Consider the following 57,671-nt stretch of genomic DNA (forward strand, 5'->3'; position numbering starts at 1 on the left):
AAGCGTAGGTCCCCGCCCGCTCTTTTTTTTATCGTTCGATCCGCCCTGCACGCCCCGCGTGTAGGGCTTTTTTTGTTCTTGAAACTTAGGATTAAATTTTGGTAGCTAAGACCTCAGCCTTTTCTTTGTACCAATTATGGAAGGTGTCATTACTAATTCGCTCTTTTACTTCATCCATCAGCCACAAGTAGAATGTGAGATTATGGAGGGAGGCCAATTCCAATCCAAGCAATTCATTGTTGCGAAATAAGTGATGGATATAAGACATTTTATATTTCTGGCAGAGATCAGTGGGAAAGTCTGGATCTAACGGTTTTTGATGGTTTTTCCACTTGGCATTACGAATATTAATGTATCCGTTTTTAGTAAAGATTTGTCCGTTTCGAGCATTTCGCGTCGGAAGCACACAATCAAACATGTCAACACCCCGGGCAATTGCGTGCAGGAGATTTTCCGGTTTACCTACCCCCATTAAATATCGAGGTTTCTCTTCAGGCAGATAGTCAGTATTCAAATCGGTCAACTCATACATCAGCTCTGTAGGCTCTCCCACGCTAAGCCCACCTATAGCAATACCTTCAAAATCAAGGTCAGTAACAAATTTTGAGGATTCTATTCGAAGATCTTCGTAGGTGCCCCCTTGAACAATACCAAACTGAGCCTGTTTATGCCCATAATTTGGTTCTGTCTCTAAAAAAGCCTCACGGCCACGTTTTTCCCAACGATGCGTAAGTTCCATTGATTCTTTGGCGTATTCGTAGCTACTGGGATAAGGCGGACACTCATCCAAAACCATCATAATATCGGAACCTAACGTGCGCTGAATATCTACGATGTTTTCAGGTGTAAACATGTGTTTGGAGCCATCAATATGACTCTTGAATTTTGCGCCTTCTTCAGTAAGCTCCCGGTTATCAGATAGGGAAAAGATTTGATATCCCCCTGAATCTGTTAAAATCGGACGATCCCAATTAATAAAGGAATGAAGTCCGCCGGCTCCTTCAATAATATCACAACCGGGGCGCAGATAAAGATGATACGTATTCCCAAGTATTATCTGGGCTTTTACTTTGTCAATGAGTTCATCTTGCTTTACCGCTTTTACGGTTCCCAGCGTTCCCACCGGCATAAATATGGGGGTTTCTATTTTTCCGTGATCCGTATTGAGCGTTCCCAACCGGGCTTTGGTTGACGAGGCAGTCTTTTCTAATTTAAACAATGGCTAATAAATATTAATAAGTTTGTAATTATTTTATATTCTTAGTCGCTGAAGATAGGAAAATTATTTATGCAACATTAATAAGCTATTTTGTATTCTTAATACATTTAAAGAGAAAAAGCGTATATAGAATAGCAGAAATAATTATCTTTATAAGATTTATGTCTAAAGAGACATTAGTAATTATTCCCACGTATAACGAAGCGAATAATATTTCGGAGATTGTCGGGCAGGTATTAAATCAAGATGAAAATATTGATTTACTTATTGTTGATGATGGTTCACCTGATGGAACCGCTGATTTGGTCAAAAAAGCACAAGATAAATTTGGAGATCGATTGCATCTTATTGAGCGTTCGGGAAAATTGGGATTGGGAACAGCTTATGTGGAAGGATTTAAATATAGTCTCGAGCGAGAGTATTCGTATATCTGTGAAATGGATGCTGATTTCTCGCACAATCCAGAAGATGTTCCCAGGCTCATTGCCGAAGTCAAATCGGGCCGGGCTGATGTGGCCGTTGGATCTCGCTACGCCAACGGCATAAGTATCATTAACTGGCCGTTGAGTCGTTTGATTTTATCATATAGTGCCAATCTTTATGCCCGATTTGTTACCGGCTTACCCATTTTTGATACTACAGCCGGATTTAAATGTATTCATAGAAAAGTGCTTGAAAGCATTTCGGTAGACAAGATTCGATCGAACGGTTATGCCTTTCAAATTGAATTGCATTTTAGAGCATGGCAAGCCGGATTTACCTTGAAAGAGGTGGCTATTATTTTTCGAGAACGAGAAGAAGGCGTATCAAAAATGTCAAAATCAATTGTTTGGGAAGCTATTTGGCGGGTTTGGACGCTAAAAATCCAAAGTATATTTGGGACCCTTTAGGTTGTACGATATCTTCTTAATATCTTTGGAGTAGTTTTTATATTTGAAGTCATTTTTAAGTGATAAAAATCGTATATGCAGTATTTAGATTTTGAACAACCGATTGCCGATCTGGAAAATAAGATCAAAGAGTTGAGTGGATTATCTGTTGCGGATGATGAGGTGCTTTCCCCAGAGATAAAACGACTCGAAAAGCGTGTTAATGAACTTAGAGAATCAATATTCACAAACTTAACACGTTGGCAGCGGGTACAATTAGCCCGCCATCCTGAACGCCCCTATACGCTGGATTATATCTATAAAGTCACTGAAAATTTTGTTGAAATTCACGGTGATCGTTATCACAGTGATGACAAGGCCATTGTAGGTGGTTTTGCAACTATTGATGGACAGTCTGTGGTTATTATGGGGCATCAAAAAGGCCGTGATACTAAAAGCAGAAAGTATCGTAATTTTGGAATGGCAAATCCCGAAGGATATCGCAAAGCTCATCGTTTGATGAAGCTGGGCGAAAAATTTGATATCCCGGTGATTACCTTACTTGATACTCCCGGTGCCTATCCTGGATTGGAGGCCGAAGAACGCGGCCAGGCCGAAGCTATTGCAAAGAATCTTAAGATGATGGCTACGCTGAAAGTGCCCATCATTACGGTTGTAATTGGAGAGGGTGCCAGTGGCGGAGCTATTGGTATTGGAATGGGGAATGAGGTATATATGATGGAGAATACTTGGTATTCAGTAATTTCTCCAGAATCTTGTTCATCTATTCTTTGGAAAACATGGGATTACAAAGAACAAGCGGCAGCTGTATTAAAACTGACGGCCAAAGATTTGGAGGGTATGAATGTTATTGATGGTATCATCAAGGAACCGCTTGGCGGAGCCCACCGGAATTATGATGAAGCTGCTAAGGCAGTTAAAGAGCAACTGCTGAAATCACTAAAACGACTTAAGAAGAAGTCACCCGAAAAGCTTGTTGAATCACGAATTGATAAATATGCCAATATGGGTGAATTCAAAAGAGTATCTAACAAAAAGTAGAGATTTCGTTGTTTCCGGATAAAGATCCTATTTACCGTTATACCCATCAGCTCCGCAGCCGATATGGCGAAACGGATCAGATGGGATATGTCTATTACGGGCGATACCTCGAATATTTTGAGGAAGCGCGTACCGAAATGATACGATCGCTTGGATTGCCTTATGCTAAATTGGAGCAAAATGGTGTAATGCTTCCGGTAATACACACCCAAGTGGATTATAAATCACCGGTTTTTTATGATGAACTGATGGATGTTGAGGTATTGTTGTTTGATATCCCCACCGTTCGGCTCGAAACGTTTTATTACGTAACAACTGAACGCCGAGAAGCCCCCCATATTCAAGGGAAAGTTGAGCTTTGTTTTATGAAAGAGGATACCCGCAAACCGTGTAGGGCTCCATCAGATTTTATTGAGGGACTAAAGAAAGCAGTCAACGAGTAAAACTATTATGCAAATACGTCAGCCAATATTATATGTGGCGATATTAGTATTGGTTATTGTTGTTGTACTTGTTGCTATTGGTGGGGGATTATTTAGTCAATCTTCTCCATGGCCGATGCAATGGCAGCATAGGACCTTCTATGGTTTATGTCATCAAATTGCGGATCGCTCGTTTTGGATTAATGGACAACCTATGGCTGTTTGCAGCAGGTGCATTGGAATTTATTCAGGTTTTGCAATGGGATGGGTGCTATTGCCAGTTATCTCACTAACTGGCATAAAAAGGATGGCATCTATTAAGAAAATTGTAGTAGTTGTGCTATTATTTAATATTATTGACGCTGCCGGAAACTTCTTTGGCCTTTGGCAGAATACGTTGGTATCTCGAACGGTGTTAGGGGGTCTGCTGGGAAGTTCAGCAGCACTAATTTTTGTCGGAGATTTTTTTCATCATAACTAAAACAAAAAGGGATCATCATGGATGAAGTAGCAGAACAACAAGCAGAGCAGCAAAATCAACCGCCATATTGGACATCAGTAGGAATTGCAGGATTGATATTTGGGATTATTGTTTTTGCACTGTCATTAGTAACAAGTTATTCAGTAATTAATTCGGAGCCTACAGGCTCACTACTTTCACCGGTGCAGCTGTTGGGAGTACTCGTTTGTTTAGTTGGTGCCTTTGGGGGTATGCTGGCTATTTGGCACTATGCGAATGAATATGATGTCAGCATAAAACTTGGACGGGGAGCACTTATCGGTTTATTTACAGGTATTGCTATTGCTGTAGTCACGGTTATACTAAATCAGATTTGGCAGTTTATTGATCCTGATATGACACAAAAACTGATCGATAGTACAATTGCTAATTTTGAGGCGTCAGATTTGCCTGATGCTCAAAAGCAACAGATGATTGATGCTACAGTCCAAAACATGCGCAGCCAAAATAGTATAGGCACTCAGCTTTTATATAACCTACCCATGTATGGTATTTTAAATGTTTTGACAGGGATGATAGGAGCCAAGATTTTCGGAAATAAAGAAGGATAATTTAGGTATAAGATAAGTTGCAAAATCACAAAACATCTGAGTCTGTTACTACTGATACAAGTTACAAATCATGGGCTGAGCGCAACGGTTTTTCTGACTGGGCGTTGGCTCTTCTCTGGATTATAGCGGCCTTTATACTATTTCAGGTGACGGCTTCTGTGGTGGCTATTGCCCTTATGTTGATGAAAGGTGGTATAAGTGCCAATGCTAACGAGATGATGACGCAACTTACTGAAAATCTGGATCTGCTTTTCATTGGTAATTCGGCGGGACAGATTTTATTTCTGGGATTAGCAACATGGTTTTTTACACGACTGCACAGTTCTAAAGAGGGACGAAATTCGTTTCTTCGATTTAAAATCCCTCCCAATACTCTTCGAAAGTCAGCCATAACAATTGTATTAATTATTGCGATACAGCCGACTATTTGGTTTCTATCATGGATCAATGCTCTTTTGCCGGTTCCCGAAATGTTTAGCAATATGCAAAATACGCAGATGCAGATGATTGAAAACTATCTGCGGGGCGATCACATGTTGGTCCTTACCTTATTTCATGTAGCACTGGTCCCTGCAATTTGTGAAGAAACCCTTTATCGTGGATACGTGATGAGTGCTTTTCAAAAAAGTTGGGGTATCTGGCCGGCCATTATTATTTCAGGATTGCTTTTTGGATTATATCATGTGCAGTTAAGTAATTTAATTCCTCTTGCTACCCTGGGAATGCTTTTTGCGTATTTGACTTGGATTACCGAAAGTATTCTGCCGGCGATAGTTGCGCACTTGGTTAATAACGGTGGTAGTGTGTTGGTTGGTACTTATTATCCAGAATCAGCTTTTGCTGAAATTACGCCCGAAACAATGCCACCTCTGTGGGCCGTAATAATCAGTCTGTTAATTTCTGCTTATATTGTATATTGGTTATATGATCAAAATAAGAAATCAATAGCCTAAGGAGGTTAATTATGTTTAAAGGTTCTGAACCAAATGATATTGAAAATTGGGCTTGTGTTATGGAGGGCGGTACGGAATACGAAGTGGAAAGTGCTAAAAATTACCTTGCCAGCCTCGATATTCCCTCTAACATCTTGTCCAAACGAGATTCTTCATTTAGTGTAAATTATGGCGAAATGGGAATGGTATATTTATATGTTCCCAATGAGTACGAAAAGGAAGCCCGAGAAGCATTGGCCGAGTTTGAATTGCCGGAAGAAGGAACCAACGAAGAAGAATAATTGATCTGTGACTGAGCTTACAAAACGTATTCTATTTGCTGTCCCTGCTGCGGCTTTCTTTATATTTATTACTTGGCTCGGTAATTTTTACTTTGTTGGATTAATTATTTTGGTTGCCCTTTTTATTCAGCGAGAGCTGTCCATGCTGGCTGCTGGGGTGGGTTTCGAGCCGGATAATCTCTTCCCATATACCATAGGCTTATGGATATTATTGAGTCCCTACTTGCCGCATGTCGTTCCCATTGGAATGGCGATCTTCCTGCTATTTATAGCTATACAAATTTTTAAATCCGGTGACCAAGCATTAAAACAAGTGATAGGCACTTTCTTTTGCGGTATTTATGCGCCGCTGGGATTGTTGGCAATTATTTTGATCAGAAATACAGGCTCCTCAAGTATTGGCTTTGCCTTAACCATTGGTTTACTACTTATGGTTTGGGGGAATGATGTTTTTGCCTATTTCGGGGGCAAATATCTCGGAAAAAATAAATTAGCCCCTGCCATAAGTCCTAACAAAACGTGGGAAGGTTTTTTCTTTGGAATTCTTGGAGCATTGGTAGGATTAACAATTGCTTATTATGCTGTGCCGATAGATCTTTCAGTCTCATTGCTCATTTTGGCTCCAGTAGCGTTGCTGATAAGCGTATTTGGCCCCATTGGTGACCTTATGGCCAGTAGAATAAAACGCGCCGCTAATGCTAAAGATGCCTCTGATATTTTACCCGGGCATGGTGGTTTTTTTGATCGTTTTGATGCCCTCATCTTAGCAGGTCCCGTATTTTATCTTTATTTATATGTACTCAAAATTTTAGGATATGTCTCGTTTTAAGCTCGAATTTGAAAAGCTCGAACTTGTTCCTTCCCACCCCTTTACTATTGCACGCGGGACAAAAGAGACGGTGCCCAATGTGTTGGTTTCTTTAACCGCTGACGGTGTCACCGGTTTGGGCGAAGCTGGTCCCAACAGTCGGTATAATGAAGATGCTGATACCGTTGTCTTATTTTTAAAAAAGCTTCCCGAATCATTTTTTGATGATATCGAATCTGCTGATGCCTTATGGAAAAAATTGAAGCAAATAGATAATCCGGTACAATCGGCCAAGACTGCAGTAGAAATGGCATGGCTGGATTGGTGGGGTAAAAGTCAGAATCAACCGCTTTGGAAATTGTGGAATGCTCCTTCTCAAACAACCCCGCCTACTTCATTTACGATTGGTCTGGATGAAATTGATATCATACAGCAAAAAGTGAAAGGAGCAGAAGATTATCCCATATTGAAAGTAAAGCTGGGAACGGACAGGGATAAAGAAATTATTGAAGGTATTCGTGAAATATCAGATCAAACAATTCGGGTAGATGCGAATGAAGGCTGGACGGATTTAGAAACGGCGAAAGAGCAGATCCGTTTTCTGGCAGATAAAAATGTAGAATTTATTGAACAGCCCATGCCTGCTTCGTGCAACCAGAAGTTGGTTCAGTTAAAAGAATGGTCGCCACTACCTATTATTGCCGATGAAAGTTTTGTGGGCAGTGAGTATCTGGATGAAATAGCGGATCAGTTTGATGGGATCAATATTAAGCTCCAGAAAGTAGGAAGTATGGTTGAAGCCTTAAAGCTGATTGAGAAAGCGCGTGAGCGTGATCTTAAGGTGATGATTGGATGCATGATTGAAAGTTCTCTGGGGATATCCGCAGGGGCGTTATTGGGAGCATGGGCTGATTACGTAGATCTTGACGGCCATTTGCTGATTAACAACGATCCCTTTTCGGGCTTGACGCTTACCGGTGATAAGGAAATTGCTCTTTCAGATGCTCCGGGGTTAGGAGTATCTCGAAATTAGGACTTCTCGAGATCAGTTTGTGCAGACGGTATTTTTAAGGCCAGTATAAAAGCAATGATGGTAAGCAGGATAAGTACCGCATTCCGGATGAGTGTGAATTCCAGTCCGGATGCAAACCCAAAGGCACCAAAGCATCCGCAATTTTCTACTGACATTCCCTGTAAGTAAAAATATGAAAGCACAGAAGAGAAACCGATGAGCATCGCCATTGTGCCTGCCAGAGCCCATTTTAACAATTTATTCCAGATAAGAAATACTGCAAGAACCAGTTCGATAATTGATGTCGCAATTACAATAAAATTAGCATATTCAATAAGCCAGTAAAATTCAGTAGCTAACAACTCAACGAGGTAACGTGCTTCTGAACCACTGATGAGTTTTCCGATTCCCGATAGCAAAAACAGAATGCCCAGGAGTAAGCGAATGCCAATTAATGTTTTGCTGAGATAAGAATGATTCATAGTAAAACTGATTCGCAATGGAATGCTATTGAGATTCTAAATGTAGTAGCTTCAAATAAATAAAAAAGAAAAATATTTATGAAGATCTTAATTACAGGAGGCACCGGTTTTATAGGGTCCTATTTACGAACCTTACTATTACAAGAAGGACATTTTTTAACTATTGTGAGCAGGTCTCCAAGAGAATATGAGAATGAAACGGCCAAAAATCAGCAATTTGTTTCTTGGGATGATAACCTGGTGCCGGAAATGGAGGAGGCTGATGCGGTGATAAATTTAGCCGGTTCCTCTATTTTTGGAACTCGGTGGACCGAGGAAGTAAAAAAGAAAATCTATTCCAGCCGTATAAAGAGTACGGAACAACTCGTTGAAGCTATTAAGGTTGCGGACAATCCACCGAAGGTCATGATTTCTGCTTCGGGAGCTGATTATTACAAGCCGGCGGGCGATACCGTGTTAGATGAGTCGGCACCTGCCGGGGACAGTTTCTTGTCCGAAGTGTGTGTGGATTGGGAGAAGGCCGCTCAGCCAGTTACTGAATTTGGTGTTCGGTTAGCGAGTCCGCGGATTGGGGTAGTGCTTGAAAAAGACGGTGGGGCCTTACAACAGATGTTGCTTCCGTTCAAACTTTTTGTAGGCGGGGCCATTGGCAGTGGTGAGCAATATTTCCCCTGGATCCATATGCTTGATTTATGCCGTGGATTACTGTTTCCTTTACAAAATGTAGAACTGGAGGGCCCATATAATTTAAATGCCCCTAATCCGGTGACGATGAACGAATTTGCAAATGAACTGGCATCCCAGTTACATCGCCCGTCGCTGTTTCGAGTACCAGAATTTGTATTGGATATTGCCTTGGGGGAAGCTGCTAATCCCGTAATTACAAGCAAGCGTTTGCAACCAAAAAAGCTACAGCAACTTGGATTTGAGTTCAATTTTGCTCACCTGAGACAGGCTTTAGGGGATATCCTGTAACATAAACTATTATTTTTTAACGGTCTCGTTATCATTACTGCTATCATCGGTATCTGTACCAAAGATCGTCCACGTGCGTAATCCCTCACGTGTCTGTGCAATAAGTTCATTATAGCCATCACCATCGATATCGGTCACAATAGGATATCGCATGCCGCTGGTAGGCACTGAATAAATACGTTCCCCGTTGAGGATCTCCCAAGCGTAGAGGCGTCCGAAGTTAGCTAATGCTATGATATCATCTTGGCCATTTTTATCAATATCTGAGATAAAAGGTGAAAATTTGGGAGCAGCCGGCTGGCCCATACTTTGTGTAAATCGTAGTTGACCCTTCTGATTAATTAAAAACACGGAACCATTTGAACTCATTGTTAATATCATCGGTTCGCGATATGTACGGTCTCCATCCTGTACGGTTAACTCGCTGATGGAAGGCGTTCCTACTAATGCACTGTTTGAGGCATAAACAGCTTCGATATCAGAAGATTCGGTACTTGTTTCAAAGACGTTGAGAGAATCTGCGAATAACTTGTTTGGGCCCATGGAGTATAAATAACCGTCTGCGGCGTTTCCTAAAATATTACCTTCATAAAGTACCGGAGATCCGTTTAATGAGGCATTGATGAATTTAGGAAATCCATTTAACTCCTTACCATTTGCTCGCCATCCATGGAGGGCATTTTCTGCGAATGCTAAGATTGTTGCTGCACCTTGATAGTTGGTAACTGTTGGAGGCGTTTTTATTTCTGCATTCGTAATAATAGGCCAACCGTCTATATTGTCACCACGGCCATCCAAAAGGTGTAGCTTTCTATCAGCGGTGGCAATCATTGCGTTTGGTAATCCGTTTCGGTCGATATCTTCTACTACTAATGGAGATGTTATTTCTTCATTGAGTGCGAAAGGAAACTTGGGAAGAAGCTGTCCATTATCATTCCATCCATATACTTTGTTACCTGCAGCAAGCAGAATTACATTTTGATTCGTCCCATACCAGTCATAAACAACAGGAGATCCGATGGGGGTATCAGATTCGGTGTTAGCTTGTAATACAACCGTTCCGTCAGCTGCAAGAGCGTAAAGATTGCCGGATTCCGTAGCAAAAATAACCTCATCTCTGTCACTGCCACCAATATCAGCTAAAATTGGTTTGCCAGATAAGTCAGAGCCTGTAGGGAACAACCATTTTTCTTGATATGGTGCCGTACGATCTTGCGTTTGATATGCTTTTAAACTGAAGGAAAAGTCGCTACCGCTGTTTGCTGTGGTCGATGCGGTTATAAGATCAAATTTAGAAGTAAGTGCATTAAGATAATTATTCGGAGATAGAAAAGGTTCTACAAACGAATAAAAGTCATTATTAGCAACAAAGAATCCACTTATTTCTTCAGGCAGTTCCTTTTTTATATCCCGAAAGGCTTGTTCGTAGTACATAGTGCGACGCCGACTGCGGTCAGAAGAAACAGCTTCAACAAGTCCTTTACGTTTTGAGATCGCAACGACATCCCCGATTATATTCAGATAAAAATTCTGAAAGGTACAAAAAGAGCTTCCGATGAGTTGGGCAATAGCGTTACTCTGAATGATATACGTTCCATCTCTGCGTTGGATATGATTATCACGAGTAAGTGAATTAAGAGCCCGACGAAGAGCAGGGACATCCGACACTTTTCGCAGAAAGAGATGTTCGCCGGTAGAAAGAAATCCGGACTGAGCATACATTACCAGCGAAAATTCTGGGTCAAGTGTTTTGGCAATATCAGAAAATGCAATTTGGTCGTTTATAAGAACTGAATCTAAGCGTGTAGTATCGGGCAGGGTGGTCGGGGGCACTTTTCTGGGTGCAAGGCGAAACAGTCCTGCTGCCGCTGCATTAGAAGAAATGTATTGATCCAAAACAATAGGGGCATTAGTGGATGATACGGCCGCGACCAGGTCAGACGGGATTTTTTTGTTGAGTGGGATGGAGCCGGCAAGTTCAATCATGCTACCTTGCTCTTCGCCTTCTTGTTTAACGGATAATAATGTTGGTTCAGTACCCTCAAGGGCATTCATAATCATTGGACGATAGGTGACCATGGATAGTTGCTGTGCCCATTTGTCAAGAGAGGGAGTATTCATAATGATATTCCCGGGTTGGGGGGTAATATCCGAAAGGTTTGCCCGAGGTTGTGTACCTATATACGCTCGGATGGACTCTTCAAGTGCAAGGCTGGATTCGGACATGAATAGATCATCATGAAGTTGTGCTGCAAAAAGTCTCCGGTCACCAAGATGTAATATATGTATCTTGACGTTGTTAAAGCTGTACTGGTTTTGTGAAAAATCCAGGTAAAAGTTGGATTGCATCCGTTCGATAAAACCGCTGGATGCTTGAGCCATCCATACAATAGCAAGCTTATTATCGGTGTCTGGATAGAGTGTGACAGCATTTAATGAAACTGGGGATTGAGCCGTAGAGTCTATCCTTGATAAAAGTTGAACGGCTGAAGATGTGATGTCATCTAATAAAGGAGTGTGAGATGCATTAAGAACTGAATTGAGCGTAGCTGCTTTATCGGGAATGATAACAAAAGGTGCTTTTTGGGGCACCGCATCTGACCAGTTTTGGTCGGAAATATTTGAACATGACGCTAATAGTAAAATGGTAAGTAAATAAAGTACTGCAGCTTTCAACGTATTCATGAATGGGGTAAATTTTCTACGTAATATTATTAAAATATCGCTGTTAATTTAATAGCTTATGCCAAGGCATGTTTTTTGAGCCTTTAAAAGTAACAATTTTGATTTAAATGAACTTTCTTAATCCGCTATTTTTATTGGGGCTTTTGGCCGTCGCAATACCTGTTATCATTCATTTGATAAATCTGCGTCGGCCACAAAAGGTTGCTTTTTCAACCCTTTCTTTTTTTAACGAGCTTCGTAAAATTACAATTCGTCGTATACGAATCAAACAATATTTGCTGCTTGCGCTTCGAACGCTTGCCGTGTTATTTTTAGCTCTTGCCTTGGCTCGTCCTTTTTTGCCTCCAACTATAACAGGGTCAGCAAGTTCCGGGCAATCTCGATCAGTAGCTATCTTAATTGATAATAGTATTAGCATGAGTCGGGTTGGGACTAATGGGCCCCTGATTGAGCAAGCGAAAACTATTGGCAACCGAATCGTTAGAAACGGTAATTCTGATGATAAATTTCTTATAAAAACGACAAATATCCTTGATGCAACAAATGCTGGTTTTGTCAGCGCCAACCGTGCGATTGCTGAGATTGATGATATAACGGCTGTTAATCGTGGTCATTATACCACAGATCAGTTTAAGGAAGTATATCGGCAGTTGAAAGAGGCACCGGAATCCCAATTGGTGTTATATGTCATTTCTGATGGACAGGCCAGCCAATTATCAGATTTGGAAGGGATCGATATCGATAATGGGTCAGAAACTCAATCGGTGTCAGTTCAGCTTATAAGGCTGGAGGAAGCTAAGCAACAAAATGTGGCTGTTAAGTCAGTTATACTCCAGAATCAGCTCTTAAGTCCCGGATCGCCGATAACGTTATCGGTAGAAGTGGAAAATACCGGTGACGCAGCTGTCGCTAATCAGTTCGTCTCGTTGCAGGTTGAAGGAGAGATGACTGGCCAGTATGAGACTTCCTTGGAGGCGGGCGAAACAAAAGATTTTTTATTTGAGATTATTCCGGATGAAATTGGATATCTGTCCGGGCAAATTCTATTGGAGGGTGACCAAGTAGATTATGATAATACAAGACACTTTGTAGTACGTATTCCGCAGCAGCGATCAATTTTGTTAGTAAATAACAGCCAGGAGTCTTCATCTTTCAGATCATATATAGCTCCGGCTTTAAAGGCGGCACGGGAAACTAATGCCCGAATATTATTCGAGGAAAAACAGGTAGACGAAATTGAACAGGGAGAATGGACCAACTATGATGGGGTAATACTTAATGGGTTGATCAATATCCCTGCATATTGGCATCAGGGGCTACGCCAATATGTACAAGACGGTGGAGGTATCCTGTTTTTTCCATCGGAACAGGGAGAAATAAAAAGCTATAATAAATTCTTTTCTCTTTTTAATGCCGGTCGTTTTGATAATGTGATAGGAGAGTACGGTTCTTTTGAAACCATTTCGAAAATGGCGGCACTTGAAGAAGGCCATCCTATATTAGATGATATTTTCAATAAGAAACAAGACGAGGAGATTCGTGTTGACTTACCTTCGCTGTTCTACTACTACCACTACGAGCCTGCTTCGCAAGCTAATAGCCTGACTCTTTTAGAAGCTGAAAATAATGATATTTTGCTTGCTGAACACAAGTTTGGTGAAGGCAAGCTGCTTACCTCGGCATTGGGCCCTGATCCGGGATGGTCGAACTTTCCGGTGAATCCGCTTTTTGCTCCGTTATATTACCGGGCTATATTATATGCCTCTTCCCCTGAACGAGGGGGGCTGCAGCAGCATCAGCTTGGCAATACTTTTGAGTGGGTAGAGGATGTCTCAGAAACGGATATCATCCTTTCGCTCAACGGAACGGATTACAAACCAGATGTTCTGCGACAAGCCAATGGCCTGAAAATAAGTTATGAGGGAAGGGAATGGGAACCCGGAATCTTAGAAATTTCTGCCGGAGACCAAGAAATACAGGTAGCGATAAATCAAAATATAATGGAATCGTATTTTGATACGTTAGATGATAAGCAATGGCAAAATATACTGTCTGACAAGATATATACACCCGATATTATTGCGGGAAATGATCTCTCGACTGATAAACTCGATGAGCAGCTGCGATCTTCTGTTTTCGGAAAAGAGATTTGGAATTGGTTTATTTGGATAGCATTGCTTTTTTTAGTTATAGAAACATTAATTACCCGGCTATACAAGGCCGAGTCAACGTAAGATAACATGGTAAATAGTGAGATAGATATTATCCTTTGGTTGGTATTGGGTCTATTTACGCTGGGTGCAGCCTTGTTGGCTACTTTCTCTTTAATTAATGTTGTCCGGTTACGAAATGTGCGGTTGAGCTGGAAAACCGGAAAACTGGGAGGATATCCGCTGTTTTCGACCTTATTTATGGTCACGGTTTTTGTAGCGGCCGGCGCTGCAATATACCGCGGAGCAACAAGCGAAATAGTACTTGCCGGCATATATGGCTGGCTCGGATTTTGCTGGTTTACATCCAGTTTTTTGGCAACCAAACGATATATTACCGATCATGGCATTGTGAAAAACGTAAATGAACCATCACAAACCGTAGCCTGGCACCAGATCCGTGATTTTGTAGAAACTGAACAAGAAACTTATACGCATTATATTTTTATCTATAACATTGATAAAAGTGATAATAACGATCAATTTATTCGTTTGGAGCTTGATGTACCTCATTACAAAAAAGAACCTTTTAAAAAATTGATTTCTCATAAACTCGGGCGGCGAATTCGTTGTTATGTTAAGGATGATATAAACATCCAGCAGTTTAAACAGCTGTAGCAATCACAATTACAACTTTTAGATTTTACTCATTTGTTTGAAGAGATACGAAATTCTGATATTGTTCAAGAGCGGGCCATTCTTGTAGGAGTTTATGGTCCCGAAACCCCGCGCATCCAGGCCGAGGAATATCTGGATGAGCTTGAACTGCTCACCTATACCGCTGGCGGTAAAACGATAGATAAAGTTCTGCAAAATCGCATGCATCCTGATCCGTCTTCGTATGTTGGATCGGGTAAGTTGCGGCAACTCAAGTCGATGAAAGGGGATAGAAATATTGATACGTTTATATTTGACGATGACCTTTCACCGACCCAGATTCGGAATATCGAAAAAGAAACCAAGGCTAAAGTACTGGATCGCAGTGGATTGATTCTGGATATTTTTGCTTCTCGAGCAAAGACCGCAGCCGCAAAAACACAGGTAGAGCTTGCTCAGTTACAATATTTGTTACCCCGACTGACACGATTTTGGACGCACTTATCGCGACAACAGGGTGGTATTGGTACACGGGGCCCCGGTGAGTCACAGATCGAGATGGACCGTCGTATGATTGACAAGCGTATCGCTACACTCAAAGACAAGCTCGACAAAATTGATCAGCAGCGCCAGACCCAACGTAAAGGGCGGTCTGATAAAGTACGGATTTCGCTTGTTGGGTATACGAATGCCGGAAAATCTACATTGATGAATGGGTTGACGGATACGAAAGTATTGGCCGAAAATCGCCTGTTTGCAACACTCGATTCAACCGTTCGACAGTACGAAGTTGGTAACCATGAAGCGCTTCTGTCTGATACAGTAGGATTTATCCGGAAGCTGCCACACGATCTTATTGCGAGTTTTAAATCTACCCTCGATGAAGTGCGCGAATGCGATATTTTATTGCATGTAGTAGATGCCTCATCCCGTGTTGTGCAGGATTATATTGATGTAGTCAATGATACCCTTGAGGATATGGATGTCAATGATAAAAAAAGTCTGCTTGTGTTTAACAAGATGGATGCCATCGATTCGCATCGCATTAACGAGCTAAAACGGGCTTATCCTGATGCCGTATTTATTTCTGCGGAGCGGGGCATTGGACTGGATAAATTAGAACATAGAATCAAGGAACTTATTGAGGAAGATTTCGTTACAGAAACGAGGACCATCCCTGCAGCAAAGTATGAAGGAGTCGCATTTTTACATCGCGAAGCAAATATTATAGAAAAAAAATACGTAGGTTCAGATATAAAGCTTACGTTTAGTATAGATAAAGCAGATCTAATGAGACTTAACGCTATACTTGACAATATTGATACGGCCGAATCAGTTATGTAATAAATTGTATTATATTATCTACCAATGCTTGCAAATAAATCCATAACAAAATCAGAGTTTAAACCTCTTCGAGGTTCCGATACCGTTGAGGAAGTCAGGGACCGTTTGGAGCAGGAAGAGGTAAATGCATTACCGGTCGTAGATCCCACAACGCAAAAACTTATTGGTCAGATAGATAGCGACCAGCTTTTGGAAGCAGAAGACGATCAGAATATCTCTGAACTGCGGATGGATAAGGCCATCAAGATTTATGAAGGGCAGCACATCTTTGAAGGGGTTCGGTTGATGTTACAATATGAGCTTAATTTACTACCCTTGGTTAATAAAGAATCTTCTTTTTTGGGCGTTATAACCAAACAGCAAATATTGGAGTCGATCTCCAAGATGATGAATCTCGAACAAAAGGGTTCGGTATTGACGATTGAAATTGAGCCCATTGACTTTTCGCTCTCCGAAATTGTGCAAATTATTGAGGCCGAGGGGGCTAAAATTCTGGGAGTAGCGGTAGAAAGTACCGATGGCAACCACCAGGCATTTGAAGTATCGGTAAAACTTAACTTAGAGGATATTTCTCGGGTAACGGCCGCACTCAAAAGATATGGGTACACTGTTCTTGTGGAATCGGAGAGTACTGTGCTCGAAAATGACCTTGAATATCGTGCTGATGAACTGATAAAATACATAGATATGTAAATCTATGTATAATGGAATTCCTTTCTGGTATTTTCGGAACAAATACTCAATTCTTGGTATATTCAGTAATAACTGAAACCTGAATTTTATTTGATCAATGGTAAACGTGCGCCGAATTATTAGCTTATTATTTATCGGTATACTCACTGTCTTTACGCAACTACATGCGCAAGAAATACAGGAGTCGGCTTCTAACGACTTTGACAATGCTGTTACCCTTTTTAATAAAGGGCTTTTTGAAGAATCTATTTCTGAATTCAAGCATTTTATCCGGGATCATGAAAATCATCAGCTTGTTACTACGGCGAACTATTATTTAGCAAGAGCTGAGGCTAAAACGGATTCTATCAATAAATCACCGAATTTTGAAGAGTTTATTGCTGATTATCCGTTTTCCAGTTACTCCTCGAAGCTGCTTTTTGATCTTGGTCAGCAGGCCGATAGTGCAGCCCGATACAAAGAGGCCGTAATCTATTATAGCCGCGCACAAAAATTGGGACTGGATAAAAAAGCTTCAGCTAAGGCCTACTATTGGATGGGGGAATCAGCTGCCATGGATAGTAATTTTGTAGAAGCCCGCGAATATTTTATGACGTTGGCTGATAAATACCCCAAAAGCGAATGGGCAGCTAAGGCATTATATACGCGCGGACGATTGTATCTGAGCGAAAATAAATATGATTCTTCGACGGTTGCCTTTGAGATCTTGAAAGACCGTTATCCCAATAACGAAATGACCCGCCGTGTGGGCACAGCGTTAGGAGAGTCGTACTATCAGCAGGGTGAATACCAGCAAGCCATTGAAGCCTTCAAAAATGCGATGCCTTACCTTGATGGTGCAATGCGTTCCAAAGCGGTTTATTTGATTGCAGAAAGTAATAATTATCTGGGGAAGTATGATGAAGCTTCGAGATATTACAAGCAGTATATAAATTTAAATGAGGGGACAGATCGAGTACGTGTAGCCCATTATGGGTTGGGCTGGTTGTATCACAAACAGGAGATTTACCATTGGGCGGCCGATGAATTTTCTAAAGCTGCGGAGGGCGACGACGAAATGGCGCGAAAGGCATTGTACTATAAAGCGGTAAATGAAAAGCTTGGGTCACGATATGCCGAGGCGTTAAATACGTTTCGCTCTTTTGGGGATCGTTTTCAAGAAGGACTTTGGGTAGAGCAGGCCTATTACGAATGGGCGGTGACGGCGTATGAGGTCGGCCGGCATACGGAAGCAATTAATGCCTTACTGCCGCTGGTGCGAAGTGATCGTGAGTTGGACTGGAAAGGTAAAGTTTATACCCTGCTTGGGGAAGCATATTTTGCAAACAAAGAATATACACGAGCCCTACAGGCATTTGAGGCAGCCGAAAAAGTTACCGATGTTGATCCCGCAATAAAGCGGCAGGCAAAGTTTCAAAAAGCGTGGGTACAGTACAGTAATCAGGCATATAAGCAGGCCCAGCCTATTTTCAGGTCGGTTTATAATGAAGCGCCCGAAACCAAGTTGGGAAAGGAAGCACTTTTCTGGAGTGCCGATGCACTTTATCAGATACAGCAATATGGCCCGGCTGCCAAGCAGTTTTCGGAATTTATCAGTCGTTACCCGGATCATGAAATGATTGGCCCGGCGAACTATGCACTGGGTTGGAGCTATTTTAAAAATGGCGATTATGAGCAGTCGATTGATCCGTTTGTCACATTTTATGAAGATTATGAAGCGCCCGATGTGGCATTATATCCTTATGATACGGATACGCAGCTGCGCATAGGGGATGCCTACTATGCAATTAACGATTATGATAATGCTATTTCATATTATCAGGAAGCGATAGGGGCTGAACCCGGTGGTGATTATGCAATGTATCAAATGGCAAATAGTTACTATCGGGATGAACAGACCTACGAAGCCGTAACAACATTTCGGCGATTTCTAAGAATTTATCCCTATAGTCAGTTTGTGGAACAGGCCCAGTATAATATCGCCTATATCTATTTGAATACGGGGAATTATACTCAGGCGGTTGAAGAGTTTCAGGAGGTCATCAATAAATATCCCAATACCGAATGGGCGGCGCGTGCGCAATACAACATTGGTGATGCCTATTATAACGCCGGTGATTATCAAGAAGCTATTGCCGCTTATAAAGATGTGATGGAAGGGTATCCGCAAAGCGAGTATATCATTGAGGCCGTGAACGGAATTCAGTATTCGCAGATGTCATTGGGACAACCTGATTCGAGCTCGGCCATCTTAGAAGATTTTATTGCTGATCATCCCCAGACGTCAATGGCCGACAGGCTTCGATTCCGACAGGCTGATAACCGTATGCAGTCAGGGAATTATCAAGCAGCTATTGATGAGTTTCAGCAGTATATCAGAATAACCAATAACCAGGAGCTATTGCCTGATGCCCATTTTAATTTGGCAAATGCTTATGAGCAAACCGATCAAATTGCCAAGGCTGTGGACCAATATGAGATGATTGTCAATGACTTTCCAAATTCCGAGCGCGTTGGTCCATCGCTGGCATCACTGGGCCGCATCGCTTTTTCCCGAGTAAATTATCAAGAGTCTTTTAAATATTTCAGTCAGCTTGCTGAACAGCAGCAGAAATACCGGCATGAAGCATACATTGGTATGGGGAATGCGCAGCTGGCGATGAATAATCTTAGTGAAGCTGAGAAGTATTATCAATCGGCGCTGCAAGGTAATGAAAATTATGAGCCAGCAAAGGTTGGTTTAGCAAAAATTGCTATTGAAAATGAAAATTATCAGCGAGCCGAAGATATGTTATCGCCTATTGCGGAATCTAATACCACCGAAGTGGGGGCTGAGGCCCAATACTATTTAGGTGAACTGTATCAGAAGCAGGGGAATTACGAACAGGCGGTCAAGGCCTATGCCAATGTAAATATTTTGTATGAGGCATTTAGCAATTGGGTGGCCCGAGCCCTGTTAAAGCAGGCGGAAAGTTATATTCAGATGGGAAAGACTGGGGAAGCACGCTCTACGCTCAATACGCTTGTCGAAGATTATCCCGGTACGCCTCAGGCCAAAGATGCAAAACGAATATTGGATTCACAGTAGGGTATGAAAAAAGAAGTTAGTCCCGCACCTATCTTAAAGGGAACGATAAAGCTGCCGGCCGATAAATCTATTTCCCATCGTTCGGTTATGTTTGCCTCCTTGCACAAAGGTCAATCTTCTATTCACAATTTCTCTTCTGCTGCAGATCCACACAGTACAATCGAATGTATGCAGGGATTGGGAGTGACGGTTCGTAAAACTGGCAACACCGTTGAAGTGGAAGGGGTAGGACGGGACGGATTGCAGTCACCCAAAGAAGATTTAAACTGCGGAAATTCTGGTACTACCATGCGTCTGCTGAGCGGTATTATTGCAGGGTCGGGCGTTTCGGCGCGTCTTGTTGGTGATGAATCCCTGTCAGCTCGCACGATGAAACGGATTATTGATCCACTCACCCAAATGGGGGCAGAAATTACTGCTCGCGCAAATGACTTTGCTCCATTGCAGATTAATCGGACCGGCCCGCTAAAGCCGCTGCATTTTCCATTGCCTATACCCAGTGCACAGTTAAAGTCGTGTGTATTGCTGGCAGGTTTGTTTGGCGATAAGGCGACCGAAGTAATAGAAACGCTACCGAGTCGTGATCATACCGAACGGCTGTTAGATTTGCCGATAACGGAGAAAAATGGACAACGACATATATATTCGTCACAAGCTGATGATATTCCTGCCCAAGATTATCGCATTCCCAATGATTTTTCAGCAGCCGCTTTTTGGCTGGTGGCCGGAGCTGTTCATTCCAATGCAGAAATCACACTGCCCAACGTAGGAATGAATCCCACTCGCTTTGGAGCGTTGGATATCCTAATACAAATGGGTGCTGATATTACCGTTCGCAATGAGCACAACGAAGGTGCCGAGCCGGTAGCGGATGTAACAGTTTGCAGCTCTGACCTTAAGCCGATTAAAATTACAGAAGAGATCGTCCCCAATTGCATTGATGAAATTCCAATCCTGATGATTGCCATGCTTTTTGCCGACGGGGTTTCACACGTGAGTGGTGCAGAAGAGTTGCGGCACAAAGAAACCGACCGACTGAAAGCAATGGGAGAAATGTTGTCAAAAGCTGGTGCCGATGTTACCGAGCATAAAGATGGCTTTGAAATTAGAGGGGACTCTGACTTCAGACCGGAACCGGCATCCTATGACAGTTTTCACGATCACCGCATTGCCATGTCGGCCGCTGTATTGAGTATGATGGGAGATCAACCATCCCAGATAAAGGATGCCGAATGTACTGCCATTTCTTACCCATCGTTTTGGGATGATCTGTCACTTCTGACGAATTGATTGGGCAATCCGCAAATCTGACAATTCACTCTTGTTGATGACGCAATAATGCCAATACGTCATAAAAGTATCCCTCCTATACAGCTTGGCATTGTGATTGCTCATATAAAAGTGAATTTGAAAGAAATGGGTAAATCCATGAATGATTTTACGGTTGATATTGAACGACAGCTGAACAAGCTGGGAAAAGATATACAGGATTTTGTGGAACGTATTGTACCTCTGGAAGACAGGGGACATGATTTTACGCCAGCTTGTGATATTGTTGAAAGCGATGAAACATACGCGATTAAACTGGATTTGCCCGGTTTGTCAAAGAAAGAAATTAATATTGCTCTCAAGGAGCATGTTTTAACGGTGAAAGGCGAACGGGCTGAGGAGTTAGACAACTCTGAAGTTTATCGTCGCCAGGAGCGCTCTACGGGCGTATTTTCGCGCTCGTTTGCGTTGCCAGAGAACGTGAATACTGCTGAAATTGATGCAGTATTTCGCAATGGGGTATTAACGATTACGATGCCCAAATCGGATGTTCTCAATGATGCAGAATCTATTCCGATTAAATAAAAATATACAAGTGTCATGCTGAACTTGTTTCAGCATCTGCACTGCGAAACAAACTTCTGTTGCGCAGATCCCGAAACGAGTTCGGGATGACATGATTTACAAGAAATTGCACAAAGAATTAAACAAACAACAAAAAATCATAAACTACTATTATGGGAAAGATTATAGGAATTGACTTAGGTACAACCAACTCCTGCGTTGCTGTAATGGAGGGCAATGAGCCTACTGTTATTCAAAACTCAGAAGGCGGTCGAACAACCCCATCGGTTGTGGCATTCTCCAAAGACGGTGAACGCTTAGTTGGTGCACCTGCTAAACGGCAAGCTATTACGAATCCAGAAAAAACGATTTCTTCAATCAAGCGGTTCATGGGCCGCTTTTATGACGAAGTGAAAGAAGAGGCTAAGCAAGCTTCTTACAAGATTGTAAAAGGTGAAAATAATACGGCCCGCGTTCAGATTGAAGATCGCAAATATGCCCCGCAGGAAATTTCTGCCATGGTGCTTCAGAAGATGAAGCAGACCGCGGAAGAATATCTTGGCGAAGATGTAACTGAAGCGGTTATTACCGTGCCGGCTTACTTTAATGATGCGCAGCGTAAAGCTACCCAGGAAGCGGGAGAAATTGCCGGACTCGAAGTAAAACGAATTATTAACGAGCCTACCGCGGCTTCGCTGGCATATGGTCTTGACAAGAAAGACGATGATATGACCATTGCGGTTTACGACTTGGGTGGCGGTACGTTTGATATCTCTATCCTTGAACTGGGAGACGGCGTGTTTGAAGTAAAATCCACAAGCGGCGATACGCATCTTGGTGGGGACGACTTCGATTCACGTCTGATTGATCACCTGGCTAAGGAATTCAAGAAAGATGAAGGCATTGATCTTCGTGAAGATCCAATGGCAATGCAGCGACTTAAAGATGCTGCTGAAAAAGCCAAGATCGAGCTTTCAAGCTCACAGAAAACGAATGTGAACCTACCGTTTATCACCGCTACTGATTCTGGACCAAAACACCTGAACATTGATATTACTCGATCAGAATTTGAAAAGATGATCGATGATTTGGTTCAAAAGACCATGGATCCTTGCAAGAAGGCACTTGACGACGCTGATATGACCAAGAATGATATTGATCAGGTGATCTTGGTTGGTGGATCTACCCGAATTCCAAAGATACAAGAAGTTGTAAAAGATTTCTTTGGTAAAGATCCAAGCAAAGGCGTTAACCCTGATGAGGTTGTAGCTGTTGGTGCGGCCATCCAGGGTGGAGTAATGTCTGGCGATGTTGATGATGTTGTACTGCTTGATGTTACGCCATTGTCACTGGGTATTGAAACGCTTGGCGGTGTTTCAACTCAGCTTATAGAATCGAACACCACTATTCCGACCAGCAAGACTGAAACATTCTCTACTGCTGCTGATAACCAGACCAGCGTAGAAATTCACGTGCTGCAGGGTGAACGTGCCAAAGCACAGGATAACCGAACACTTGGACGTTTCCACTTGGATGGTATTCCTCCGGCACCGCGTGGTGTACCTCAAATTGAGGTTAAGTTCGATATTGACGCTGACGGTGTGCTCAATGTAAGTGCCAAGGATAAAGGTACTGGAAAAGAGCAGAGCATTCGCATCGAGTCTTCTTCCGGATTGTCTGAAGAAGAGATCGAGAAGATGAAAGAAGAAGCTGAAAAGCACGAAGAGGAAGACGAGCGTATCCGTGAGCGTGCTGAGAAGTTGAATAAAGCGGACAGCTTGGTATTCTCTACACGCAAGCAGCTTGATGAGCATGAAGATAAAATTTCTGCCGAGAACAAAGAGAAAATTGAAGCTGCACTTGAGAAAGTGAAAGAGCTCCACGATCAAGAGAAAGTGGATGAGCTTGATGAGGCCATGGAAGAATTGAATAACGCATGGTCAGAAGCTTCTCAAGAAATCTATCAGGGAGCTGCCCAAGGTCAACCCGGAGCCGGTGCTGCCGGACCGGGAGCCGCTGCAGGAGCAGCCGCCGGAGCTGGAGCTCCAAACGGAGCCGCTGGGGCCGAAGCTGATGAAGGTGGTGACGAAGATGATGCCGTTGATGCTGATTTCGAAGTTGTCGATGATGATGACAAGGAATAACAGCAGATCTTAATAACAGTTAAAAAGCCTCTCACCAAATGGTGAGGGGCTTTTTTTATGGAATATTTTTCTTCAACACATTGGTAAGCCTTTATTTGAAGATGTGCGGAGTTGGTTACAGTAATCGGATCCGTTATATTTGGGCGAATAAATAGAAGGATAAAAAAAGTAGAATTTTTACTGATTTGAATCAGGCAAACCCCTCAATACTTCAGGATCTTATTGACCGTGCTTTTGAAGAAGATGTGTCTGATGGTGATGTAACGACTAATGCCATCGTAGATGAAAGCCAACAGGCACAGGCTATTTGGGTGGCAAAGCAGCAGGGAGTTGTGGCGGGACTCGATGTTGCACAACGAATTTTCGAGTATTTAGATCCTGATGTGATATGGGAACCAAAGATTAAGGATGGCACATGGATGGGCCAAGGTAGTGAAATGGTCATCTTGAAAGGCCAAGCTCGAGCCCTGTTAACAGCGGAGCGAATTGCCTTGAACGTAGCTCAGCGTATGTCTGGAATTGCTACAATCACACGAAAGTTTGTAGAAGCTGTTAGTGGATATCCTACAGAAATATTGGATACGCGAAAAACCGTACCGGGTTTTCGTCAGTTGGATAAGTATGCCGTAAAAGCCGGTGGCGGAAGAAATCATCGCATGGGACTTTATGATATGGCGATGATTAAGGATAATCATATTGCGGCTGCTGGTAGTATCACATCTGCAGTGCAGAGTATTCGTGAAAGTCACAGTCAAATTACGGTAGAAGTTGAAACAACCACCTTGGACCAGGTAAATGAAGCTCTTGCAGCAGGAGTGGATATTATTATGCTTGATAATATGAGTACTGAAAAGATAAAAGAAGCCGTTCAACTTATTGGATCAGCTGCCAAGACAGAAGCCTCGGGTAATGTATCACTTGATAGCGTAAAAGAAATTGCCGCTACAGGCGTTAATTATATTTCTGTAGGAGCACTAACACACTCTGTGGAGGCTTTCGATATTAGTCAACGATTAACGTATATCAAATAAACATTAGAAGTAGAATTTAATCACAATTATGGAGACCCAAGAACTTGTTGAGGGCATTAAAAAGCTAAAAGAAGAAAAAAACGCAGTCATTTTAGGACACAATTATATGGTGCCCGAGGTACAGGACATTGCCGATTATTTGGGGGACTCACTGGGCCTTTCCCATCAGGCGGCCAAAACGGATGCCGAGATGATCGTTTTTTGCGGGGTGCACTTTATGGCAGAAACGGCGTCGATTATTTCGCCGGATAAAACCGTGCTTATTCCCGACTTGGATGCCGGATGTTCGCTGGCCGACAGTATTACGGTCGAGCAGCTTCGAGAGTGGAAAGCCGATCATCCTGATGCGGTAGTTGTTACCTATATCAACACCACAGCAGCCATTAAAGCGGAGTGTGATTATTGCTGTACCTCATCAAACGCAGTGGACATTGTGGAATCGATTCCTGAGGATAAAGAGATTTTATTTTTGCCGGATAAGTTTCTGGGATCCTATGTGGAGATGGTTACGGGACGTGAGCTCAATATCTGGGATGGCGCGTGTCATGTGCATGAAAAAATTGGGGAATTAAATCTTGCCGACAAGCAGAAAGAATATCCTGAAGCGGAAGTGTTGATCCATCCTGAATGCGGGTGCTCAACCTCATGTATGATGAAGTCAGCGATGTATTTTGATTGCAAGGATGGGCATATTCATTCCACCAGCGGGATGTTAAAGCAAGCCCAGGAATCTGATGCCGAGGAGTTTGTAGTAGCTACGGAGACCGGTATTTTACACCGTATGCGGAAAGAAAATCCCGGCAAGAAATTCTATCCCGCGAATGAGAATTCGGTTTGTGAATATATGAAGATGATAAACCTTGAAAAGCTGTATGATGCGTTAAAGTACGAGCAGTATGAGGTGAAAGTAGATGCCGAACTGGCCGAGCGGGCTCATTTGCCGATTGAGAGAATGTTGAGTATCGCCTGACATATTCAGATTCTGAAACAAGTCCAGCATTACACTTCATTAAGTTTTGAAAAGCCTCTTATGAATATCTTAGGTATAGAATCATCTTGTGATGAAACGGCGGCGGCTGTTTATACAGATGATGGGCTGCAGTCCAATATAATAGCTTCTCAAGCGGTTCATGAGCAGTACGGAGGGGTTGTGCCGGAACTGGCTTCCCGGGCGCATCACAAAACGATTTGGCGAACGGTACAGCAATCACTGGATGAGGCTGAACTACCATTGGATGCTATTGATGTGGTGGCCGTAACACAGGGACCAGGTCTGATGGGATCGCTGCTGGTGGGACTCTGTTTTGCCAAAGGATTATGCCTGTCTCGTAATGTCCCACTGGTGGGCGTCAATCATATGGATGCGCATATTTATGCCAACTTTATTGACGACCAGCCCAAATATCCGTTTGTCTCGCTTACCGTTTCTGGTGGACATACCCAGCTGGTTCATGTAACGGGTCCTTTTCAGCATGAATTATTGGGGCAGACCCGTGACGATGCGGCGGGAGAAGCGTTTGATAAAATCGGAAAAATTTTGGGACTTCCATATCCTGCCGGTCCGGTTATTGATGAGCGGTCACAGCATGGAGATCCCGATTTTCATGACTTCCCCCAGGCGATGCTGGATAATGATTTTGAGTTCAGCTTTTCGGGATTAAAGACTTCGGTCAAATATTTTCTGGAGGATCAGAGTGATCAAGAGCAGTTTTTGGAAAATCACCTGGATGATGTTTGTGCCAGTGTCTCACATGCAATTACTGAGGTATTGGTAAAGAAGCTTCGTAATGCTATTGAGCACACCGGGGTAAAAACGATTGCGCTTGCTGGAGGGGTATCTGCTAACTCTATGTTGCGTGGTAAAGCCACTCAGTTAGCGGAAGAAACGGGATGTGAGTTACATATCCCAAAGTTAGCTTATTGTACCGACAATGCCGCAATGATAGCTATTACGGGTTATATGATGGCAAAGCGTAGAATGTTCTCTGATATGAACTTGAAGCCGTTTGCGAATTTGAAGGCGCTCAAGAAATGAAAGTTTACTTTTCATTCTGAACTTGTTTCAGAATATTTTAATGGATAAGAGATTCTTGCATCCTAGAATGAATTCAGGATGGCATATTGCTATTGAAACCTCTTCGATGCCTCAACTGCCAAAGCATCCACACGGTTGTTTCGCACATTGTCGGCATGACCCTTCACTTTAATCCACTCAACTTTGTGAGGCTCCATAGCCTCGAGCATCTCCTTCCATAAATCCTGATTCTCGACCGGCTTTTTGTCTGCTTTTTTCCATCCCCGTTTTTGCCAGCTGTCAATCCATCCCTGTTTAAAAGCATTAACAATAAGTGCACTGTCGCTGTGAATCTTGACATGGCAGGGCTGATTTAGGGCATTCAGGGCTTCGATCACGGCGCGCATCTCCATGCGGTTGTTGGTCGTATGATCGGCACCGCCGGTGATTTCTTTTTCTTCACCATTCCATTGCAAGAGCACACCCCATCCACCCGGACCCGGATTTCCGCTGCAGGCGCCATCAGTAAATACAATAACCGTTTTTTTCTTCTTAGACATATCGTTCAGTAATGGGAGCTAATTTTGCAGTTGTATTTTTTGCGGCTTCGGCGACAGCCTTTTCCCAGTTTGGAGCATTACCGCCGGCGTAAATAATACTTCGGCTGGAGTTAATAAGTGGAATTCCCTGATGAAGTTCCAATACCTCATTTAACGATGATATCGATCCGCCCTGTTTACCCACCCCGGGGATAAGCAACGGCGATTCGGGAAACTCGGTGATAACTGGTGTTAGTTGGTTGGATTTGGTTGCGCCCACGACCATACCAATAGCAGTGCTGCTGGTCTTTTGCCGATCACTCAGCTTAGAGGAAATATAGGTTGATAGGGTTTGTCCTCCTTCAAGCTTCTGCATCAAAATATCTTTGGCGCCGGGATTAGAGGTTAGCGTAAGCACGTAAATTCCTTTTGAGGCTTTATCCAAAAAAGGTTCCAGTGTTTCAAAACCCATCAGTGGGTTGAGCGTCACGGCATCCACATCAAATTGTTCAAAAAACGCTTTGGCATAATGTTCGGCCGTCGAGCTAATATCACCGCGCTTGGCATCGGCAATAATAATTTTATCATTTGGGATATGATCTAAAATGGCTTCAAATGTATCCCAGCCGTCAGCGCCCAGTGCCTCAAAAAATCCCAGATTTGGTTTATAGGCGGCACAATAATCAGCAGTAACATCGATCACTCTTTTTAGGAAAACTTCCACTTTTTGGGGATTGGGGTGGTTTGTCGAAGTAACCGGTTCCGGCATAAGATCCAGATTGGGATCAAGCCCCACACATAAAGTGGAATGGTTATCTTTTACTGCTGATTTTAGTTTTTCGTTGAAAGTCATGCTGTCAATCAATTTAAGTTCAGCGGAAGATACAAAGGGCAGGGAGGAATCGAAATGCAACAAATAAAAAAAGCGGAGGGAAACCCCTCCGCTTGAGTAACGTGAAAAATGCTAATCAGTTAGCGACAGGTATTCCCTCCGGAATCTTAGCTACATTAATTTGGTCGATGTTGGCATTTGTTGCATTGTTAAGCGTTTTGATCAACTCATTTGTTAATGCCGCGTGGGCACGATTTGATGGATGAATACCATCCAGACTAAATAGGCTCCCAATGGTTGGTTGTAATGTTGTATTGGAATTGGGATCCGTATACTGGCCATCTTGAATGACTTGATCGAAAAAACTATTCACATCAAAGTTCACATCTCCCTGAGAGGCAATAACGCTATTAAAGATACCTGTTACAGTATTCGTAATACTGATTTCATTTGCTCCCAGCACAAATTGATTTGGAAATGGATTTTGTCCACTCAGGCCAAATGGTTGATTAAAATCAAAGCCATCGTAATTTGCGGCAAATGTAGGAGTGGTTCCATCGTTAAATGTTTGCTGGTATTGTCCAATAGTCATTTGGGTTAAGGTATCCTCAATATCAGACTGTGAATAGTTTGCTGCTTCTTGTTCAGTTGCTACCCCGGCATTCACAATATATCCTCTCCAGTAGTTGAGAATTGCGTTTACAGCAGCTTCATCATACGTGGGAGCTTGGGGATTTGCACTCACTCCTACATAGGGCAGGAAATCGCGTGCAGTTAGTAGAATTAGCGCCTGTGAAGGATCATCGAGATTTTCCTTTTCAATTAAACCAGCAGGTTCCCGATTTTCAGAGGCCCCAATTTGTTGATTTTGCTGATAAAACGTTTTCTGCACTACAAGTCCCGGTACTTGTTGGTTGCTTTCAATTTGACTCTGAAATTGAGGTCCAGCAGTTGTTGCAAATGGTATGCTAGCTACGGAGGGAATATTTGCTGTGACAACTGTTGGATCAGATTCCAGATTTTGGATCTGTGTGATGGCAGAAACATACTGTGTTTGGAAATCAGATGGATTGGTAAATTCCCGAAGCCCACCACTTGTTACGTAGGATAAGATGTCATTATTACCCAGCCAAAATGATACTACCGTTGGTTGTAATGCTTGAACAGCAGCGTGAATATTAGGCAAGGGACTTTGGGGATTTCCTTCATTAACCACCAGTGGGTAAAAGGGGTTTTCATTGGGAGCGTTCAGGTAGGCATCAACCTTGATTCCTGGAACACCAAGATTATTATAGGGTTGACTTATGCCGGTATTAATTGGTTGTCCCTGGTTGGTGTTGTACTGTGTAGTACTATTTTCCAAGTTGGTTAACTCAATACGTCCGGGATTACCAATACCGGGATTACCGATGAGAGGTTGTTCAAAGTTTTCTATTTGAAGTTGCCGTGCCAAAAGATTTGGGAATGAATACTTTTGAGCGTCTTCATACAGTGCATTGCTTTGAAAGCCTGCTGTTAAGCTGTTACCAACTGCGACATAGGTGGAAAAATCAGCATCACCGGAATCGACCGGTTCAACGTCCAAATCCTGATAATCCTTACAACTTGTGATAAGCGCCAGTACAAGAACCAGCGAAAGTAATTTTTTGGAATGTTTGATCAAATAATTCATAGCGTAATACCCTTAATTCAATTATAAATTCAGTGTGAAGCCGAGCCCGGGAAGATTAGCATAGGTGGTATAAACACCGTCAATGCCGCCTTCGTGTGTATTGGTCACTTTGCGTTGCTTAGCCCGTATAAAGATATAGGAAGCATCAACAGCCAGGTAGTCGGTTACCTGATAACTTAATCCGCCTGAAAACAGCCAGCGATCGGAATCGGGCAGCGTAGGATCTACATAACGGTCGCGGATGGGATTTTCATCATAAGCAATACCACCGCGTACGGTTAACCCTTCAACAGGCAGTTCGGTATATTCGGCTCCAAAACGCAGCTGCCACGTATCTTTGTAATTACGTTCGTTTGTAATAGTACTTCCCCCAAGAGCTGGAATAGGTTGATCGAATTCAATAGCCAGCTCATCATAGCTTGACCAGCCCCACCACACATAGTCGAGCTCAGTTCTTAAGCCTTCAACAGGTTCGACATTAACAGCCAGCACATAGCTTGCCGGTAAGGTGATTTCTGCTCCGCCTTGTGCCGAGGAGGGGAACCCAACGCTTAGGTTACTAAACGTAGCATCGCCTTCAAATTTTGTAGTAACTTCACTTCGATAAGTGAACCCGAATGTTACCTTGTCGGTGGGTTCGTATTGCAATCCGGCATTAAATCCAAAAGCAGGTTCTTTGAGATCTCCGTCGAGGGCAAATGTACCTTCAGGTGAAAAGCTCGTAACAGCGCGGCTTAATTTTACCTTGCCGTGTGCGGCAATGCGTAGACCGGCACCAACTCGAATATTACCAATGCCTGTGTCAGAGAATTGATATCCCACAGCGGGCGTTACAAATATTGTTTCTATACTGGTTTCTATCGATGAACCGCGGCCCACCCAGTTTTGCGGCCATTTTGTGCCCAGACCAAAGGGAGCATTTACGCCAATGCCTGCCGTTAGATTATCGGTTATTTGATAGGAACCATAAAAGTTAGGAACAAGGAATTCTTGTTTCTCCATCACCGTTTCTTGACCGGTGGGGGCCAGTGGTGATAGATTTCGAAAGGTAGAACGTGGAGCAATAACGGTAGCCCCGCCTGTAATATTGATGCCTTCCAATCCACCAAGGCCGGCAGGATTGTAAAAAATAGAAGAAGCGTCTTCAGCATAGGCCGAGAATGCACCGAGCATTCCATTGGCACGCACACTGGCCTCATAGATCGAGAATCCGCTGGAAAAAGCGGACCCTGAACAAAATAACACAAGACAAATAGTAGCAATTAGTTTTCGCATAGATTCAGGATTTTTGGTTGATGTTAAGCGATAGTTGCGATGGTGAGTTTAGTATGTAAAAAATGTAGTGACAATATTTAAAAGGTAAAAGTGCTAAAACTCTTGTTAACAATGTTAACTATAAAAAATCAAAACCTTGGCAAATAAAAAAGTATCAGTTTGCAATAAGTGTACTTTTTTGGTTCATTCGTGCATTAAATAATGTAAATGGCAATTAAAATAACTTTATGGATTGGTTTGAAGAGTGGTTCGACAGTCCGCTTTATGAAAAACTGTATGCCGATCGGGATGAGGCCGAAGCCGAACAACTCATAGAATTTTTGGAAGAAACCTTATTATCAGGGCAATACCATTCTGTTCTGGACCTGGGTTGTGGCAGGGGACGGCATTCTCATAATCTGGCCATGCGCGGATATGAGGTGACTGGCATAGATCTTTCTACCGCGGCAATAGAAACAGCGAGGGAAAAAGCAAAGGAGATGGAAATTCGTAATGTCCATTTTCAGGTAAGGGACATGCGAGAACCGCTGCCCCAAACGTTTGATGCTATTGTAAATCTGTTTACTACCTTCGGGTATTTTAAAAATGATGGCGAAAATGCGTCTGTGTTAGACAGCGTTACTGCCATGTTGAAAAATGAGGGTCTTTTTGTTCTCGATTATTTAAATGCTGAGAACGTTCGGCAGACATTTGTGCCCGAAGAAGATGGAGAGTTCCAGGGCATTCGATATGAGATTAAACGTTACATCAAAAATGGAGCCATCCACAAAGATATTGCATTTGCGGGCGAAAAACTGGATAAACCGCGAGTTTACTGGGAGCGCGTAAAGCTGTATGGGCTGGATTGGTTTGAAAAGGAGATGGGTAAAAGAAACCTGAAGATCATAGATGTAAATGGGGATTATCAGGGTAGTGACTTTGATCCCCAGACGAGTCCCCGATTGCTGATCATCAGCAGATTATCCAAGTAAATGAATAAAAAAGAGGTTAACCCGATTAGGAGCTAACCTCTTTTTAAGTAGGATTTTTTAAAGTTTATTTTACAGAAATTCCAAAGACAAAATTTTCTGATAACCTTTTATCCTGCTGTTGGCTTGCACAGTTACCGGCACAAAGTTGAACACTGGGCAGATTAAGGGCATCCACTTCGGGAATACTGGCTCCGAAAGCATCCTCAATAACACGGATAAACTCATTGGCTAAAATGGCATTTCCTCTCGCGTTGGGATGGATACCATCCGTTGAAAATACACCATTGGGCGAAAAGTCGGGCTGTAATAGCGTCCCTTGAACACGAATGCCCAGTTCCCCATCAATACCAAAGAGGTCAGCAAAAGCGCCTAATTCGGTATTGGGATTCCCCGGGAAACCGGCGTTGATATCAAAGAGTGCCAAGCGTTCAGGATACTGGGCAACCGTTTGTCCAATAATTTGGTTGAATGCCGTTGCCCGGCCTTGAATTTGTTGTTGTTCCGGGATTGTTAAATAATAGACATCTCCGAAAGCTGATTCTTGAGATCCGTATCCCAACGGAACAACAACCCCAATGGTTGTTGGGGTTTGACTCTGTGGATTGGCTTCTGTGCCCAATACAGAACCTGCCGAAAGGGTTACCAGTTCATCGGCTGTAAGCGGTCGTGATTGTTCGTAGGGAACTAGCATTTGACGCTGTTGAGCTGAGATGGCATTCGCTTGTTCAAGCTGGTCAAATTCACTTTCCAGATCAGGTAAGTCAGGATCATTGACCAAAATGGGATTACTGCCTTCCTGGTAATTCACCTTTCGTGCATCCATATCTTCCTGCGAACGATTTGGGAAATTATCAGCAACTGCTTGAAGGGCTGCATTTACACCGGCTAACCCCTGGGTTAGTTGAGAAGCTTCTTCCGCCGATAATTCTACGGCATCATAAGAAACAGCTTGGAAAAAGGGGATGGTAGAAACCGGTGGAATCGTTCCCACGACACCACTTGCAGTAGTATTATTCATGAGTTGGTCAATCGTGGTAGTAAAATAAGTTGAAAAATCCTGTTCTGATGTCAGAAGATTAGGGTTTGAAGCACCTGAAATGGCGTAACCCAGCACGTCATTGTTTCCAATCCAGAGGGTAAAAAATGAAGGTTGCGTGGCGATAGCATCACCTAATATTGTAGATGAACCGGGATTGGATGCAAAGCGCCAATAAAAAGGATTAAAAGCTGGGTCGGATTGAGGTCCACCGGTAGCAGGAGTTAACAACTGACCGATGAGAATACCCGGAACGCCAAAGTTATTAAGTTCGGAAGTATTTCCATTATAGGGAGCAATTTCATCACCACCTACTGTAGGAGAGGGGCCCGGAATATTGGTGTCCAGCTTAAAGCGTCCCAATATAGGACCGCTTTGAGATTGTTCAACAGATGTATTAAAACCGAGTTCAGAGTTGATATCCGGCTGATTAAAATTGCCGGGTGCGCCTGCCTGTTGCATCTGTTGATGAAGTAGGGCAGCAAGCGAGTATTCTTGTCCCATGTTATAAAGTGCTGCATCCATAAAACCGGCCGTTAAGGAATTGCCGATCGCTACATAATTACTGAAATCGGCGGATCCCGCATCTCCCGAAATGGGTTCAGGAGTAGGATTTGTGTCGAGCTCATCTTCAACAAGAGAGTCATAGCTACCTTCACAAGCAAATAAAAAGGCGGCAACAAATAAAAGTATAAAAGATGTTTTTAAATAAGATATCATGGTGTCGGTAGTTTAATTCATGAATTGATCAAAAGTGAAGGAGACCATGTAGATAGCACCCAATCGAGGGTTGCCAAATGACGTTACATGTTGGCTGTTTAGAATATTACTGCCGCTCAATTTTATTGAGGTATTCAATGATGGCACGCGATAACTTACCTGAGCGTCGAGTGTGCCATAAGCATCAATTACTCCTTTCCCGAATGAAGATTCCCACAAGAAGGCATCCTGCCAGCGATATACCACATTAAACCCCACATTAGGAGTGAGCTTACGGTTTTCGAATTTAAGGTTATACCGCCACTCGGGAGTATTGTATTCGGCGCGGAAGCCTTGATCAATAAGATCCTGCTGCGATATCAGCTTGTTGAACGCCACGTTTCCTCCTAACGAATATCCATTGCCGAGTATATATTTTGCTTCGAAAGCAAAGCCGTGTGCTTCAACGGTGCCGTCGGCGTTGACATCAAACCCGTATGACTGTAGACGACCGTTGGGTACGTTATTGTTGATGATGGCCTCTTTGCCGGAATCAGAATCCGGGTCAAAGCCAGGAGCTGGATCAAATCCATCGCGAGCATCTTCGTTTCCTCGTTCGGTAATATCGACAGCTTGGGTAAACCGAATTTCGGCAATGAAATCTTTATAAACACTGTAATAGTAATAGGCATCAAAAAAGAGTTTATTGCCGATCAAGGTTTTATATCCAACTTCATAAGAGTCAACTTTCTCCGTTTTGAATTCATCAAATTCGACGGGTTCTAACAAGGCTCTGGCATCAGCTATTGATTGGCCTGAATTTAAGGCTTCTCGTGCTTCGGCAATGCTATTTTCGTAGTAAACGGTATTGGTTTCAAAGTTATACCGGTCTACCAACTGAGGATTGCTTCCCACAAGACGACGTGTTACTACATCCAGATCAATAAATTGTGTTTGGGTATTGGGGATGCGAAATCCACGCTGATAAGATGCTCTGAGGTTGTGGTTGTCGGCAATCGTAAATACGGCAGAGAATCGGGGACTCAGCTGCCCGTCAAAGTATTCATTTTTGTCGTAACGAAGTGATCCCTGCAGATCTAAGCGATCATCTAGCAGTGTTTTTGATGCCTGCGCATAGACGCCAAATTCGTCAATATCGAATTCATCTCCATTATCTTGAAGAGCAAAAAGGGTGCCTTCTGAATTTAGATCATAGCGACGGACATTACCACCGACAATTAATTCAATGGTTGACGGATCGATAATATCTGAAAAGTTGTATTTCGTTTCGGCGTGCCAGAGCGCTGTTTTTTCGATAAATAGGGCTCCACCTTCAGAAATTGGTGTGTTTCTCAATTCATTTGAGAGATTTTGGAATGACTGAGTGCCTGGTTTTGCTTGAGCCTGATTACCGGCTACTCGGGCCTGTGCGTGGGCTTCTTCGACGGTAGCGCCTTGGGTTCGTGCGTTGGCAAATGTTTGAAAATATGCAGGAACAAAAGTTTCAACATTAATAAGGGTTGCCAGGGTATTGGCCGCATAGGTATTTCCGGCATCTTCCTGGGTTGTATAAGCGCGGACAAAGAAGTTGGGATTTTTTATTTCAAATTTGGCCGTCCATATATTAAAGTCGTCCAGCACAAAACGGTCATTAGCCGTGTAAACAGAGCTCCCTGTGCCCCAGTTAAACTGGCCCAGCATCTCATAGTTATCGGTCAATCTATAGTGAAGAGCAGTCCCAAGCTTTAAGCTTTCGGAGGTATTATCTACAAATGACGATTCCGGGAACCCGGTGGGCGTAAAAGCTCCGGCTTCACCGTCGGGCAATAAATTTCGAATAGCGGCTACATTTTGATTGCCCGCTGCAATTTGCTGGTCCGCTATCTGTCCAATAGTAAGAAGTTGATTCCCATAAACGTTAACGCCATTATACACGCGATTGCCGTTGCGTGATGTAGCACCGCGTTCCACAACGCCAAAAGAAGCAGGGCCCATGTCGCGCGTATCTTGAGCAACAAAATCTTTAGCTCGCAGGTAAGAGAAATTAAATTTATAGGCAAATCTGTCATTAATAGCATTGGCATAGCGCAATCCATAATCCTGGTAGAGTTGAGGGTTGTCTTCAACATTGGAATCGATGTGGTTGGCACCTATTTTAACTTGTGCCGAAAGACCTTGATATGTAAAAGGACTTTTACTGTTGAGCAGCAGTATACCATTCAAGGCATTAGGCCCATAGAGTGCTGAGGCAACACCCGGAATTAATTCTGCACTTTCAAGATCAAGTTCTGGTATCCCTACAACATTCCCAACAGGAAAGTTAAGTCCCGGGGCTTGATTATCAATACCATCAATAAGCTGAACAAAGCGAGTGTTCCCATTGGCATTAAAGCCACGCGTATTAATTGAGTTAAACGTAATACTTTGCGTGCTAAAATCGACGCCCTTTAAATTGGCAAGCGATTCATAAAAACTGGGAGAGGCCGCTTGTTGGATGGCAATCGCATCGATTTTCTCGATAGATACAGGAGACTCTAAAAGATTTTCCTCTACGCGTGATGCAGAGACTACAACTTCATCACCCATAATAGCTGCTTCTGAAAGTTCTACCGTCAAATCGGCCACGGTGTTTTCGGTAATTTCTACTTCCGTGGTCCTAAAACCAACCATGGTAAAGATGAGCGTTAGGGGAGGGTCTTGTCGGATATTGAGAGAAAACGTCCCATCAGTTCCGGTGGATGTTCCTATCACTTTTCCCTTTACACTTACATTTACGCCCCCAAGCGGTGAACCATTTTCAGCATCCACCACCGTGCCCGATATCTGGGTCTGAGAGTAAGCGTAGGTGCTTAATAACAAGGTGAATGCAAAGGCCATCACCAGTGCCACTGATAACTTTTTGAATATTGCTCTATTCATATAGATATAATTTTAGTGAAAGTTTGATAAAAAGAGGAAAGGGTATAACAATCTTAGCCGTCTCGTTACTGGATGATTATTGGTAAAATTACTATCCAAATTCCGATCCCTAATACGTATTTGTTACGATCAGTATACGATATTAACAGAAAACTAATCCCTTTTCTTTTAAAATATATGTATTGTACCCCTGTAATACTTAAGAATATTAATCGTAAATAACGAAAAGCAAATGTATTTTAAAAATACATATAGCCGGACATAAGGGAAATAGCAATTACAGGAACCAAGCTTCTTATAATAAGTTATAAAGTGGTTTCCGGTAAAACCTCTTCTGATCCGTGAGGTGGGTTATCCAAGGTCCAGGTCTCGAAGTAGAAATGTCGTTCCGATCGCATCCGTTTATTATTGATGCTAAAAAATCGAAAATCTTCGTCAACTAAAGGTTTGAAGGCTTCAAATAGTTGATTATAAATATTTTTCTCAGAAAATAAATGCAGATCAAAGCCATGGTGGGCGGGCTCTTTGTAAAGCAGGTAGGTTCCGGATTCTATAACGGTCCGAATTTCATTTTTTTTGTGACCTACTTTCGATTCTTCATCAATATTCAGGATGGCTAAATCTATATCAGGCACCTTGTTGCTATTTGCGATTAACAAGGCTTCTCCAATATGAATAGTTTCCAAACCTTTGCTAAGGGAATCAAATGATTGATTTGATGTAGAGGTAATCTGATGATTTGAGAAGGTTGAACCAAGATTCCTAAGAATTTGGTCACTTTTGGAAAGTATATCAATCCCAAACCTTTCGTCTTCAAGACGTGTACCGGTGATGTAAAACTTAGAATAGGTGGGATCGGGCTGCATAAAATCCTCAAGCGTAGCCTCAACCTCTTCTGTGGTTTTATTGGCATTGCGTTTGGCCAGTTTATCCAGCCGAAGGTCATGATTAAAGAACAGCTTAAAAATATCCATGAAAGTGATACGTGTTTCGGGTTCTATAGAAAATCTTATCAACAAAAGATACGCAATACGCATCATGCAATAAACACAAATAAAAAAGCCCCATCCCGAGAAATTGGGATAGGGCTCAGAATCTTGAATATTTTTAGCTTAGATCATGGTTGCGATTACGAGAGCAACGACCGACATAAGCTTAATAAGAATGTTAAGTGAGGGTCCAGAAGTATCCTTGAAAGGATCACCGACTGTGTCACCTACAACAGAAGCTTTATGAGCTTCGGAGCCTTTTTCAAGCATTTGTCCGTTGAACTCATATCCTTCTTCAATCATTTTTTTGGCGTTATCCCAAGCGCCACCAGCATTTGATTGAAAAAGTGCCATCAGTACGCCGGATGCAGTAACACCGGCAAGTAGTCCGCCGAGCATCTCAGCTCCGCCAAGGAATCCGAAAGCAACGGGAACGACAACAGCGAGCACACCCGGTGCAATCATTTCTCGGAGCGAAGCGGTTGTAGAAATCGCAACACATTTCTCGTATTCAGCTTTTCCGATAGCTGTTTCGAAGGTATCCTGATCTTCTTGAGACCAGTCTTCGAGTTTGGTTCCTTCGTTGCGGTTCATGGCATCCAGTCCGGCGCGTAGTTCGGGAATGTCGCTAAACTGACGACGCACCTCTTCAATCATGGACATGGCTGCACGTCCTACTGCTTTCATAGAAAGAGCAGAAAAGAGGAAAGGCAACATAGCACCAATGAAAAGTGCGGCCATAACGGTTGGCTGGGTAATATTAATGCCTGTCAGCGCTGCTTCGTGAGTGGCATTATATGAAGTTATAAATGCTGCAAAAAGTGCCAGGGCGGTTAAAGCTGCAGAACCGATAGCAAAACCTTTACCGATAGCAGCCGTCGTGTTACCTACGGCATCAAGCTTATCAGTACGTTCACGTACTTCGCTTGGCAGCTCCGACATCTCGGCAATACCGCCAGCGTTATCAGAAATAGGGCCATAAGCATCCACGGCTAATTGAATCCCGGTGTTTGAGAGCATACCAACGGCAGCAATTGCAATACCATACAGTCCTGCGAACTCGTATGAAGCAATCATGGCAGTTGCAATAATTACGATCGGAATAGCAGTTGAGATCATCCCTACACCTACGCCTGCAATAATGTTTGTCGCGGCACCGGTTGAAGACTGTTCTACAATAGATTTTACAGGACCTGTACCGGTTCCGGTATAGTGTTCCGTTATTAATCCAATAAGTAATCCTGCTGCCAACCCAAATATAGTTGACCAGAAAACGCCCATACTTGTAATTAAAATCTCATCACCAAAAATAGTGGTATGTGCCCAGCTCTCAGGAAGCATCCATTGAATCAGGAACCAAGAAGCGATCAGCATAACAGCGGCCGAAACAAATTCACCGATGTTGAGTGCGGTCTGCGGGTTACCGCCTTCCTTAACGCGAACAAAGAAAGTACCCAAAATGGAAGTCAATATTCCGGTCCCTGCCAGAACGAGTGGTAGCAATACCGCAGAAAGTCCATTGAAATTATCGGCCCATTCGGGATTTGCCATAAAAGCAGCACCGAGCACCATGGTACCAATAATAGATCCTACATATGATTCAAAGAGGTCAGCACCCATTCCGGCAACATCACCAACATTGTCACCAACGTTATCAGCAATAGTAGCAGGATTGAGAGGGTGATCTTCGGGAATACCCGCCTCAACTTTTCCAACAAGGTCAGCGCCAACATCAGCAGCCTTGGTATAAATACCTCCGCCTACACGAGCGAACAGTGCAATAGAAGAAGCGCCAAAAGAAAAGCCAGTTACAACAGCGAGTACTTTATTAACGCTTGCAGCTGTACCGGTTCCAAACATATCACCAAAAATGATGAACAAGGCACCGAGGCCAAGAACTCCTAATCCAACGACACCGAGTCCCATTACAGAACCACCGGCAAAAGCGATATTCAACCCTTCGCCAAGGCTTTGACGGGCAGCATTAGTTGTTCGAACATTGGCTTTAGTTGCGACGCGCATACCGATAAAACCGGCCAGACCGGAACAGAGCGCTCCTACAACAAATGAGATGGAAACAAGCCAGTGTGATGTTTCGGCATTAGCTGTAACACCGAGCAAGATGGCTACGGAGATTACAAAAATTGACAATACTTTATATTCGGCTTTTAGAAAAGCCATGGCTCCCCGTTGGATGTGGGAGCTAATCGTAGCCATTTTTTTAGTGCCGGTGTCTTGTTTATTTACCCAAGACGATTTTAAGAAGGTATACAGTAGCGCCAGTATACCACTAACCGGTATTAAGTAGGTTATTAAGGTATTCATGTCAGCTTTGGTTTATTAATATAAGTTAGTAGTCGATTAGTTAAACTTGTTCATTGCCTGGTCGATGCCATCTCTGATAAAACAGAGGGCCGCATCCACCGCATTGTCCAAGGTTGATTCAATAGTTGTACGTTCATCCTCAGAAAAGGAGGAAAGTACATGCTGCACTTGTTGTCCTCTCGGAAAGTCATTTCCAATTCCAATACGTAATCGTGGAAAAGATTTAGTCCCTAATTTATTAATAATGTCTGTGATGCCGTTATGTCCGCCGGCACTGCCGCCCGGACGCAGCCGAATGGTTCCAACTTCCAGATCTAAATCATCATAACAGACCAGGCAATTACCAACGTCTTCTTTATACCAATTTACTGCCTGGCGTACGGCATCACCACTGTTATTCATATAGGTAGTGGATTTGATCAGGTGAATCGAATGCCCTGCATGATTTCCTTTTCCCACATGAAAAGGGCCTTTCCCAGGCCCCATTCGTACTGACAACGATGTTGCCAGTTTATCGATAAATTCAAAACCAATATTATGACGTGTGCCAGCGTACTTACTTCCGGGATTTCCCAGACCTATAATTAACGGCATAAAGCAGTTACGCTGGTTTTGTCAATGCTATTATTCGGTATCTTCTTCTCCTTCGGCCTCTTCGCCCTCTGCGGCTTCTTCGCCTTCTTCGCCTTCTTCAAGTGCTTCTTCACCTTCTTCAAGCTCTTCTTCAGCTGGCTCTTCGGTAATAAGTGAAGAAGTAAGCAGTGCTTCGGATTTTGGAGGACGGATCGTTACCAGTGTACGGCCCAGATCATCAAGTGGAATAATTCCTTCAAGCTCGAGATCGCGAACGTGTAGAGAATCACCAATTTCCAACTCGCTAATATCAACCGTGTAAGCTCCAGGAATCAGGTCGGGCTTCACGCGAATGCGTAAGATATGCATTGGTTGGAAAATACGCCCGCCGCCTTCAGTAACCCCAACTGGAGTACCTTCCAATTTGATCGGTACACTCAGGGTAACTTTGTGATCATCAGCCATTACATAAAAGTCGGCATGGACAGGACGATCTGTCAGCGGATGAAATTCCACATCTTTCAAGAGGGTTTTGTACTCCTCTCCATCGACGGTGATATTCAATATCTGACGCTTACTCTCACTGAGTACTTTTTCAAATTCCAGCTCGTCAATCGAAAAATGTACGTTTTCATCAACCTCGGGCCCATACATAACACACGGTACGCGCATGGCATCCCGCAGGGCGTCAGCAGCTTTTCGGCCGGTTTCTCTAATTTTTCCTTCTAAATCTACTACTTCTGGAGTAATCATAATCCTAAAACGTTAATTTAATCGTCAAAAAGTGCACTTATTGTATCGTTGGTGTGGATACGTTGTATTGCTTCAGCAAAGATGCTTGCTACGCTCAAAACCTTAATTTTGCTCGACGGTTTACGCAGTGGCACCGTATCGGTAACCAACAATTGATCAATAGGTGAATCTTCAATTCGTTGGTACGCAGGGCCTGATAATATCGGATGCGTACACGTTGCTATAATATTAAGTGCTCCGCGGTCTTTCAGTGCGGAAGCGGCATTTGTTAGTGTGCCTGCAGTGTCGATAAGATCATCAACAATCAGCACATTTTTATTTTCAACTTCACCGACAATGTTCATTACTTCGGCTACATTCTGTTTGGGCCTCCTTTTATCAATAAAAGCAAGCCGTGCTCCCAGGCGCTTTGCATAAGCTCGTGCCATTTTCAGGCTGCCTACATCGGGAGCAACCACGACCAGATTTTTAATCGGATGGTCGCTGAAATAATCAATAAATAACCGGCTGGCATATAAGTGGTCAACCGGGATATCAAAAAACCCTTGAATTTGTGCTGCATGCAGATCCATTGTTAAGATACGATCAGCACCGGCCTCGGTAAGCAGATTTGCCATCAGCTTAGAGGCAATAGAAACACGGGGCTGATCTTTTCGATCTTGACGGGCATACCCAAAATAGGGGATCACCGCTGTTACTCGTTTTGCAGAAGCCCGTTTTGCAGCATCAAGCAATAATAATAACTCCATGATGTTGTTGCCCGGCGGCGGAGTGGATTGTACTACAAAAATATCTTCACCGCGAATGCTCTGTTCATACTTTACATAGAGCTCGCCATCCGAAAACGGTTTAATAGTAACTTCACCTAAATCAGTGCCGTACTTTTCAGCAATAGCTCTCGAAAGAGCAAGATTACTGCGTCCGGCAAATATGGCTAAGGGCGTATCCAACGAAGCGGGTTTTCAGGAAGTTATAAAAATAGAAAAGGATGGCTGTGACGTCATCCTTTAGAATTTGTTGCCCGGGGAGGACTCGAACCCCCACTGACGGTACCAAAAACCGCTGTCCTGCCATTAGACGACCGGGCAATTTCATGCCTTTTTCAACAGATGCAGATGATATGAATTTACACGTTCTGAATCAAGAAGAAATTGCACTTTTAAAAACTTTGCAGTTTTGACAGTTGCGTGGGCGGCAGTAGGAACGGAGTTGGTAAATAGACCCCAGTTTTTGTTTGTATATGGAAGGAGAGATATCGGTATTTTCAAAAAGTGTAAGTAAAGAGGAGGGAATATGAGCCTCGTGCTTTTGCCAGAGCAACCAGCAACGTTTTTTAAGCTCCTCTTTGAAAAACAAGTTCCCTAAAAAATACATTGAGGGCAGAAATACGGTTCCGAAAAGAATGGATGCCCGCTCTTGGCCCACACTTGGTTTTGTTTGGATGTTATCGAGTAGGTCTTTCCATAATTTTTTGGGATTATTTTGTAACCACTCTTCAAAAGGCCGGTGGTGGATCTGCCAAAAAAGTTCTGCTCCTTGTTGAATGCGAAGTCGCGGGTGATTGCCCGGACGGCATCCTTTATGGTTCCAGCTAATATCTTTCTTATCTGAATGGTTGCAATCAGCACTGATCCTCGAAAGTTGTACAGCCTGAATACGAAACTCATTTTTGGAAAAGGTATCTATACTTACTTTGCATAACTGATTGGCCAGTTTCCGCATTTGATCGCGATTGTGGGATATCCCCAAGCCGTCAAAAAGACCGACAGCAAGCATTTTGACCCATGCCTGGGAGGGAGGCAGCGAAGGATCATAATACGAAAGAAGATCATCCACCTTTTGTTCAAAATACTCTTTGTGGGCTTTATGAAGCTGTTGAGCAAAGGCTTGTTCAGATATGAAAGCAAATTGCCCGGCACAGGGTAGTTCAGGATTGCCTTGATATTGCGCTATAAAAGACTGCAAGGGCTGAGAGAGGTAGGGGCGCAAACAAAGTGTTGGAATAGCAGTAGCATCATTGCGCCGGCTGCAATTGTTTGCCCGATTATATACCACGTGTAAAATAACGTTATTGTAATTTGGATCAGCATGATGGTTATGGGCCTTCCAATCGGACAGCGACCAGTGTAACTCAATATTACCAAACCAGCGCAGGTTGCCAATAGAAACTTCAGCGGATGTAAAATCAGGCCCGTCTGATTTATTAATCTGTCCCGGATTATGTAGTTGGACTTTCTGACCATCAATGGTCATGAGATTGCGAAAGTCAAAATGGCGGTTCTCCCAGATCCAGTGTAATAACTTTTCGTGATATGGAGCACCTGAGTTACTCATTTAAAATGTTACTATCACTTAAGGGAATGGTATCGGTGGCTTCATATAGGTCGGGTATATTTTGCTGAATGCCTTTGTGTATATTTTTCCGAAGTTTGTGGAGTTCTTGAGAGCTTTTTCGTTTCGCTATATGACGTTGAATTTTAGCCCACCGGTTCAACTCCAGGGCGTTTTCTGAAACCCAAGCTCTATTTTGTTCCCCTTTTTTAGGGGATAAAAGAAACCCGGCCGCCAATCCGCCTAAGAAGGAAGTCGTAAATAACAGGAAGTTTGTTTTGTGACTCATAATGAAACTCTCTTTTTCTATTTTATAAAGTTGTTTTATTTCAATATTAACAATGTACAAAGCTGTTTGTTTATTATAAATTATTGCAACCGTTTATTTTTAAGAAAAATAGAAGTTAATGAGTTCCAAATCAGGATTAGTATTAATGAACAGGGAGCGCATTTTGCGGTCCTTAAACCGGATGGCACACGAAATAGCAGAGCAAAATGTGGATGATGCTCCCATCGATCTTTTTGGGATTGATGAACGCGGATATGCCGTGGCCAAGGCGTTGGAGAATGTATTAAATCCCATCGTTTCTGACGAAGTGCGATTATTCCAGCTGAAATTGAAAGAAAAAGGCTCACCTCCTGCCTTAGAAGATATAGATCTACAGACGAATCACTATCCTGTAATAGTTGATGATGTGATTTTTTCGGGCAGAACAATGTTTGAGGCTTTAACCACTATTTCTAATAGCAAAGAGCCTTCAGAAATCCATACAGCAGTATTGATTGATCGCGGCCATCGCAAGTTTCCTATAAAGGCAGAATTTTGTGGAATGGAGCTGCCTACAAAATTGGATGAGCATGTTTTGGTGGTCGTAAAAAAGGAACATTTGCAAACAGTTGAGCTAACAAAATCTTGAATTATATGGTTTTTATAGGGTTGAAAATGTCCATATATTCCAACCGAAAATTCAATAATCATGCTGATACTACTTTAAAATTTTTATGAAAAAATATCTGCCATTTGTTCTCTTCCTTTGTATTTCTGTTTTAATAACTCATCCGGCTTTAAGTCAAGAAGCTATTGAAATAAGCCGACTACTCGAAAATGATAGTGATATTTCTGTGCGGGATATGTCGAATGTGAATAGTAAAGTAGTAGTTTCAGATACGCTTAGAGGTTGGAGCCTTGATTGGGTTGGTGGGCTTAATGGGTCCCAGGCTTCATATAATAATTGGAGCCAAGGTGGTGTGAACACCATTAGCGTTACCGCATCCACTGTATTTAATGCAAAGTATCGAAAAGGGCAGTTTGCCTATGCATTGGCAACAAATTTCAAATATGGGAAATCACGTTTAGAGGATGAGGGAACTCGAAAAACGGATGACCGTATTGCTGTAAATAATAAGTTTAGTTACCTGTTTGAAGATGAACGATGGAGTGCATTTGGAAATATCAATTTTAGCACTCAGTTTGATCAGGGATTCGACTATTCAACTGAACCGCCTACCTTGATTTCTCGATTTTTTGCTCCTGCTTATTTCACCCAGATAGCGGGTATTTCATTTCAGCCAAAGGATTATTTTACTGCTGAAGCTGGTTTGGCTATGAAGGAAACCATTGTTTCAGATACCGATCTTTCTAACCGTTATGGGCTTGAGCCGGGGGAAAGTTTTCGATTTGAGCCTGGTTACTCATTGGCAATGAATTTTGAAAAGAAAATTATATCTAATGTTCGACTGATTAGTTCGGTTGAAACATTTACGAACTTAGAGCGTCATGTTGATAATACTGACGTGAACTTTTCCAATGAACTCATTGGAAAAATAAACAATTACCTGAATATGTCGTTCCAATTTGTAATGGTATATGACAGCGACTTTTCAAAAGAACTTCAGGTAAAGCAGGTTCTTTCTGCAGGTATTTCTTATAGTATTCTATAAGTTGACTGGCATATTATTAAAACAAAAAAAGCCCCGATATCCGGGGCTTTTTTTATTCACTGTGTTATATAAATATGGAAGTAGAATCTACTCTACATCAAACTCAATACCTTGGGCCAGTGGCATTTCATCACTCCAGTTGATGGTATTGGTCTGTCGGCGCATATAGGCTTTCCAAGCATCCGATCCGGATTCGCGTCCACCGCCGGTTTCTTTTTCACCACCAAAGGCTCCGCCAATTTCAGCGCCGCTGGTACCAACATTGATATTCGCGATACCACAATCGGAACCGCGTGCACTTAAAAATGTTTCAGCTTCGCGCATGTTAAGAGTAAACATGGAAGAACTGAGTCCCTGCTTTACGCCGTTGTGTTTAGCAATGGCTTCGTCAAGGTCGCTGTATTTAATGAGATACAGGATCGGAGCAAAGGTTTCTTCCTGAACGATATCGTATTCATTTTCGGCAGTAACAATAGCCGGTTCTACATAATGGCCGCCGTCAAGTTTCTTTTTGGGTAGTTTTTCTCCGCCATAAATAATTTCACCGCCAGCTTCCTGTACCTCTTTAAGTGCCTGCTGCATACTTTTTGCTGCATCCTCATCAATAAGAGGACCAACAAGCGTATCTTCATCCAGCGGGTTACCGATGTTGACATCTTTATAGATTTCAACCAGACGGTCTTTCAGCTCATCAAAAACATCTTCGTGAACAATCAACCGACGCGTAGAGGTACATCGCTGCCCGCAAGTACCAACCGATCCGAATACGGTAGCACGGGCTGCCATTTCAAGATCAGCATTTTCTGATACGATGATGGCGTTGTTCCCACCAAGCTCAAGAATCGTTTTGCCAAGTCGGGCACCAACGGTTTTGGCCACCTCTTTACCCATACGGATAGAACCGGTAGCAGAGATGAGAGGAATGCGCTCATCTTCGGTCATCCATTCACCGACTTCACGTCCACCGGTAATAAGGTTAAAAATACCTTCAGGCAGATCATTGCGCTTCAATACTTTGGCAATGATGTTTTGAACGGCAATGGCGCAGAGCGGTGTTTTTTCGGATCCTTTCCAAATCATAACGTTTCCACAGATGGCGGCAATCATAGCATTCCAGCTATAAACGGCAACGGGAAAGTTGAAAGCAGAGATAATTCCTGTGATACCCAGGGGATGCCATTGTTCGTACATGCGGTGCTGGGGCCGTTCGGATTGCATTGTGTTACCATATAGCATCCGCGACTGACCGACAGCAAAATCACAGATATCAATCATTTCTTGCACTTCCCCTAAACCTTCTTGATAAATTTTGCCCATCTCGTAGGTAACAAGGCGTCCAAGATCTTCTTTGTGTTTGCGAAGCTCGAGTCCAATTTGGCGAACAATTTCTCCACGCTTAGGGGCGGGCATCATGCGCCACTCTTTAAAGGCTTCCTGTGCTTTTTCAACCACTTTGTCATAATCTTCGCGCGTGGTTACGGTGGTATCGGCAATATGTGATCCGTTAATAGGGGTATGACTGGATATTTTTTGAGCACTACCTGATCCAATAAATTCTTGTCCGGTACTGGTGCCCTGATTTGTACCTTCTATACCTAATTTCTTGAGAAAATCCATAGCTTTCATTTTATGATTTATTAAATTTTGATATTAAAATAAGGATCATTTTCATGATATGAAGCTCAGTTCGTAAATAATTTTCGTCTGGTTTTCTTTACAAGTATTTCAACATTAATTAAGAATCAAAACTACTATACATTGAATTTGTCAACGGCCTCTAATCGTCAACAGACTCTTCTTCGCAAATTAAACCAAAAAAAATATCGCTATAAAGAGCGTCTTTTTCTAATGGAAGGGGCTCGTGCTGTACAGCAGGTAATTGCAAATAAAGCGATACAGATACAGGTACTATTTTTTGATAAAAGTCAGCGGTATTGGGAGCAGTCTGATTGGAAAACGGAGGTGGATCAATTCGAGACTGCTACCTTGTCGCAGGAACTGTTTATGGAAGTATCGGATACGGATACCCCGCAAGGGGTGTTGGCGTTATGTGAGATGCCTTCGGAAGTTACGGCTGAGAAGTTAGCTGCCCAATCAGGGTTAACTGTTGCACTGGATGGACTCCAGGACCCCGGAAACCTTGGAACGATTATTCGTACCGCGGGATGGTTTGGCATTTCGGGTATTATATCGGGCAAGGGAACGGTTGATATGTTTCATCCCAAGGTCGTGCGGGGTACGGCTGGGGCAACGGGAACGATACCATTTATGAATGGGGAATTGTCCGAGGTTTTTACTGTATTGGAAGCCGAAGACTGGCAGGTTTTTCTATTGGATTCCGGTGCGCAATCGCAACCACTGCATCAAATATCATCCATAAAAAAGGGAGTAATTGTGGTTGGAAATGAAGGGCATGGCCTTCGTGATGAGCTAAAGACGGCGAATAGAAGCAGCGTACGTATTCCGTCGCCGGTGGGTCAGCGAAATGTAGAGAGCTTGAATGCGGCTATTGCTGCCTCGATTGCACTTTATGATTTATCGGGCAAAACCTGAAATTTTAATTTATAAACGACGAAGTATTGATTCTGACTGGCTTATTCAATAACCTGTTAGAAGCATTTGCGTTGCGGTTGTTTACTCCAATCTAAATTATGTTTGGTATGGCTAAATCCAAGAAAAAGAAAATTTACGTCCTCGATACTTCGGTTCTTTTATATGATTCGGATGCGGTAAAAAATTTCCAGAAAAATGATATCGCTATTCCTATTACGGTACTCGAGGAGATTGATACGTTTAAAAAGGGCAATGATGTTATAAACCTTCATGCGCGGGAGTTTAGTCGATACCTTGATAAGATATCGGATAAGAATTTGTTGCAGAAATGGATACCTCTGAATGGCAAAACCCATGGCAAGCTGCGGGTTATCAGTAACGAAAACAGTGAGCTTGATGCGGCAAAAGTGTTTGGAAAAGAAAAGAACGACCACCGGATTTTGAATTCGGTGCTGAAACTGATGGAGGAGGAACCGAATAAAAAGGTAATTCTGGTTTCGAAGGATATAAACCTTCGGATAAAGGCACGCTCGTTGAATATCGATGCGGAAGATTATGAGACGATTCAAATTAAAGATCTTGATCACCTGTACCAAGGTAAAAAGGAGGTTAATTGCGACGATGCCGTCATTGATAAGATTTATGATGAGGGTAGAATACCGTATACCGATTTACAGGAGGAGCAGCCTAATAACAATCAGTTTTTTATACTAAAAGGGCAATCTGGGTCGGCTTTGGGTAGGTATAGTACGAAAAGCGATTCGGTGGAGTTACTGCAAAAGAAAACAGCCTATGGCATAACGCCACGCAATGCTGAGCAAACTTTTGCGCTAAATGCCATTTTAAACCCTGATAATTTGTTGGTGACTATCACCGGTGCAGCAGGCACAGGTAAAACCCTGTTGGCACTGGCTGGTGCGTTGGAACAGCGACGCAATTTCCATCAGATATTTTTGGCACGACCGATTGTACCGTTAAGTAATAATGATATCGGATATCTGCCGGGCGATATCAGTTCAAAGATTGATCCTTACATGCAACCGCTTTGGGATAACTTATCATTTATTAAGAATCAGTTTCCAGAGAGTAGCAAAAAGTTTCAAAAGGTGGATGAGATGCTTGAAAATGATAAGCTGCGCATTATACCATTGGCATATATTCGCGGTCGCAGTTTGTCGAATGTTATTTTTATCGTGGATGAAGCTCAAAACCTGACGCCACATGAAGTGAAAACGATCATCACAAGGGCGGGAGAAAATACAAAAATCATTTTCACGGGCGATATTTTTCAGATTGATACCCCTTACCTCGATACGCAGAGCAATGGGTTATCTTTTTTGGTGGATCGCATGCACGATAATGAGTTGTATGCGCATATTAACCTGGAGAAGGGGGAACGGTCGGAGTTGGCAAATTTGGCCAGCAAGTTATTATAAGTTTAGGTCATAGATCGACACGACTAAGAATTGATGAAAATATAGCTGTGAGATCAGCACTCTGTTTTAAGCGATAGGATTAGTTATCTGATATAGTAGGATCTACGACTATTCTGAGGCAATATGTTGGGCGGCAATCCATCCGGTTGTCCAAGCCGATTGAAAGTTATAGCCTCCGGTAATGCCATCGATATTGAGCACTTCACCTGCAAAATAAAGGTTAGACACTTTTTTACTTTCCATGGTCCCCATGTTGATCTCATCCAAGGGAATACCGCCGCTGGTCACAAACTCTTCTTTGTAGGTGGTCTTTCCTTTTATATGGTAGTTCGCATTTGTTAGCTCTTGTGTGAGATCATGAATATTCTCATTAGACAGCTCTGCCCATCTTGTATTCGGATTGATTTGAGCCAGTTCCAAAAATCGATTCCAAAGTCGGCCGGGGATGGGAAAGGCATTTTGTTTTTTAGTAGTTTTTCGAGCATTCGTGTCCCGAAGTTTTTTCAGGGTCTCTTGAACGGTGTGGGCTTTGTTAGGGTATATCCAATTTACTCGAATAGTGAAGGTATAATTTTGATTGTGAAGATACCGCGCTGCCCAGGCCGAAGTCTTCAGCACGGCCGGACCGCTCAATCCCCAGTGTGTAATTAAAATAGGTCCTTCATGCTGATAGGAAGTACCTTCAATACTGACCGATCCATTTTCTACGGATATGCCGGACAGATCCTCAAATATTTTGTTTTTAAAGTTGAAGGTAAACAGTGACGGCACGGGTTCGATAATGGAATGCCCCAGTTTTTCCAGCCACTGGTAGGTACTGCGTCGATTGGATCCCCCTGTAGCTATGACTACAGCATCAAAAATTTGGGGCTCTTTATTTTTGATCGATAGCTTGAATTGATTCTTGTTTGTAGGGTGCAGCGCTTCCACGCGATGACGGTTGAGTATATTAACATTGTATCTATCGGCTTCCCTTTTTAAACAACTAATGATCGTCGATGAGTCATCAGTAGTGGGAAACATGCGTCCGTCACTTTCAGTTTTAAGCTCAACGTCACGTTCTTCAAACCAAGATACCGTATCAGCCGGCTGAAATTGTTCAAAAGCCCAGCGAAGTTTGCGCGATCCCCGGGGATAAGCTTTAGACATTATTTCCGGATCAAAACAGTGATGGGTCACATTGCAGCGGCCCCCACCCGAAATACGAACTTTGGAAAGCACTTCCCTGCTTTTTTCGAAGATCGTTACTTTTAGCGATGGATCAAGTCGAGCGGCATTAATAGCGGCAAAAAATCCGGCTGCGCCTCCGCCAATAACAGCGATTTTTGGGGATCTTGGCATATTTTCTAAAGGTCGATAAACTCTGAATTTATTTCTTTGTTCCAGAACACATTGGCATGAGCATTAAAATCATCAGTAGAATCGGTGGTAAGAAATCTGCGTGTTCCGTTTTGGGAGCATTTTTGTTCAATTTCTGGATGTCGTTTTAAATAATTGGCCAGGCTTTTAGCAACGATCTCACCCTGGCTCAGGATTGTAATCTCATCCCCAACAAATTGCCTGATTTTATCCATAAGCAAAGGATAGTGGGTACAGGCTAACAGCAGGGTATCAATTTTATTGGACTTGGATAGAATGCTATCGATATGTTGCTTTACAAAATAGTCGGCTCCATCGCTGTCATATTCTTGGTTTTCAACCAGGGGCACCCACATTGGGCACGCCTCTTGATGAACTGTCAGTTCCGGGAACTGCTGTTTGATCTCCATAACATACGATTCTGAATTAACGGTTCCGCTGGTCCCGAGAATTCCCACATGTCCTGTTTTAGAGTGGATGCCGATTATTTCGGCAGTGGGACGGATTACGCCAAGTACGCGTCGTTCGGGATCAATATTTGGCAGGTCTTTCTGTTGAATACTGCGAAGGGCCTTGGCTGACGCTGTATTGCATGCCAGAATAACCAGATGAGAATTTTGAGAGAAAAGGTATTTTACACATTCCAGAGTGTAGTGATAAATCGTTTCAAATGAGCGGGTTCCGTAAGGAGATCTCGCATTATCACCCAAATAGAGATAGTCATATTGGGGAAGTTCATTGACAATATCTTTCATGACTGTTAACCCGCCGTAGCCGGAGTCAAAAATACCAATTGGAGCAGAACTCATTGAGGGGAGTTAAACGTTTGATCTTAGAATTTTTTAGATGAGCTAAAACTAAGAAAAATATCCCAATTCCTAATTCTTCAATTCGCTAATTAAGTTTTCGGGCCAAGACCACTGTTTTTTTGAATGTTCTGTCACTTCCCGAAGCACTGTCGTATGCTTCAAAAATGACGATATAGATACCGATTCTGTTGCGGCCGTTATCATCTTTACGGCCATCCCAAATAAGTTGTCCTTCAAATCCAGCTTTTTTACCGTCAGCAAGAGTACGCACCAAGCGCCCATAGCGATCATAAATGCGAACTTTCATCAGATAATCCTGCTGATCCAGCTTATAGTTAATAAATAAGTTGTCTTCATACCCATCACCATCCGGGGAAAAGGGATTCGGCTCAAAGCTGATTCCGGTTTCTTCATTTATTTCAGCATTTTTTTGATAGATAGAATTTTCACTGTTCGGGGTGCCGCCTTTTTCGGTGACGCTGGAACCCCAGTTGGAATCATCATCGCTGGGACCACTGGGAGCGATACGCTCGAGGCTGATGCCCCGCGTATCAATAATGTTGGGATTATGCCAGCTTTCATCATAGAAGACCGAATCAATGGTAGCTCCTGTACTGTCGGCGATGTAGATTGCATCATCAGACGAGGCCAAACTTAGACTGGACCGATCGGCCTGAATAATGGATTCCATGCTGGGCGACTCCAAATCAAAAAAGGTAGATGTGTGGCTCTCCTCAAAATTCGTGGCTTCATCGGCATAAATAAGGACATGACTCTGTGAAGGAACCCATTTTGCAGTTGTAGAAATCGGTTGAATATCGCGTATGTCTCCATTTTCATCCGGCTCATCATGTAAATACAACCCTTCGAGCGAAATAGCGTAATCTTGGGTATTTCGTAGTTCGATGTATTCACTCTGATCCGGAAGATTGTCGTCTGAGTCGCTCAAAGGATTGAACATAATCTCATTAATAACAAGATCGCCACGCTGCATTTTTTGCGCCACCGAAATTTCAGTGTTTTGGGTCATGTTCCCTTTTACATCACTAAGACTTTTAGCTCTGATCTTGGTGCTGTTAGCAGTGTTATTTTTTGTTTTGGAGGCCTCAAGAAGAATGAAATTAGCGTTGGTGGAATCAAATGCAGAAACTGAAAGTTGTTGATCTCCATAAAAAAAGGCTAACTCATCACTCAGTCGGATAAACTCGTTAAATCGAACTTCGAATGTTCCTTCTGTCAACACTTTTGAAAATATGATTTTCGGAGGGGCGGTATCTTCCAGAAACGAAATATTTTGGTTTCCGGCCGAGTTACCATCATTTGAACTGTTCATGTTCCAGTTTGAGGCATCATTGGAAGCTGCCAATGGGTCTTTACGTTCAAGAGAAGATCCATCATTTTTTCCGCTCCAACTTTGGTAATAGCGCAATGAATCGATTGTTTTACTATTTTTATTTTTGATATAGATGTCATCGGGGGTGTTATTATTCAATGATGGGAATCCACTTATTGCTACCCCATTGGATATGCCGGTAGCAAAATTTTGATTTCCGGTAAGGACGATAAAATCTCCGGCTTTGAGTTGCACGGGATTTTCAATGGTGGTTTCAGTGCTGTAATCTCCAATCTCCCAGTTTGTCAAATCAAAGTTTTTATCGGATGCATTGTAGAGTTCGATAAAATCTGCTTTGTTACTGCTACCGGGGTCATACAAGATCTCATTTATAACAATTTCTCCGTATTGGGCAGTATCTATCTTTAGGTATTTAAACTCTTGGTTAGCGCTCATTAAGGTATTTCCAAAAATGTCGGAGATATTCGAAACCGTAACCTCATAAGTCTGACCATCAACAAGTTCCTGTTCCAAGAATAGTGTCACCGTCTTGTTTTGAGCAGATATCAACTGTATCTCAATTGATGGAGAAAGTTGATAATTTTGTTTATTTGTCGCCGATGAGGGGGTTGGTTTTTCTGAAAAAAAGAGTTCAATCTTGTTGTTACCAATACTTGAAAGGTTTTCGAATGAAGGAGCCATTCGGTCTTGAAGCACTTCGTTTTGAGATCCCGGTGTGCCAAATCCATTGGGGGCATCTTCCCAGTTTTTACTGAATATCCCAGCGACCTGTGTCGTTCGTCGCTCGAGTGCAACTTCATCTCCGCCCCAGCCGGAGGAGTATTGCAGGGAATCCAGTAGGTTACCGTTTTGGTCCCGGATGATGATTTGGTCGCCACCATTGTTGAGGGCAGGAAAACCGCTCATGGTAACCAAAGAAATGTCGGGATGGTTGGTTAACAAGGTGTTATCAGGGGCAATAACCACAAAACTATCCGGAGGCACAATGAAGCGTGAATTGGTAATGGTTGCTCGAATTCCACGATTATCGCTCAACATCCAACCACGCAGATCCAATGACTTTTCCGATTTGTTATAAATTTCAATGTATTCGGTACTTCGTGATGGTGGAACAAAATTAAATTCATTGATAAAAACGTCTCCTGAATTCGGATTAGAAACCTCATAATAGGTAAAAGTAGTATCCACCTCTGTCATTATATTGCCAAATAGATCGGCAATATTTTTAATAGTTAAGGTGTATGTGATTGCGTTTTGTAACTGATCTTCAAGCGTTATAAAAGCAGTATCTGGAGCTGAAAATTGGCTATCTATTATATTATGAGAACTTGAAAGGGAGTAGTTATGAATATTTTCTACGGTATTTCTACTCAGTTGCTCCGAAAATATCACGGTTAATTCTGTACTATTTCGGATCTCAAATTCTTTAACAATGGGGGCATCAAAATTAGGTTCAATTTTATTTTGGGAGCCGGGGGTACCAAAACCATTGGGGGCATCGCCCCAATTACTTCGATGAATGGCGGAAAGATCAAATGAACGTCGTTCTAAAGCTACTTCATTAGTTATTCCCCAAGCATCGTTGTATCGCAGAGTGTCGAGGCGGGTGCCATCCGCGGTTCTAATAACAATATCATCACCTGTATTGTTGAGTGATGGAAAAGAACTTCCCATAGTAAGGAAAGTGATGTCTGGAAAACTACTTTTCAATGTATGATCTGGTGCAATAACAATAGTACTGTCGGGTGGTAGTATAAATTGTTGGTCCGCAATTGTTTGTCGATTACTGTTATTGTCATTGATGGTCCAATGTTGCAGGTCAAACGATTTTGTTGTCGTATTACGGAGTTCTACGTATTCCGTAGATCCGGAAGGAGGGACCGACATGAATTCACTAATAAATACATCTCCGCTATCAGCCGTTGAAATTTTGAAGTAGGTGAACGACGTATCACGGTTGGATAATATGTTGCCGTAGATATCGTGAATACTATTGGTCGTAAACTGATAATTAACCGCGTTTTGCATAGTAGAAGCAAGGGTAAGAATAACAGAATGTTCTCCATTTGCTGAAGCTTGACTAATTTCAAGAGATTCGGAAAGTTGATAGTTATTTGGATTTTCCAGGGATTGTTGCAGTATAGGTTCATTAAAATTGACTTCGATGGAGCTTGCATTTAAAATTTCCAAGGAAACGAGATCGGGTGGTGATTGGTCAGCCCCAATTTCATTAGCAGATCCTGGGGTTCCAAATTTGTTTGGAGTATTGCCCCAATTGCTTTGATAAGTGCCCGACACATCAGTAGTTCTACGTTCAAGTGCAATTTCATCACCACCCCATTCAGAGGAATATTGCAGAGAATCCAGCAGAACGCCACTTTGGGTTCGGATGATAATTTGGTCTCCATTGTTGTTAAGGGCAGGAAAATGATGCATTGTGATAAGAGCAATATCAGGATACTCCGATTCGATCGTGCTATCAGGGGCAAGAACCACAAAACTATCCGGAGGCACAATAAATTGATCATTCGAAACGGTAGCCTCAAAACCTTCCCTGTTGTCACTGAGGGTCCATCCCTGCAGGTCGAGGGATTTGTTGGAATCGTTATATAGTTCAATGTACTCAGTAGCTCCGGAAGGGGAAGCATACATGAATTCATTGATAGATACGTCACCGGAATCAACGGGAGAAATTTCGTAGTAAGTGAATGAAGTATCCGTTAATGGTAAAGAATTTTTAAAAAGATCTGAAACTCCTTCTATTAACAAGGTGTAAGTTGAGGCATTTTTTAGGGTACTGTCGATCGATAAAAATATGCTGTCCGGTGCAGAAAAAAGCGTCTCACTAATAATTAAATTACCCGAAAGTGAAAAGTTATTAAGATCTTTAGCTAAATCTGCGTCCAGATATTCTGAAAATATTAGGAGCAATTCTTGGTTATTACGAATAACCAGATTTTCAAGTGTTGGTGGCTTTGTATCAGGTTTAACCTCATTTCGTGATCCGGGGGTACCAAATCCATTGGGTGCCTCTTCCCAGTTGCTTTGATAAATAGATGAAAGGTTGAATGAACGCCGCTCCAAAGCTACTTCATTGGTTCCCCAATTGTTTTGATATTGTAGTGAGTCAAGGCGGGTACCGTCGCCAGTTCTGATTACAATATTATCACTTGTGTTGTTGAGTGATGGAAAGGAACTTCCCATGGTAAGCAAAGTAATGTCAGGAAAGTCAGTCAACAAAGTTTGATCAGGCGTGATGATAACAGCACTGTCGGGTGGCAGTATAAATTGTTGGTCCGTAATTATTTGTCTATTACCGGTATTGTCATTGATGGTCCAATGTTGTAGGTCAAATGATTTTGTAGTCGCATTACGGAGTTCCACGTATTCCGTAGATCCGGAGGGAGGAACCGACATGTATTCACTAATAAGTACATTTCCACTATCTGCTGAAGAAATTTCATAGTAAGTAAATGTAGTATCTCGGTTGGATAGGGTATTGCTAAATATATCTTGAATACCATTGATTGTAAGTTGATAGTCAACAGCGTTTTGTAAAGAAGAAGCAAGGATAATAGACACAGATTGTTCTCCGCTTGCTACTGCCTGTTCGATGGAAATAGAACCAGAAAGCTGATAGTTGTTTATATCTTCCAGCGATTGTTGCTGGAGCAGTTCATTAAAATCAATTACTATGGAATTACTGCTTGTAATGTTGAGGTTTGTAAGGTTGGGCGGAGTTTGATCTGCTTCGATATTATTCCCAGAACCTGGTGTGCCAAATCCATTGGGGGCATCGCCCCAGTTATTATGATAGATCGCGGGGACGTCAATAGAACGGCGCTCTAATGCTACCTCGTCATTGCCCCAGTTCGAAGAATAGCTGAGTGAATCCAACAATGTCCCATTGCTATCCCGAATAGTTATGTTATCACCACCGTTATTTAGCGACGGGAAGCCTCCCATGATTATAGTGGCACGTTCAGGGTAATTAGATTCCAGAGTATTATTTTGGGTAATCACTACAAAGTTATCGGGCGGTACGATAAATTGTGAATTGGTAATTAGATCCTGATTCTGTCTGGTATCACTGAGGGTCCATCCCTGCAAGTCGAGTGACTTTGAAGAGCGGTTATAAATCTCAATATATTCTGAGCTATTTGATGGCGGAGCCGACATAAACTCATTAATGGCAACATCTCCAGAGTCAACGGGTGTGGGGTTGTAAAAAGTAAATGATGAATCAGTGGGAGTTATTGTATTTCCGAATATATCGGTGATATTTTCGATAGATAAATTGTAAGTGGTATTATTTTGCAAACTGTTGTCAAGTGGCAAGCGTACTGTATCAGGTGAGGAAAAAATTGCATTTGCAATCGAAACCCCGTTAGATAGGTTGTAATTACTTGGATCTTCTGCTGTAGCTTGCTTCGGTTGTTCCGAAAAGGTAATGGTAAGCTGATTTTGCTGAATCGAAAGCGATTGTAGTTTAGGAGGAGTAGTATCTGTTGC

The 57,671-nt window shown here is 42.6% G+C and carries 46 protein-coding genes and 1 tRNA gene (1 of these 47 running past the window's edge); 26 read left to right on the top strand and 21 right to left on the bottom strand.

What is annotated here, in order from left to right:
- Window positions 1-91: 91 nt before the first annotated feature.
- Window positions 92-1,219, bottom strand: coding sequence for a tRNA guanosine(34) transglycosylase Tgt (tgt, locus tag ACQ76V_RS09600; RefSeq protein WP_441000278.1), 1,128 nt, complete (start codon window positions 1,217-1,219; stop codon window positions 92-94).
- A gap of 161 nt (window positions 1,220-1,380) precedes the next feature.
- On the opposite strand from tgt, the gene ACQ76V_RS09605 reads away from it, so the two are divergent.
- The 9 genes from ACQ76V_RS09605 (at window position 1,381) to ACQ76V_RS09645 (ending at window position 7,718) form a co-directional block, all read left to right on the top strand.
- Entirely contained in the window at window positions 1,381-2,109 is a 729-nt protein-coding gene (locus ACQ76V_RS09605; RefSeq protein WP_441000279.1) for a polyprenol monophosphomannose synthase, read from the top strand.
- Between the two features lie 75 nt (window positions 2,110-2,184).
- Window positions 2,185-3,150: an acetyl-CoA carboxylase carboxyltransferase subunit alpha gene (locus ACQ76V_RS09610; protein ID WP_441000280.1), complete on the top strand. Its 966-nt coding sequence runs from the start codon at window positions 2,185-2,187 to the stop codon at window positions 3,148-3,150.
- 8 nt (window positions 3,151-3,158) lie between these two features.
- Window positions 3,159-3,593 carry an acyl-CoA thioesterase gene (locus ACQ76V_RS09615; protein WP_441000281.1) on the top strand — a complete coding sequence of 145 codons (435 nt, stop codon included), beginning with the start codon at window positions 3,159-3,161 and terminating at the stop codon, window positions 3,591-3,593.
- A gap of 7 nt (window positions 3,594-3,600) precedes the next feature.
- Window positions 3,601-4,053 (top strand): DUF2085 domain-containing protein, encoded by a 453-nt coding sequence (locus ACQ76V_RS09620; RefSeq protein ID WP_441000282.1) that lies wholly within the window; start codon window positions 3,601-3,603, stop codon window positions 4,051-4,053.
- 17 nt (window positions 4,054-4,070) lie between these two features.
- Entirely contained in the window at window positions 4,071-4,643 is a 573-nt protein-coding gene (locus ACQ76V_RS09625; protein ID WP_441000283.1) for a DUF4199 domain-containing protein, read from the top strand.
- Window positions 4,644-4,660: 17 nt separating this feature from the next.
- Entirely contained in the window at window positions 4,661-5,596 is a 936-nt protein-coding gene (locus tag ACQ76V_RS09630; protein WP_441000284.1) for a lysostaphin resistance A-like protein, read from the top strand.
- Window positions 5,597-5,607: 11 nt separating this feature from the next.
- Complete coding sequence (locus ACQ76V_RS09635) at window positions 5,608-5,877, top strand: hypothetical protein (protein WP_441000285.1); 270 nt, start codon at window positions 5,608-5,610, stop codon at window positions 5,875-5,877.
- Window positions 5,878-5,884: 7 nt separating this feature from the next.
- On the top strand, window positions 5,885-6,706 hold the full coding sequence (locus tag ACQ76V_RS09640; protein WP_441000286.1) for a phosphatidate cytidylyltransferase: 822 nt from the start codon (window positions 5,885-5,887) through the stop codon (window positions 6,704-6,706).
- Entirely contained in the window at window positions 6,693-7,718 is a 1,026-nt protein-coding gene (locus tag ACQ76V_RS09645; RefSeq protein WP_441000287.1) for a dipeptide epimerase, read from the top strand. Before ACQ76V_RS09640 ends, ACQ76V_RS09645 begins: the two co-directional genes overlap by 14 nt.
- Here the strand turns inward: ACQ76V_RS09645 and ACQ76V_RS09650 are convergent.
- Window positions 7,715-8,179, bottom strand: coding sequence for a MauE/DoxX family redox-associated membrane protein (locus ACQ76V_RS09650; RefSeq protein WP_441000288.1), 465 nt, complete (start codon window positions 8,177-8,179; stop codon window positions 7,715-7,717). The genes ACQ76V_RS09645 and ACQ76V_RS09650 overlap by 4 nt on opposite strands.
- Window positions 8,180-8,257: 78 nt before the next feature.
- Here ACQ76V_RS09650 and ACQ76V_RS09655 point away from each other — a divergent pair, with 78 nt between their 5' ends.
- Entirely contained in the window at window positions 8,258-9,154 is an 897-nt protein-coding gene (locus tag ACQ76V_RS09655; RefSeq protein WP_441000289.1) for a TIGR01777 family oxidoreductase, read from the top strand.
- A 9-nt stretch (window positions 9,155-9,163) separates the two neighbouring features.
- Here the strand turns inward: ACQ76V_RS09655 and ACQ76V_RS09660 are convergent, their stop codons facing one another.
- Window positions 9,164-11,839 carry a hypothetical protein gene (locus ACQ76V_RS09660; protein ID WP_441000290.1) on the bottom strand — a complete coding sequence of 892 codons (2,676 nt, stop codon included), beginning with the start codon at window positions 11,837-11,839 and terminating at the stop codon, window positions 9,164-9,166.
- Between the two features lie 107 nt (window positions 11,840-11,946).
- On the opposite strand from ACQ76V_RS09660, the gene ACQ76V_RS09665 reads away from it, so the two are divergent.
- From ACQ76V_RS09665 to tsaD, 11 genes are all read left to right on the top strand, one after another.
- Window positions 11,947-14,073 carry a BatA domain-containing protein gene (locus ACQ76V_RS09665; RefSeq protein ID WP_441000291.1) on the top strand — a complete coding sequence of 709 codons (2,127 nt, stop codon included), beginning with the start codon at window positions 11,947-11,949 and terminating at the stop codon, window positions 14,071-14,073.
- Window positions 14,074-14,079: 6 nt separating this feature from the next.
- On the top strand, window positions 14,080-14,667 hold the full coding sequence (locus ACQ76V_RS09670; protein WP_441000292.1) for a hypothetical protein: 588 nt from the start codon (window positions 14,080-14,082) through the stop codon (window positions 14,665-14,667).
- A 33-nt stretch (window positions 14,668-14,700) separates the two neighbouring features.
- Window positions 14,701-15,990 carry a GTPase HflX gene (hflX, locus tag ACQ76V_RS09675; RefSeq protein ID WP_441000293.1) on the top strand — a complete coding sequence of 430 codons (1,290 nt, stop codon included), beginning with the start codon at window positions 14,701-14,703 and terminating at the stop codon, window positions 15,988-15,990.
- Between the two features lie 24 nt (window positions 15,991-16,014).
- Complete coding sequence (locus ACQ76V_RS09680) at window positions 16,015-16,683, top strand: CBS domain-containing protein (RefSeq protein ID WP_441000294.1); 669 nt, start codon at window positions 16,015-16,017, stop codon at window positions 16,681-16,683.
- 106 nt (window positions 16,684-16,789) lie between these two features.
- Window positions 16,790-19,771 carry a tetratricopeptide repeat protein gene (locus ACQ76V_RS09685; protein ID WP_441000295.1) on the top strand — a complete coding sequence of 994 codons (2,982 nt, stop codon included), beginning with the start codon at window positions 16,790-16,792 and terminating at the stop codon, window positions 19,769-19,771.
- 3 nt (window positions 19,772-19,774) lie between these two features.
- A complete protein-coding gene (aroA, locus tag ACQ76V_RS09690) occupies window positions 19,775-21,061 on the top strand; it encodes a 3-phosphoshikimate 1-carboxyvinyltransferase (protein ID WP_441000296.1) in 1,287 nt (428 codons plus the stop codon).
- A gap of 48 nt (window positions 21,062-21,109) precedes the next feature.
- Window positions 21,110-21,625: an Hsp20/alpha crystallin family protein gene (locus ACQ76V_RS09695; protein WP_441000297.1), complete on the top strand. Its 516-nt coding sequence runs from the start codon at window positions 21,110-21,112 to the stop codon at window positions 21,623-21,625.
- Window positions 21,626-21,777: 152 nt separating this feature from the next.
- Window positions 21,778-23,748: a molecular chaperone DnaK gene (dnaK, locus tag ACQ76V_RS09700; protein WP_441000298.1), complete on the top strand. Its 1,971-nt coding sequence runs from the start codon at window positions 21,778-21,780 to the stop codon at window positions 23,746-23,748.
- Between the two features lie 185 nt (window positions 23,749-23,933).
- Complete coding sequence (nadC, locus tag ACQ76V_RS09705; protein WP_441000299.1) at window positions 23,934-24,779, top strand: carboxylating nicotinate-nucleotide diphosphorylase; 846 nt, start codon at window positions 23,934-23,936, stop codon at window positions 24,777-24,779.
- Window positions 24,780-24,807: 28 nt separating this feature from the next.
- Window positions 24,808-25,749: a quinolinate synthase NadA gene (gene nadA, locus ACQ76V_RS09710; RefSeq protein ID WP_441000300.1), complete on the top strand. Its 942-nt coding sequence runs from the start codon at window positions 24,808-24,810 to the stop codon at window positions 25,747-25,749.
- A 60-nt stretch (window positions 25,750-25,809) separates the two neighbouring features.
- On the top strand, window positions 25,810-26,814 hold the full coding sequence (gene tsaD, locus ACQ76V_RS09715; RefSeq protein ID WP_441000301.1) for a tRNA (adenosine(37)-N6)-threonylcarbamoyltransferase complex transferase subunit TsaD: 1,005 nt from the start codon (window positions 25,810-25,812) through the stop codon (window positions 26,812-26,814).
- A gap of 89 nt (window positions 26,815-26,903) precedes the next feature.
- Here the strand turns inward: tsaD and rnhA are convergent, their stop codons facing one another.
- The 4 genes from rnhA to ACQ76V_RS09735 all read right to left on the bottom strand — a co-directional run bounded on the left by rnhA (window position 26,904) and on the right by ACQ76V_RS09735 (window position 31,111).
- A complete protein-coding gene (rnhA, locus tag ACQ76V_RS09720; RefSeq protein ID WP_441000302.1) occupies window positions 26,904-27,353 on the bottom strand; it encodes a ribonuclease HI in 450 nt (149 codons plus the stop codon).
- A complete protein-coding gene (pyrF, locus tag ACQ76V_RS09725) occupies window positions 27,346-28,185 on the bottom strand; it encodes an orotidine-5'-phosphate decarboxylase (RefSeq protein ID WP_441000303.1) in 840 nt (279 codons plus the stop codon). The genes rnhA and pyrF overlap by 8 nt, the downstream gene beginning before the upstream one ends.
- A 115-nt stretch (window positions 28,186-28,300) precedes the next feature.
- Entirely contained in the window at window positions 28,301-29,836 is a 1,536-nt protein-coding gene (locus ACQ76V_RS09730) for a hypothetical protein (RefSeq protein WP_441000304.1), read from the bottom strand.
- A gap of 21 nt (window positions 29,837-29,857) precedes the next feature.
- A complete protein-coding gene (locus ACQ76V_RS09735; RefSeq protein ID WP_441000305.1) occupies window positions 29,858-31,111 on the bottom strand; it encodes an OmpP1/FadL family transporter in 1,254 nt (417 codons plus the stop codon).
- Between the two features lie 227 nt (window positions 31,112-31,338).
- On the opposite strand from ACQ76V_RS09735, the gene ACQ76V_RS09740 reads away from it, so the two are divergent.
- Window positions 31,339-32,082 carry a class I SAM-dependent DNA methyltransferase gene (locus ACQ76V_RS09740; protein ID WP_441000306.1) on the top strand — a complete coding sequence of 248 codons (744 nt, stop codon included), beginning with the start codon at window positions 31,339-31,341 and terminating at the stop codon, window positions 32,080-32,082.
- Window positions 32,083-32,146: 64 nt separating this feature from the next.
- On the opposite strand, the gene ACQ76V_RS09745 is transcribed toward ACQ76V_RS09740, so the two are convergent.
- The 10 genes from ACQ76V_RS09745 to ACQ76V_RS09790 all read right to left on the bottom strand — a co-directional run bounded on the left by ACQ76V_RS09745 (window position 32,147) and on the right by ACQ76V_RS09790 (window position 43,996).
- Window positions 32,147-33,838, bottom strand: coding sequence for a hypothetical protein (locus ACQ76V_RS09745; RefSeq protein WP_441000307.1), 1,692 nt, complete (start codon window positions 33,836-33,838; stop codon window positions 32,147-32,149).
- A 12-nt stretch (window positions 33,839-33,850) separates the two neighbouring features.
- On the bottom strand, window positions 33,851-36,736 hold the full coding sequence (locus tag ACQ76V_RS09750; protein ID WP_441000308.1) for a TonB-dependent receptor: 2,886 nt from the start codon (window positions 36,734-36,736) through the stop codon (window positions 33,851-33,853).
- A 305-nt stretch (window positions 36,737-37,041) separates the two neighbouring features.
- Complete coding sequence (locus ACQ76V_RS09755; RefSeq protein ID WP_441000309.1) at window positions 37,042-37,710, bottom strand: hypothetical protein; 669 nt, start codon at window positions 37,708-37,710, stop codon at window positions 37,042-37,044.
- Between the two features lie 138 nt (window positions 37,711-37,848).
- Window positions 37,849-40,050 (bottom strand): sodium-translocating pyrophosphatase, encoded by a 2,202-nt coding sequence (locus ACQ76V_RS09760; RefSeq protein WP_441000310.1) that lies wholly within the window; start codon window positions 40,048-40,050, stop codon window positions 37,849-37,851.
- 36 nt (window positions 40,051-40,086) lie between these two features.
- The gene (gene pth, locus ACQ76V_RS09765; protein ID WP_441000311.1) at window positions 40,087-40,644 is read right to left on the bottom strand and encodes an aminoacyl-tRNA hydrolase; all 558 of its coding nucleotides are present in this window, start codon (window positions 40,642-40,644) and stop codon (window positions 40,087-40,089) included.
- Window positions 40,645-40,674: 30 nt separating this feature from the next.
- Complete coding sequence (locus ACQ76V_RS09770) at window positions 40,675-41,376, bottom strand: 50S ribosomal protein L25 (protein ID WP_441000312.1); 702 nt, start codon at window positions 41,374-41,376, stop codon at window positions 40,675-40,677.
- Window positions 41,377-41,393: 17 nt separating this feature from the next.
- Window positions 41,394-42,326 (bottom strand): ribose-phosphate diphosphokinase, encoded by a 933-nt coding sequence (locus tag ACQ76V_RS09775; protein ID WP_441000313.1) that lies wholly within the window; start codon window positions 42,324-42,326, stop codon window positions 41,394-41,396.
- A 67-nt stretch (window positions 42,327-42,393) separates the two neighbouring features.
- Window positions 42,394-42,464, bottom strand: a tRNA-Gln gene (locus ACQ76V_RS09780).
- Window positions 42,465-42,516: 52 nt separating this feature from the next.
- Window positions 42,517-43,710 (bottom strand): DUF2851 family protein, encoded by a 1,194-nt coding sequence (locus ACQ76V_RS09785; RefSeq protein ID WP_441000314.1) that lies wholly within the window; start codon window positions 43,708-43,710, stop codon window positions 42,517-42,519.
- Window positions 43,703-43,996 carry a hypothetical protein gene (locus tag ACQ76V_RS09790; protein ID WP_441000315.1) on the bottom strand — a complete coding sequence of 98 codons (294 nt, stop codon included), beginning with the start codon at window positions 43,994-43,996 and terminating at the stop codon, window positions 43,703-43,705. The genes ACQ76V_RS09785 and ACQ76V_RS09790 overlap by 8 nt, the downstream gene beginning before the upstream one ends.
- A gap of 118 nt (window positions 43,997-44,114) precedes the next feature.
- On the opposite strand from ACQ76V_RS09790, the gene ACQ76V_RS09795 reads away from it, so the two are divergent.
- A complete protein-coding gene (locus ACQ76V_RS09795) occupies window positions 44,115-44,624 on the top strand; it encodes a phosphoribosyltransferase family protein (RefSeq protein ID WP_441000316.1) in 510 nt (169 codons plus the stop codon).
- 85 nt (window positions 44,625-44,709) lie between these two features.
- Window positions 44,710-45,648, top strand: coding sequence for a DUF3078 domain-containing protein (locus tag ACQ76V_RS09800; RefSeq protein WP_441000317.1), 939 nt, complete (start codon window positions 44,710-44,712; stop codon window positions 45,646-45,648).
- Between the two features lie 87 nt (window positions 45,649-45,735).
- On the opposite strand, the gene amaB is transcribed toward ACQ76V_RS09800, so the two are convergent.
- Window positions 45,736-47,265, bottom strand: coding sequence for an L-piperidine-6-carboxylate dehydrogenase (gene amaB / locus ACQ76V_RS09805; protein WP_441000318.1), 1,530 nt, complete (start codon window positions 47,263-47,265; stop codon window positions 45,736-45,738).
- Window positions 47,266-47,412: 147 nt separating this feature from the next.
- Here amaB and ACQ76V_RS09810 point away from each other — a divergent pair, with 147 nt between their 5' ends.
- Together ACQ76V_RS09810 and ACQ76V_RS09815 are read left to right on the top strand one after the other, a co-directional pair.
- The gene (locus tag ACQ76V_RS09810; RefSeq protein WP_441000319.1) at window positions 47,413-48,201 is read left to right on the top strand and encodes a TrmH family RNA methyltransferase; all 789 of its coding nucleotides are present in this window, start codon (window positions 47,413-47,415) and stop codon (window positions 48,199-48,201) included.
- Between the two features lie 107 nt (window positions 48,202-48,308).
- Window positions 48,309-49,637, top strand: a complete 1,329-nt coding sequence (locus tag ACQ76V_RS09815) for a PhoH family protein (RefSeq protein ID WP_441000320.1) — start codon at window positions 48,309-48,311, stop codon at window positions 49,635-49,637.
- Window positions 49,638-49,745: 108 nt separating this feature from the next.
- Here the strand turns inward: ACQ76V_RS09815 and ACQ76V_RS09820 are convergent, their stop codons facing one another.
- From ACQ76V_RS09820 to ACQ76V_RS09830, 3 genes are all read right to left on the bottom strand, one after another.
- The gene (locus ACQ76V_RS09820) at window positions 49,746-50,978 is read right to left on the bottom strand and encodes an NAD(P)/FAD-dependent oxidoreductase (protein WP_441000321.1); all 1,233 of its coding nucleotides are present in this window, start codon (window positions 50,976-50,978) and stop codon (window positions 49,746-49,748) included.
- 5 nt (window positions 50,979-50,983) lie between these two features.
- Window positions 50,984-51,805 (bottom strand): glutamate racemase, encoded by an 822-nt coding sequence (gene murI, locus ACQ76V_RS09825; protein WP_441000322.1) that lies wholly within the window; start codon window positions 51,803-51,805, stop codon window positions 50,984-50,986.
- A gap of 85 nt (window positions 51,806-51,890) precedes the next feature.
- A protein-coding gene (locus ACQ76V_RS09830; RefSeq protein ID WP_441000323.1) for a lamin tail domain-containing protein crosses the window boundary here: on the bottom strand, window positions 51,891-57,671 show its 3' portion. Its footprint extends 2,160 nt past the window's final position; 5,781 of the gene's 7,941 nt are visible here — the last part of the coding sequence; its start codon lies beyond the right edge, outside the window; its stop codon occupies window positions 51,891-51,893.

Origin of the sequence: Fodinibius sp. SL11, from assembly GCF_052060035.1 — a bacterium.
Classification (GTDB): domain Bacteria; phylum Bacteroidota; class Rhodothermia; order Balneolales; family Balneolaceae; genus Fodinibius.

Excerpts from the sequence above, each read along its gene's own strand:
- ACQ76V_RS09605 (WP_441000279.1), top strand. The coding sequence starts at position 1,381 with ATGTCTAAAGAGACATTAGTAATTATTCCCACGTATAACGAAGCGAAT.
- ACQ76V_RS09610 (WP_441000280.1), top strand. The coding sequence starts at position 2,185 with ATGCAGTATTTAGATTTTGAACAACCGATTGCCGATCTGGAAAATAAG.
- ACQ76V_RS09620 (WP_441000282.1), top strand. The coding sequence starts at position 3,601 with ATGCAAATACGTCAGCCAATATTATATGTGGCGATATTAGTATTGGTT.
- ACQ76V_RS09625 (WP_441000283.1), top strand. The coding sequence starts at position 4,071 with ATGGATGAAGTAGCAGAACAACAAGCAGAGCAGCAAAATCAACCGCCA.
- ACQ76V_RS09635 (WP_441000285.1), top strand. The coding sequence starts at position 5,608 with ATGTTTAAAGGTTCTGAACCAAATGATATTGAAAATTGGGCTTGTGTT.
- ACQ76V_RS09645 (WP_441000287.1), top strand. The coding sequence starts at position 6,693 with ATGTCTCGTTTTAAGCTCGAATTTGAAAAGCTCGAACTTGTTCCTTCC.
- ACQ76V_RS09650 (WP_441000288.1), bottom strand. The coding sequence starts at position 8,179 with ATGAATCATTCTTATCTCAGCAAAACATTAATTGGCATTCGCTTACTC.
- ACQ76V_RS09655 (WP_441000289.1), top strand. The coding sequence starts at position 8,258 with ATGAAGATCTTAATTACAGGAGGCACCGGTTTTATAGGGTCCTATTTA.
- ACQ76V_RS09660 (WP_441000290.1), bottom strand. The coding sequence starts at position 11,839 with ATGAATACGTTGAAAGCTGCAGTACTTTATTTACTTACCATTTTACTA.
- ACQ76V_RS09665 (WP_441000291.1), top strand. The coding sequence starts at position 11,947 with ATGAACTTTCTTAATCCGCTATTTTTATTGGGGCTTTTGGCCGTCGCA.
- ACQ76V_RS09670 (WP_441000292.1), top strand. The coding sequence starts at position 14,080 with ATGGTAAATAGTGAGATAGATATTATCCTTTGGTTGGTATTGGGTCTA.
- ACQ76V_RS09680 (WP_441000294.1), top strand. The coding sequence starts at position 16,015 with ATGCTTGCAAATAAATCCATAACAAAATCAGAGTTTAAACCTCTTCGA.
- aroA (WP_441000296.1), top strand. The coding sequence starts at position 19,775 with ATGAAAAAAGAAGTTAGTCCCGCACCTATCTTAAAGGGAACGATAAAG.
- ACQ76V_RS09695 (WP_441000297.1), top strand. The coding sequence starts at position 21,110 with ATGCCAATACGTCATAAAAGTATCCCTCCTATACAGCTTGGCATTGTG.
- dnaK (WP_441000298.1), top strand. The coding sequence starts at position 21,778 with ATGGGAAAGATTATAGGAATTGACTTAGGTACAACCAACTCCTGCGTT.
- nadA (WP_441000300.1), top strand. The coding sequence starts at position 24,808 with ATGGAGACCCAAGAACTTGTTGAGGGCATTAAAAAGCTAAAAGAAGAA.
- tsaD (WP_441000301.1), top strand. The coding sequence starts at position 25,810 with ATGAATATCTTAGGTATAGAATCATCTTGTGATGAAACGGCGGCGGCT.
- rnhA (WP_441000302.1), bottom strand. The coding sequence starts at position 27,353 with ATGTCTAAGAAGAAAAAAACGGTTATTGTATTTACTGATGGCGCCTGC.
- pyrF (WP_441000303.1), bottom strand. The coding sequence starts at position 28,185 with ATGACTTTCAACGAAAAACTAAAATCAGCAGTAAAAGATAACCATTCC.
- ACQ76V_RS09730 (WP_441000304.1), bottom strand. The coding sequence starts at position 29,836 with ATGAATTATTTGATCAAACATTCCAAAAAATTACTTTCGCTGGTTCTT.
- ACQ76V_RS09735 (WP_441000305.1), bottom strand. The coding sequence starts at position 31,111 with ATGCGAAAACTAATTGCTACTATTTGTCTTGTGTTATTTTGTTCAGGG.
- ACQ76V_RS09740 (WP_441000306.1), top strand. The coding sequence starts at position 31,339 with ATGGATTGGTTTGAAGAGTGGTTCGACAGTCCGCTTTATGAAAAACTG.
- ACQ76V_RS09745 (WP_441000307.1), bottom strand. The coding sequence starts at position 33,838 with ATGATATCTTATTTAAAAACATCTTTTATACTTTTATTTGTTGCCGCC.
- ACQ76V_RS09750 (WP_441000308.1), bottom strand. The coding sequence starts at position 36,736 with ATGAATAGAGCAATATTCAAAAAGTTATCAGTGGCACTGGTGATGGCC.
- ACQ76V_RS09755 (WP_441000309.1), bottom strand. The coding sequence starts at position 37,710 with ATGGATATTTTTAAGCTGTTCTTTAATCATGACCTTCGGCTGGATAAA.
- ACQ76V_RS09760 (WP_441000310.1), bottom strand. The coding sequence starts at position 40,050 with ATGAATACCTTAATAACCTACTTAATACCGGTTAGTGGTATACTGGCG.
- pth (WP_441000311.1), bottom strand. The coding sequence starts at position 40,644 with ATGCCGTTAATTATAGGTCTGGGAAATCCCGGAAGTAAGTACGCTGGC.
- ACQ76V_RS09770 (WP_441000312.1), bottom strand. The coding sequence starts at position 41,376 with ATGATTACTCCAGAAGTAGTAGATTTAGAAGGAAAAATTAGAGAAACC.
- ACQ76V_RS09785 (WP_441000314.1), bottom strand. The coding sequence starts at position 43,710 with ATGAGTAACTCAGGTGCTCCATATCACGAAAAGTTATTACACTGGATC.
- ACQ76V_RS09790 (WP_441000315.1), bottom strand. The coding sequence starts at position 43,996 with ATGAGTCACAAAACAAACTTCCTGTTATTTACGACTTCCTTCTTAGGC.
- ACQ76V_RS09795 (WP_441000316.1), top strand. The coding sequence starts at position 44,115 with ATGAGTTCCAAATCAGGATTAGTATTAATGAACAGGGAGCGCATTTTG.
- ACQ76V_RS09800 (WP_441000317.1), top strand. The coding sequence starts at position 44,710 with ATGAAAAAATATCTGCCATTTGTTCTCTTCCTTTGTATTTCTGTTTTA.
- amaB (WP_441000318.1), bottom strand. The coding sequence starts at position 47,265 with ATGGATTTTCTCAAGAAATTAGGTATAGAAGGTACAAATCAGGGCACC.
- ACQ76V_RS09815 (WP_441000320.1), top strand. The coding sequence starts at position 48,309 with ATGGCTAAATCCAAGAAAAAGAAAATTTACGTCCTCGATACTTCGGTT.
- ACQ76V_RS09820 (WP_441000321.1), bottom strand. The coding sequence starts at position 50,978 with ATGCCAAGATCCCCAAAAATCGCTGTTATTGGCGGAGGCGCAGCCGGA.
- murI (WP_441000322.1), bottom strand. The coding sequence starts at position 51,805 with ATGAGTTCTGCTCCAATTGGTATTTTTGACTCCGGCTACGGCGGGTTA.